This is a genomic window from Embleya scabrispora DSM 41855 (genome assembly GCF_000372745.1).
Taxonomy (GTDB): Bacteria; Actinomycetota; Actinomycetes; order Streptomycetales; family Streptomycetaceae; genus Embleya; species Embleya scabrispora.
Genome location: NZ_KB889666.1, coordinates 115,343 through 162,612 on the forward strand (window position 1 = coordinate 115,343; position 47,270 = coordinate 162,612).

The 47,270-nt window shown below is 70.0% G+C and carries 39 protein-coding genes and 1 pseudogene; 24 read left to right on the plus strand and 16 right to left on the minus strand.

Annotated features, from left to right (window positions below; genetic code table 11):
* Nucleotides 1-1,385: 1,385 nt before the first annotated feature.
* The 9 genes from A3IC_RS0120715 (at nucleotide 1,386) to A3IC_RS0120760 (ending at nucleotide 12,678) form a co-directional block, all read left to right on the plus strand.
* Entirely contained in the window at nucleotides 1,386-2,450 is a 1,065-nt protein-coding gene (locus tag A3IC_RS0120715; protein WP_020551965.1) for a DUF8094 domain-containing protein, read from the plus strand.
* Between the two features lie 80 nt (nucleotides 2,451-2,530).
* Nucleotides 2,531-3,871, plus strand: a complete 1,341-nt coding sequence (locus tag A3IC_RS55585) for a hypothetical protein (RefSeq protein ID WP_158696031.1) — start codon at nucleotides 2,531-2,533, stop codon at nucleotides 3,869-3,871.
* A 311-nt stretch (nucleotides 3,872-4,182) separates the two neighbouring features.
* Complete coding sequence (locus A3IC_RS0120730; RefSeq protein WP_020551968.1) at nucleotides 4,183-4,896, plus strand: GntR family transcriptional regulator; 714 nt, start codon at nucleotides 4,183-4,185, stop codon at nucleotides 4,894-4,896.
* 130 nt (nucleotides 4,897-5,026) lie between these two features.
* The gene (locus tag A3IC_RS0120735; RefSeq protein WP_026218517.1) at nucleotides 5,027-5,458 is read left to right on the plus strand and encodes an ATP-binding protein; all 432 of its coding nucleotides are present in this window, start codon (nucleotides 5,027-5,029) and stop codon (nucleotides 5,456-5,458) included.
* Nucleotides 5,459-5,519: 61 nt separating this feature from the next.
* The gene (locus tag A3IC_RS0120740) at nucleotides 5,520-6,656 is read left to right on the plus strand and encodes a pyridoxal phosphate-dependent aminotransferase (protein ID WP_020551970.1); all 1,137 of its coding nucleotides are present in this window, start codon (nucleotides 5,520-5,522) and stop codon (nucleotides 6,654-6,656) included.
* Nucleotides 6,657-6,822: 166 nt separating this feature from the next.
* Nucleotides 6,823-8,934 (plus strand): hydantoinase/oxoprolinase family protein, encoded by a 2,112-nt coding sequence (locus A3IC_RS0120745; protein ID WP_020551971.1) that lies wholly within the window; start codon nucleotides 6,823-6,825, stop codon nucleotides 8,932-8,934.
* Nucleotides 8,931-10,664: a hydantoinase B/oxoprolinase family protein gene (locus A3IC_RS0120750; protein WP_020551972.1), complete on the plus strand. Its 1,734-nt coding sequence runs from the start codon at nucleotides 8,931-8,933 to the stop codon at nucleotides 10,662-10,664. The genes A3IC_RS0120745 and A3IC_RS0120750 overlap by 4 nt, the downstream gene beginning before the upstream one ends.
* A gap of 71 nt (nucleotides 10,665-10,735) precedes the next feature.
* A complete protein-coding gene (locus tag A3IC_RS55590; protein ID WP_052173658.1) occupies nucleotides 10,736-12,100 on the plus strand; it encodes an MFS transporter in 1,365 nt (454 codons plus the stop codon).
* The gene (locus tag A3IC_RS0120760; RefSeq protein ID WP_020551974.1) at nucleotides 12,097-12,678 is read left to right on the plus strand and encodes a cysteine hydrolase family protein; all 582 of its coding nucleotides are present in this window, start codon (nucleotides 12,097-12,099) and stop codon (nucleotides 12,676-12,678) included. The genes A3IC_RS55590 and A3IC_RS0120760 overlap by 4 nt, the downstream gene beginning before the upstream one ends.
* A gap of 219 nt (nucleotides 12,679-12,897) precedes the next feature.
* On the opposite strand, the gene A3IC_RS0120765 is transcribed toward A3IC_RS0120760, so the two are convergent.
* Nucleotides 12,898-13,887, minus strand: a complete 990-nt coding sequence (locus A3IC_RS0120765) for an ArsR/SmtB family transcription factor (protein ID WP_020551975.1) — start codon at nucleotides 13,885-13,887, stop codon at nucleotides 12,898-12,900.
* 169 nt (nucleotides 13,888-14,056) lie between these two features.
* Between A3IC_RS0120765 and A3IC_RS68805 the strand changes: the two genes are divergently transcribed.
* The 3 genes from A3IC_RS68805 to A3IC_RS0120780 all read left to right on the plus strand — a co-directional run bounded on the left by A3IC_RS68805 (nucleotide 14,057) and on the right by A3IC_RS0120780 (nucleotide 16,074).
* Nucleotides 14,057-14,200: a hypothetical protein gene (locus tag A3IC_RS68805; protein WP_020551976.1), complete on the plus strand. Its 144-nt coding sequence runs from the start codon at nucleotides 14,057-14,059 to the stop codon at nucleotides 14,198-14,200.
* 529 nt (nucleotides 14,201-14,729) lie between these two features.
* Nucleotides 14,730-15,137, plus strand: a complete 408-nt coding sequence (locus tag A3IC_RS66800) for a hypothetical protein (protein WP_020551977.1) — start codon at nucleotides 14,730-14,732, stop codon at nucleotides 15,135-15,137.
* Between the two features lie 88 nt (nucleotides 15,138-15,225).
* Entirely contained in the window at nucleotides 15,226-16,074 is an 849-nt protein-coding gene (locus tag A3IC_RS0120780; protein ID WP_158696032.1) for a hypothetical protein, read from the plus strand.
* A 492-nt stretch (nucleotides 16,075-16,566) separates the two neighbouring features.
* On the opposite strand, the gene A3IC_RS0120785 is transcribed toward A3IC_RS0120780, so the two are convergent.
* Nucleotides 16,567-16,935: an LbetaH domain-containing protein gene (locus A3IC_RS0120785; RefSeq protein ID WP_020551979.1), complete on the minus strand. Its 369-nt coding sequence runs from the start codon at nucleotides 16,933-16,935 to the stop codon at nucleotides 16,567-16,569.
* 562 nt (nucleotides 16,936-17,497) lie between these two features.
* On the opposite strand from A3IC_RS0120785, the gene A3IC_RS0120790 reads away from it, so the two are divergent.
* The 6 genes from A3IC_RS0120790 (at nucleotide 17,498) to A3IC_RS0120815 (ending at nucleotide 22,961) form a co-directional block, all read left to right on the plus strand.
* Nucleotides 17,498-18,298, plus strand: a complete 801-nt coding sequence (locus A3IC_RS0120790; protein WP_020551980.1) for a hypothetical protein — start codon at nucleotides 17,498-17,500, stop codon at nucleotides 18,296-18,298.
* A complete protein-coding gene (locus A3IC_RS0120795) occupies nucleotides 18,295-19,158 on the plus strand; it encodes a hypothetical protein (protein WP_020551981.1) in 864 nt (287 codons plus the stop codon). Before A3IC_RS0120790 ends, A3IC_RS0120795 begins: the two co-directional genes overlap by 4 nt.
* 180 nt (nucleotides 19,159-19,338) lie before the next feature.
* Nucleotides 19,339-19,926 (plus strand): hypothetical protein, encoded by a 588-nt coding sequence (locus tag A3IC_RS55595; RefSeq protein WP_020551982.1) that lies wholly within the window; start codon nucleotides 19,339-19,341, stop codon nucleotides 19,924-19,926.
* Nucleotides 19,923-21,014, plus strand: a complete 1,092-nt coding sequence (locus A3IC_RS0120805; protein WP_020551983.1) for a peptidoglycan-binding protein — start codon at nucleotides 19,923-19,925, stop codon at nucleotides 21,012-21,014. The genes A3IC_RS55595 and A3IC_RS0120805 overlap by 4 nt, the downstream gene beginning before the upstream one ends.
* Nucleotides 21,015-21,082: 68 nt before the next feature.
* On the plus strand, nucleotides 21,083-21,733 hold the full coding sequence (locus A3IC_RS0120810) for an ABC transporter ATP-binding protein (protein WP_026218518.1): 651 nt from the start codon (nucleotides 21,083-21,085) through the stop codon (nucleotides 21,731-21,733).
* Between the two features lie 106 nt (nucleotides 21,734-21,839).
* Nucleotides 21,840-22,961 carry an ABC transporter permease gene (locus tag A3IC_RS0120815; RefSeq protein WP_020551985.1) on the plus strand — a complete coding sequence of 374 codons (1,122 nt, stop codon included), beginning with the start codon at nucleotides 21,840-21,842 and terminating at the stop codon, nucleotides 22,959-22,961.
* A 335-nt stretch (nucleotides 22,962-23,296) separates the two neighbouring features.
* On the opposite strand, the gene A3IC_RS0120820 is transcribed toward A3IC_RS0120815, so the two are convergent.
* Nucleotides 23,297-23,953: a response regulator transcription factor gene (locus A3IC_RS0120820; protein WP_020551986.1), complete on the minus strand. Its 657-nt coding sequence runs from the start codon at nucleotides 23,951-23,953 to the stop codon at nucleotides 23,297-23,299.
* 241 nt (nucleotides 23,954-24,194) lie between these two features.
* On the minus strand, nucleotides 24,195-25,616 hold the full coding sequence (locus tag A3IC_RS0120825) for a sensor histidine kinase (protein WP_245599364.1): 1,422 nt from the start codon (nucleotides 25,614-25,616) through the stop codon (nucleotides 24,195-24,197).
* 341 nt (nucleotides 25,617-25,957) lie between these two features.
* On the opposite strand from A3IC_RS0120825, the pseudogene A3IC_RS65090 reads away from it, so the two are divergent.
* Nucleotides 25,958-26,206: pseudogene (locus A3IC_RS65090) on the plus strand (IS110 family transposase); the annotation flags it as partial.
* Here A3IC_RS65090 and A3IC_RS68815 read toward each other — a convergent pair.
* The 5 genes from A3IC_RS68815 to A3IC_RS0120850 form a co-directional block, all read right to left on the minus strand.
* The gene (locus tag A3IC_RS68815; protein ID WP_158696033.1) at nucleotides 26,200-27,231 is read right to left on the minus strand and encodes a PQQ-binding-like beta-propeller repeat protein; all 1,032 of its coding nucleotides are present in this window, start codon (nucleotides 27,229-27,231) and stop codon (nucleotides 26,200-26,202) included. The pseudogene A3IC_RS65090 and the gene A3IC_RS68815 sit on opposite strands and share 7 nt — an antisense overlap.
* Entirely contained in the window at nucleotides 27,228-28,115 is an 888-nt protein-coding gene (locus A3IC_RS0120835) for a serine/threonine-protein kinase (RefSeq protein WP_020551990.1), read from the minus strand. The genes A3IC_RS68815 and A3IC_RS0120835 overlap by 4 nt, the downstream gene beginning before the upstream one ends.
* A gap of 30 nt (nucleotides 28,116-28,145) precedes the next feature.
* Nucleotides 28,146-29,279 carry an outer membrane protein assembly factor BamB family protein gene (locus A3IC_RS65095; RefSeq protein ID WP_158696034.1) on the minus strand — a complete coding sequence of 378 codons (1,134 nt, stop codon included), beginning with the start codon at nucleotides 29,277-29,279 and terminating at the stop codon, nucleotides 28,146-28,148.
* Between the two features lie 541 nt (nucleotides 29,280-29,820).
* On the minus strand, nucleotides 29,821-30,606 hold the full coding sequence (locus tag A3IC_RS0120845) for a response regulator (protein WP_020551992.1): 786 nt from the start codon (nucleotides 30,604-30,606) through the stop codon (nucleotides 29,821-29,823).
* Nucleotides 30,603-31,799: a sensor histidine kinase gene (locus A3IC_RS0120850; RefSeq protein ID WP_020551993.1), complete on the minus strand. Its 1,197-nt coding sequence runs from the start codon at nucleotides 31,797-31,799 to the stop codon at nucleotides 30,603-30,605. Before A3IC_RS0120850 ends, A3IC_RS0120845 begins: the two co-directional genes overlap by 4 nt.
* A 155-nt stretch (nucleotides 31,800-31,954) precedes the next feature.
* Here A3IC_RS0120850 and A3IC_RS0120855 point away from each other — a divergent pair, with 155 nt between their 5' ends.
* From A3IC_RS0120855 to A3IC_RS0120870, 4 genes are all read left to right on the plus strand, one after another.
* Complete coding sequence (locus A3IC_RS0120855) at nucleotides 31,955-32,683, plus strand: ABC transporter ATP-binding protein (RefSeq protein WP_026218522.1); 729 nt, start codon at nucleotides 31,955-31,957, stop codon at nucleotides 32,681-32,683.
* Nucleotides 32,680-33,534 carry an ABC transporter permease gene (locus tag A3IC_RS0120860; RefSeq protein WP_020551995.1) on the plus strand — a complete coding sequence of 285 codons (855 nt, stop codon included), beginning with the start codon at nucleotides 32,680-32,682 and terminating at the stop codon, nucleotides 33,532-33,534. The genes A3IC_RS0120855 and A3IC_RS0120860 overlap by 4 nt, the downstream gene beginning before the upstream one ends.
* Complete coding sequence (locus tag A3IC_RS55600) at nucleotides 33,527-34,330, plus strand: hypothetical protein (RefSeq protein WP_020551996.1); 804 nt, start codon at nucleotides 33,527-33,529, stop codon at nucleotides 34,328-34,330. The genes A3IC_RS0120860 and A3IC_RS55600 overlap by 8 nt, the downstream gene beginning before the upstream one ends.
* Before the next feature lie 164 nt (nucleotides 34,331-34,494).
* A complete protein-coding gene (locus A3IC_RS0120870) occupies nucleotides 34,495-34,749 on the plus strand; it encodes a hypothetical protein (protein WP_158696035.1) in 255 nt (84 codons plus the stop codon).
* A gap of 203 nt (nucleotides 34,750-34,952) precedes the next feature.
* Here the strand turns inward: A3IC_RS0120870 and A3IC_RS0120875 are convergent, their stop codons facing one another.
* The 7 genes from A3IC_RS0120875 to A3IC_RS0120905 all read right to left on the minus strand — a co-directional run bounded on the left by A3IC_RS0120875 (nucleotide 34,953) and on the right by A3IC_RS0120905 (nucleotide 45,163).
* On the minus strand, nucleotides 34,953-35,198 hold the full coding sequence (locus tag A3IC_RS0120875; protein WP_020551998.1) for a hypothetical protein: 246 nt from the start codon (nucleotides 35,196-35,198) through the stop codon (nucleotides 34,953-34,955).
* 555 nt (nucleotides 35,199-35,753) lie between these two features.
* The gene (locus A3IC_RS0120880; protein ID WP_020551999.1) at nucleotides 35,754-36,233 is read right to left on the minus strand and encodes a hypothetical protein; all 480 of its coding nucleotides are present in this window, start codon (nucleotides 36,231-36,233) and stop codon (nucleotides 35,754-35,756) included.
* Between the two features lie 640 nt (nucleotides 36,234-36,873).
* On the minus strand, nucleotides 36,874-37,629 hold the full coding sequence (gene narI / locus A3IC_RS0120885; protein ID WP_020552000.1) for a respiratory nitrate reductase subunit gamma: 756 nt from the start codon (nucleotides 37,627-37,629) through the stop codon (nucleotides 36,874-36,876).
* Nucleotides 37,626-38,267, minus strand: coding sequence for a nitrate reductase molybdenum cofactor assembly chaperone (gene narJ / locus A3IC_RS0120890; RefSeq protein WP_020552001.1), 642 nt, complete (start codon nucleotides 38,265-38,267; stop codon nucleotides 37,626-37,628). Before narJ ends, narI begins: the two co-directional genes overlap by 4 nt.
* Nucleotides 38,251-39,984 (minus strand): nitrate reductase subunit beta, encoded by a 1,734-nt coding sequence (narH, locus tag A3IC_RS0120895; protein ID WP_106668953.1) that lies wholly within the window; start codon nucleotides 39,982-39,984, stop codon nucleotides 38,251-38,253. Before narH ends, narJ begins: the two co-directional genes overlap by 17 nt.
* Nucleotides 39,984-43,706, minus strand: a complete 3,723-nt coding sequence (locus tag A3IC_RS0120900) for a nitrate reductase subunit alpha (protein ID WP_020552003.1) — start codon at nucleotides 43,704-43,706, stop codon at nucleotides 39,984-39,986. The genes narH and A3IC_RS0120900 overlap by 1 nt, the downstream gene beginning before the upstream one ends.
* 224 nt (nucleotides 43,707-43,930) lie before the next feature.
* Nucleotides 43,931-45,163, minus strand: a complete 1,233-nt coding sequence (locus tag A3IC_RS0120905) for an MFS transporter (protein WP_052173660.1) — start codon at nucleotides 45,161-45,163, stop codon at nucleotides 43,931-43,933.
* 856 nt (nucleotides 45,164-46,019) lie between these two features.
* Here A3IC_RS0120905 and A3IC_RS0120920 point away from each other — a divergent pair.
* Nucleotides 46,020-47,270 (plus strand): GAF domain-containing protein (locus A3IC_RS0120920; protein ID WP_040876916.1); only part of this gene is annotated, 1,251 nt, incomplete at its 3' end.

The following is a 47,270-nucleotide window of genomic DNA, read 5'->3' on the forward strand; positions in this document are numbered from 1 at the left end:
CCGACGATCTCGGCGGTCGACGACGCTGCGGATCGACGCACCGCGACCCGGACACCGGGTATCAGCTGCCGAGGTCGAACACGCCCCACGCGGTGACGGCTCGGCCTGGACGTAGATCCTGCTTCCCCGGCCGACGACGCGCCGGCGGCCGGGGGCGGGGCCGTCGGGCAGGGTGAGCAGGCCGACGTCCGTCGGCTCGACGGATGCTTCGGTGAGCTCTCCGTGGGCGAGTCGGTCCCGCTCCTCGCCGTAGCCGCCGTAGAAGGCCACCCGATCGCCGTATTTCGGCGCGTCGCCCCCCGTGCTGCGGCGCCTGCCCACCGGCATGGGCGCCCGGGGCGGCGCCGGCGTCATCGGGACCGGGTTGTGCAGTCGGTCGCCGCGACGAGGATCCCGGCCCACCCGGCCGATAGAAGCCACCGAGCCGGCGTCCGGGACGGACCGCACCCGCCCCGCAGGAACACGGCGCAGCGGCGGGGCATTGCCGGCATCACATCCCTCGAAGCCACCGACACGACACGACCACCGGTGCAGGGAGCGGCGCAGCGGCAGTGTGGGGTGTGCTGGACCGGGAACGACCTTCCGTTGTGTGATCGTTGCGGTCACGGCGTCGGACCGTGGCGGGTGCGATATTCACGAGTCGCTTCCCACTCGACACGAAATCAGATGCCGGCCGTTTCCGACTGCACGTCGCTGCGGGTCGTGGAGGGCCGGGGGGTTGCGTGATTCGGGTACCGATGTCGGGTGTCGCGCCTATCTCGGGGCCCGGTGCGGTGGGTGTCCGAGGGTGGGGGCGTGTGGTGAGTGGCGGCGGCGGTCAGTCGTGGCGGTACCTGTACGAGCGGTTGGGTGAGAAGCCCTTCCAGCAGTTGTGCAACGCGTTGCTCGCGCGGTCCTTCCCGGACGTGCGGTGCCATCCGGTGGGGCATTCCCGTTCGACGAAATAAGTATGTTCGGGACAAATCGGCGTCAAGGGATCGGCGGCACCACAGCGCCCGGGTGCGCCCGACTCCGCCGCGGAGCTTCCGGCCGGCCGGAAGTTCCGCTTCCGCTCTTCGCGATGTGGATAGTCCTCGGGCGGCCGGCAACCCTAATGTCGGCATGGTTCACGCGAGCGTGAAAACATGCCCGTGCGCGAGCCGGTCCGGGGCCCGTTCGGGCCGGTGCCCGGGGTCGGATCCCGGCTGCGACCTCCGTTCTGTGGACGCGCGGGCGCACCCCCTCAGCCGCCCGGCCGCCGTATCGGTGTCCCGTCGCAGCCGTCACGTACCGCGACCGTGCGGGCACGCCGAACCACAGCTCTCGAAGCACCTGGGCGTGATCGCCCCGGAGCGCAGGAAGGTTGCGCCATCGCTATTGCACGCACCACCAGGATCGTCCTCGCCGTGGCCACCACGGCCGTCTTGACGCTCAGCACCGCCTGTTCCTCTTCGTCGGACAAGGACCTGGCCGGCGGGCCGGGGAAGCCCTCCGCCGACCCGAATGTCCGCACGTCCGCCCCCACCTCCCCACCGGCCGCAGTCCGACCGGTGATCTCGGAGGAGGACGCACGCCGACTGTCGGCCGAACACGACGCGGAGAACAACGCCGCCAATGCGAAGTTCGACTCCGAACGTCTGGGTCGGGTCGAGGGGGGTTCGCTCTACGAGGAGTCGACGGGCAGCTACCGGGTCGCCCTGGCGACGAAGCGGAAGCCGATCGAGCCGTTCACCCACACCATCTCGCAGTGGCTGATCCCGCCCGACACCGGCTATCCCAAGCAGTTCGCCGCGATCGGCACGACCAAGGGCAGCGGCCCGCTGAGCGGGATCTCGTACTTCGCCCAGGAACGGGCCGACGCCCCCTGGAAATTGATCTTCTCCGCCACGCTGCGCCAGGGAGAGCAGGAAGCGAGCGCGGAGCCGGGCGGGACCATGGTCACGTACCCGAGGGTCGAGCGGGTGCGCACGGACGCCGGAGGCCTGGCCGTGACGCTCGCGGACGACCAGGCCCGACGTGCCGCCTGTGGTGAGTACGCCGGATATGTCAGCGTCGGCCCGGCCACCAAGGCGGCCACCGATCCACGGTTCGCGGAGGGTTCGTTCACCGATAAGGTCGTCTCGAATTTCAACGCCACGATCACTGCCCAGCCCGCGCTGCGGATGACCGTCGAGCAGCAGAACATCGCCAACACGCTGCCGGTGTTCGAACTCGCGTCCGGCGCCGCGCTGGTGCCGTGTGCGGCCCACGTGAATGTGGACTTCTACTCGACCGGCGACATCACACTCGGCACCAAGGACGCCGTCTCGCTGCTCGGTGGCAAGGCCGGGCCGTACTCCGCAGTGCAGCAAAAGCACATCTCGCTGTCCCTGCTCGCCGTCCCGTCGGCCCCCAAGGCGCCCATTACGGTGCTGGACAGCTCGGCCCAGCAACCCCAAATCCTCAGCGTGACGGCGACACCTTCGCGGTGACCCGGCCTCGGGTCCCGGCCCGCGCCGAGGGCGTCCGGACCCGACGGCGGGGTGTCGGTGGAGCAGAGCAGCATGGGGGCATGACTCGGATGTTGCCTTTGGTGCCGTTGGCGTTGCCCGCAGAGTTCGTGCGGAAGTACGCGATCGATCTCGCGGCGCCCTATACGGCGGGGTGGTCGTTCGACCACAAGGACGCGGCGTTCGCGCCCGATGGCGCCATGTACGTGCTGTCCAGGGTGTGGCGGTACAAGCCGGGCGGGGAGGAGGCGGCGGATCCGGCCGACCGGTCGCTCTCGGTGTGGCTGGTGTCACGGTATGCGGAGGATGGGGACGAGACGCCGTCGGCCGTGGGGGTGTTCGAGACGCGGCGGAAGTACTCGAAGTACGGGGATGCGTGGGAGTTGCGACTCGCCGTGCTGCCGGATGGGACGGTGGCGTTGAGTGGGCACTATGACACGACGTACCTGGTGGATGCCGAGTTGAGCGAGGTGATCGGGTCCCTTGGCATGGACTGCGGCCGGCGTCGAACCGGTGCCCATCCGGGCGGGAACCCCTTCGCGACGCGGATCCGGGTGACGCCGGGTGGGCGGTTGCTGTGTGTGCTCGCGGAATACGGGACGCGCGGGTACGGGGACTTCTCGGAGAACCTGGTGGGCGTGGCCGACGGGCCGTTGACGCCGGTGGATCGGCCGGTCGTGGAGGTCTTCGCGGCGGTGGACGCGGCGCCGAAGCACCAGAACGCGCAGTTCGACGTGCGCTCGTACGCGATGTTCCAGGGACTGCCGGTGGGCATGGGGCATCGGCCCGCACGTGGGCTGGGGGAACTGGTGGACGAGCGGTGGCCGGACAGGTTCGGCTACGCGCCGCACTGGTTGGGTGAGCCCGAGCCACTGCGCGACGATCTCTTCGTGGTCCCGGTGTTCGGGAAGCTGTACCGCAGCGGCAACCGCGGGAACCAGTTCGCCTTCGCGCTGTTGGACGACAAGGGCAACCTGCTGGGGCGGATGGAGGGCATGGAGCCGTGGAAGGACAGCCCGTTCACGGGGGAGTGCTACCGGGTCGCGACGGATCCGGCTCGCGGGCGGGTCTTTCACCTCAACCGATACGGGCTCTTCGCCTGGTCGGCCGACGGCGCCCTGTCGGCGCGGGTGGGTACCGACGCGAAGCCGTTCAGCCTGCTGAAGAACTTCTCCCTGCTGGGATGTTCGCCCGACGGCGAACTGGTGCTCGTACAGGACAAGCAGAATCTGCTGGTTCGGGTACCGGTGCCCGAGGGTGACTTGGCGACGGAGTGGGCACCGGCGATCGAGGCGGCACTGGCCCGTGTCGCGAAGGAGCGGACCGCCTTGAAGAAGCGGTGGCAGCAGGTGGCCTGGCACTGGACCTACGAGCCGGAGCCGGGGCGGCTACGGTCGTTGTGAGCACGCGCACGAGCGCGGGCCGGGACCCGACCGGACGCCGAACGTCGCCGATGTTCGACGGCGTCAGGGTTTGTCGCCCGGTCGGGCATTCCGGCACCAGGGCGCCCGGCACCGCACCGAGGTGCGCACCCGCTCAGCCGATCAGTTCCCGGTTGTGGAAGCCGACGCCCGATCCCCCGACGGTCTGAGCCTTCGACACGGCGGCGGGTTCGGGCGCGTCACCGTCGGCAAGTGGTGAAAATCCTGAACGGCCGAGGTCCTTGTAAGATCCGAGAGATACCAACTGCGATCATCATCGCTAGGATGGCCGGGTGAAGTATCTGCCGGCCATCCTCAGCACCGATCACGCCGGCTCGAATGCCACGGAGCGCGCTTACCTGGCGATCAAGCGGCAGATCATCGAGCTTGAGCTGCGACCCGGCGCACACGTCACCAAGACCGACCTTTCGCGCCTGGCGAGTGCGGGCACCATGCCCGTCCGGGAAGCTCTGACCCGTCTCCAGCGCGACGGCTTGGTCCAGGCGCTGCCCCGATCGGGGTACCGCATCCTGCCGGTGACTCTGAAGGGCACCCGGGACCTGTGTGCGTTCCGGCAACTCCTGGAGACCGAGGCCGCGGGCCTGGCCGCGGAGCACGGCTGTCCGGATGCGAGCTTGGCCCGCATGGAGAAACTGCTGGGCGCATCCTACGAGTTGGGCGACACGGCCGGCGTCGATGGCTTCTTGCGGGCCAACCTCGAGTTCGACGCCATCATCGCCAACTGCTGCGGCAACGACATGCTGGCCCAGTCGATCGTCCGTGCCTTCGACGAGTTGGAACGCGTCCTGCGGATCACCTTGAAGTCGCTGCCGTTCTCGGATACGGCCGCACACCAGCGGCGCGCCATTCTGGAGGCCATCCGCGAGCGCGACCCCGCCGCCGCCCGCGCGGCCATGGCCGCCCGTACGCGAACCTCGCAGGAGCACATCATCGGCGCGCTCCTGTCCAGCGATTCGATCACCGGGGCCAGTATCCAGGTGTCCTGACGAATAGCGACGAGTTCCCCAGACGTTCCAGAACCGTTGACAGAAGGTTCTCCCAGTGGTGGACTGAGATCTCAGTTGGTTTACTAGAGATCTCACCCCTTGTTCGCTCACTACGTGCAGCGAGACCGCCATGAACACCAGCACGCTTCACCCCCCAGTCCGCACCTTCGAGCTACCGCCTACGCGCTCAGCGGTGCCTCGGATGCGGCGCCGCCTGGCCCGGGTTCTCTCCGAATGGGGGCTCCCCACGGACGGGGACCTCATCTACGCCCTGGGTCTGATCGCCACTGAACTGGTCACCAACGCCGTCACGCACGCGGGCATGTTCACTCCGAGCATCCGCGTCACGCTCGGCATCAGCGACGGCGGGATGCTGCGGCTCGGAATCCGCGACAACCACAGCACCTGTCCGAGGCGCATCACCGCTTCCCATGACGCCACCTGCGGCCGAGGCACGGCGATCGTCGACCTTCTCCTCAGGGAGCGGGGCGGACGTCTCACGACCGAACCGCATCCGGGCGGCAAGACCGTCTGGGCCGAGTTGCCGGACACATTCAGGTGAGTTGGCCCCCGACAGAACGGCGCCCCTTGCGGCCCGTTCAATGCCTCCGAAGGGAATCACCATGCCTCTGCAACGCCTGCCGGCCCTCGAACTCGCCGAACGCGTGCTCGACGCGGCGGGGCCGTGTGCCGACCTGATCCCCATGGGCGGCGTCCCGGTGCTGCCGATGCCCGCACACGTCGTCGAGGCCGCCCGGATCGCGGCGAGCCAGGTCTTCCCCCGCCGGAGCCGGGGCTCGGCCGAACTGCGCCGAACGATCTCCGATCACCTGCGGATCACCCTCGGGGTCGACGCGGATCCGGAGGCCGAACTGCTCATCACCCACGGAGCACAACATGGCATGAGCATGGTCCTCCGAGCCCTCTTGGACCCGGGCGACGAGGTCCTCGTGCCGGCCCCCACCTACTTCTTCGACGGCATGATCCGGCTGGCGGGAGTCCGCCCGATCTATGTGCCGTCGGAGGAGAAGCACGGATGGGACCACGACCCTGCGGCCGTCGAGGCCGCCGTCACCCCCGCCACCAGGGCGCTGCTGATCTGCAATCCCAACAATCCCACCGGCTACCTTCCCAGTCGGGAGCGGCTTGAGCAGCTTCTGGACGTGGCGGCGCGCCACGGCCTGATGGTCCTGGCCGACGAATCCTACGAACGTTACGTATGGGACGGCCCGGGCTACCGGCCCCAGATGCTGCTGCGCGACCGCCATCCCGACCTGGTCACGGTGACCAGCCTCAGCAAGAACTACGCCTTCACGAGCTGGCGGGTGGGATACGTGAACGCTCCCGCCCACCTGCTGGAACCGATCCACCGTGCACTCGAATGGGACGTGATCAACGTGGGCGACGTCGCGCAGGCCGCCGCGGTCGCCGTCCTCACCGGGCCGCAGGACTGGATCGAACCCTCCTTCGCGACCCTGCGAGCGCGGCGCGACCTACTGGTGGCCGGCCTGGCCCAAGCGGGCCTGAAAACCCCGCCGCCCGACGCGGGAGTCTTCGCCTTCGTCGACTTCAGCCGGCTCGGCGTGGTTGGCCGCGCACTGGAGGACCTGCTGCTGTCCCATGGTGTCACCGCTCTGGCAGGCGATGCCTTTCAGGGCCCGGCCACCCATGCCCGCATGCTGTACGGCGGGAGCGCGGCCGCCCTCACCGAAGTCACAGACCGGCTGGCTTCCCTGACCGCGGGTGTCCACCGCACCTGAGCCCCCGCCGGACCGCGATCCCGGCTGCTTCGTGCCCCTCCCCCACTGTGGGCACGCGCTCCGTATCTCACTGCGAAAGATCTCAGATTAGAAATATGAGATCTCAATTCCCGCATCCGCCTGCGAGGCGTCCGCGTCACCCAGGCCCACCCCGAAGGAGCCGAACGTGTCAGGAGCACCCACGACCAGTCGCGACCAAGGCTGGCGCGTCAGTGCCGACATCGGCGGCACTTTCACCGACGTCATCGCCCTCGGGCCCGACGGCCGCGTCCTGCCCGTCAAGGTTCTCTCCACTCCGCCCGACTTCGGCACCGCGGTCCTTGAGGGGACGGCCGCCGCGCTCGGTGACGCGGGCGTCGAGGCGCATGAGGTCCACGCCATGCTGCACGCCACCACCGTGGCCACCAACGCGATCCTTGAAATGCGCGGCGCGCGCACCGCGCTGGTCACCACCAAAGGCTTCCGGGACGTCCTGGAACTCGGCCGCCTGCGCCGCCCCCTGCTGTACGACCTGTCCTGGCAAAAGCCCGTGCCGCTCGCGCTGCGCCGCCACCGCTACGAACTCGACCAGCGCATCACCGCGAACGGTGAACTCAGGCCCGCCGCGGACAGCGCCGAGGTGGCCGACCTGGCCGATCGGATCCGTGCGGCGGGCATCGAGGCCGTCGCCGTCTGTTTGATCAACTCCCATGTCCGCCCCGATGAGGAACAACGTGTCGCAGCCGAACTGCGCGAACTGCTGCCCGGCGTGTACGTCACCGCCTCCGTCGATATCTCACCGCAGATCAAGGAGTTCGAGCGCACCAGTACCGCGGTCGTGAACAGCTACGTCGGGCCGCAGGTGCACGACTACGTCAGCGCGCTCAGCGACGGGCTGCGCGCGGCGGGCATCACCGAGCCCCTCATGATCATGCAGTCCAGCGGCGGCCTCCTCGACGCGGCGTCCGTGGTGCAGCGGCCTGTCCAGATCATCGAGTCAGGCCCCGCCGCAGGCGTCATCGCCGTCCAGAAGCTCGCCCAACTGATGGGCCTCGACTCCGTCGTAGCGTTCGACATGGGCGGCACCACCGCCAAGGCCTCGCTCATCGAAAACGGGGAGCCCTTCGTCGCCGCCGACTACGAGGTCGGCGGAGGAATGAACCTCACGAGAAGCATGGGCCGGGGCGCCGGCTACACCGTGCGGGTGCCTTCCATCGATATCGCCGAGGTGGGCGCCGGCGGCAGCAGCGTCGTCTCCGTGGACGCGGCAGGCTCCCTGAGGGTCGGTCCCGAAAGCGCGGGATCCCGGCCCGGCCCCGCGTGCTACGGCAACGGTGGCGACCATCCCACCCTCACCGACGCCAATGTCGTCCTGGGCTACCTCAGCCCCCGGTCCCTCGCCGGCGGTCGGGTGGCGATCCGTCCGGACCTCGCCGAGAAGTCCCTCGACACCATCGCCCAACAGTTGGACGTCGACATCCCCGCTGCCGCGCGCGGCGCCTACGAGGTCGCCGTCTCCAACATGACGAAGGCCGTCAAGGCCGTCACGAGTGAACGGGGCCGCGACCCGCGGGACGCGGTCATGGTGGCTTTCGGAGGAGCGGGCCCCCTCTACGGTGCCGCTCTGGCGAAGGAACTGGGCATCGACACCGTCATCGTTCCCGTGCACACCGGCCTGTTCAGCAGCCTCGGCCTGCTCGTGGCCGACACCTCCCGCGAGTCGGTCGCACCCCACCGCCCCCAATTCGACGAGCCTGGCGTGCTCACCGCCGAGTTCGACCGTATGGCCGAGGACATCACCCGGGCGCTGCGGGAAGCCGCGCCGGGCGCGGAAGCCGATGTGCAGCGGGTCCTTGACATGCGCTACCACGGCCAGCGGTTCGAGCTCCCGGTCGTGGTACCCAACGGCACCGTCACACCCGCCCTCATGGCCGGAGCCCGCACGCGGTTCCACGCCGAGCACCGCCGGACCTACGGTCGCGCGGGCGGTGACGAGCTGATCGAGATCGTCAACATCCGCGTGCGGGGCACGGTACGCAACCCCATCACCATCGACCGCGCGCTGCGTCTGCTCCCGCAGCACTCCCGCCCCGCCCATTCCCGGGCCTGCCGGTTCGACCACACGGAAGACACCCCGGTCATCGCCCGCGCTGAACTGCCCTCCCACCGCGTGCCCGGACCACTGGTCATCGAGGACATGGACTCGACGACCCTGGTGCCGCCGGGGGCCACCGCGCACCGCGACAGCCTCGACAACATCGTCATCCGCTGGACCACTGCCACCAAGGAATCGTCATGAGCCCGCACCCCATCCGCGACGCCGCCACATTCGAGGTGTTCCGCAACGCGGTATCAGGACTGTCCGACGAGATGGCGATCACCATCCTGCGTACGGCCCACTCGCAGATCGTCGCCTCCAGCATGGACTTCTCGGCCGCGCTGTGCGACGCCTCAGGGCGTGTCATCGCCCAGGCCAACACCTGCCCGGTGCACCTCGGTTCCATACCCGAGGCCATGAGCGCCGTCCTGGACGCGTTCGGGGACACCGTCCGTCCCGGCGACGTCTACCTCCTCAACGATCCGGACCTGGGCGGCATGCATCTGCCCGACATCTTCGCTGTCGGGCCGGTGTTCACCGATGAGCAGGAACTGATCGGCTACTCGGTCACCGTCGTCAACCACGCCGACGTGGGCGGCTGGGCCGCCGGATCGATGGCCGTGCAGTCCACCAGCATCTTCGCCGAAGGCGTCCAGATCCCGCCGTCCCGCCTGGTGGAAGCGGGCGTACTGAACGAAACGTTCCTGGCCCTGATCCTGCGCAACGTACGCGAGCCCGGCCTGCTGCGCGGTGACCTCGAGGCGCAGCTCGCCGCCTGCCACGCCGGCGGCGAAGGACTGAAGGATCTTGCCAGGCGCCACGGGACCGACGAATTGGCTGTGCTGATCGACGAACTCCTCGACTACTCCGAGACCCTCCTGCGTGCCGCAGTCACCGAAGCCGCCGACGGCAGCTACACCTTCGAGGACCACATCGACGACGACGGGCTCGGCTCACCCCCCATCCCCTTCCGCGTCACCGTCGGCATCGTCGGCGACGCCCTGCACCTGGACTTCACCGGATCGTCCCCGCAGGTCGCCTCGGCGCTCAACGCCACCGCCTCGTTCACCAAGTCCGCCTCCTACGCCGCCATCCAGGGAGCCCTCGGATCCGACATCCCGGCCAACAGCGGCTTCTACCGCCCCTTCACGTTCGTCATCCCCGAAGGCAGCATCCTCAACGGCAGACGCCCGTCTGCCCGCGGTGCGCGCGGCCTGGTCGCCTACCGCATCATCGATACCGTCCTGGGCGCTCTGGCACCGGTGTTCCCCCACCGAGTCCCTGCCGCCGGCGACGGCGGCCCCGACTCCATCGCGATCGGCGTCACCGAGCAGGACGGATCCAGCGCCGTCCTGTGGGACGTCCTGTGCGGCGCCTGGGGGGCCAGGCCCGACCGCGACGGAGTGGACGGCATCAGCCCGCTCGGCGCGAACCTCGCCAACACACCGATCGAGGAGCTCGAGCAGTCCGGGCACCTTCGCATCGACGGTTACGGCTATCTCCCCGACACCGGCGGACCGGGCCGATGGCGCGGTGGCCTGTCGACCTTCCGCGACATAACGATCCTCCACCCCGAGGTCTCGGTACAGATCCGTTCGGACCGGCGCCGGCATCTCCCCTACGGCCTTGCGGGAGGAGGACCAGGGACTCCCTCGTCCAACATCCTCAACACCGGAACGCCGCAGGAGCAGATCCTGCCGACCAAGGTCATCCGGACCCTGGTCGCCGGCGACCGTCACCGCCACGTCACCGCCGGCGGAGGAGGTCACGGCAGCGCCCTGACCCGGGAAGCCGACCGGGTCCTGCAGGACGTACTCGACCAGAAAGTGACCCTCGCCGGCGCAGCCCGCGACTACGGCGTGGTCATCACGCCCACCGGCACCGTCGACACCGCCGCCACGCAAGAACTCCGCTCCGCGCACCACCGCTGAACGACCGCTCTCCCCTGCCCGGCCGCGCCCCGGACCATCCCCTGCACCACGCCTGAGAAGAGGTCACCGTCATGGCTGAGGTCACCGTCCCCGCCCTTACCGACCGATCCATGCGCCGGCTGTGGCGCAAGGTGGGCGTACGCATCATCCCGTTCATCGGAATCGCCTACGTCATGAGCTACATCGACCGCGCCAATCTCGGCTACATGGCCGCGCCCCTCAGCAAGGACCTGGGCATCTCCAGGTCACAGATGGGACTGGCCTCCGGATTGTTCTTCATCGGCTACGTCCTCGTCGAGGTGCCGAGCAACATGATGCTGCGCCGGTTCGGGGCACGGCGGTGGATCACTCGCATCCTCGTCACCTGGGGCGCGGTCACGATGGCGACGGCAGCGGTGCACAACGTCGGCCAGCTCTACGCCATGCGGATCCTTCTCGGCTTCGCCGAAGCAGGATTGGCCGCGGGCATCCTCCTGTACCTGACCGGCTGGTTTCCTCGCAAGTACCGGGCCTGGGCCCTGTCGGCGTTCTTCATGATGATTCCGCTCTCGGGCATCATCGGCTCGCCCCTGGCCGCCGCCCTCCTGTCCTGGGGGCAGAGTCTCACCGGACTGGCCGGATGGAGAGCGCTGTTCCTGGTCGAGGGGGCCATCACCCTCCTCGCCGGAATCCTCGTCTTCACGATGCTGCCCGACCGGCCCCGCGACGCCAAGTGGCTGACGACGGTCGAGAAGGAAGCCATCGAACGCCAACTCGCGCAGGAAACATCCGAGCAGGAAGCGCATGGCGCGCTGTCCAGCGTGCGCCAGAGCCTCACCAGCGCGCGGGTCTGGACGCTGGCGCTGGCCTTCTTCGCCATCGTCTTCGGCCTGTACCCGATCGCGTTCTTCCTCCCCACGATGATCTCCACATTGACCGGCAGCATCTCCGGCATGTCGAACGTCAGCAGTGTGCTGCTGGCCGGCATCCCGTCGGCGTTCGCGATCATCGCCATGACGCTCTGGCCCAAGGTCGCCTCAGGCATGTCGGCGGTGTCCTCCACCGTGATTCCCATGGGCGTCGGAGTCGTCGGCCTGGTGACAGCCACGTTCACGCACGACAACGTCATCTTCATCGCGTCGTTCTGCCTCAGCGTCTCCGGTATCTACACGGCCATGCCCCAGTTCTGGCGGCTGCCGCCGCTGTCTCTGACCGGCGCAGCCGCCGCTTCGGGCATCGCGGTGATCAACTCGGTGAGCAACATCAGCGGCTTCGTCGGCCCCTACTTCACCGGCTTCATCGCCGACACGACCGGCAGCTACACCTACGCTCTGCTGACTATCGCGCTCATCATGGTCGCAGGCGCGGCAATCCTCCTCACTGCCGGGCGCAAGGCGGAGCACGATGGGACGAGTCATCAGGTGCTCCAGCTGTCCGAAAAGGAGAAGATCGCATGATCGTGCCGGCGAATCCGGCATTGATCGTCGGTGACATGCAGAAGGGCATCCTGGCGAGCCATCCCTTCGCCCGGCAACCCGTTCCCGCTCTGTTGTCGCTGCTGCCCGCGGCGCGGGCCAACGGCTTGCTCGTGATCTTCGTGCGCACCCATCTGCGGCCCACGGGCGCCGATGTCTCGGCGAACAACCCGCTGTTCCAGCAGTTCCACCAGGCCGGAAACCTATTCCACGAAGGTGCGGAGGCCACCGAAATCGCCGCGGAGCTGGAGGCGCGGGCGGATGAAGCCGTCGTGGGCAAGCGGCGGACCAGCGCCTTCGCCGGCACTGACCTCGACCTGCTGCTGCGGGCCGGGCGCATCGACTCCCTCGTCCTGACCGGTGTCGCGACCAGCGCGATGGTGGCGGCAACCCTCATCGACGCACTCGACCTCGACTACCGGGTCACCGTCGTGAGCGACGCCTGCGCCGACGCCGAGCCGGACGTCCACGACTTCTTCATGGAGCGTGTCTTCCCTGCTCGGGGCGCCCAGGTAACGACCTCCCGGACCTGGATCGAGGACCACCGCCTGGAAGCCTGAGCATCTCGACGGCCCGGCGTGCGGTTGCGGTGCGGGTGGTGAAACCGGGTGTCGCACCGGCCAACGCGCGCCGACGACATGCCACATGTCGGCCGCGTCACCACGGCCGCGCTCGGCAAACGAGCTGCCCTGAGTCCCGGCACCAGTCCCGGAACCCGCGCTTCCCGGCCCGCGCGGACGCCGCCGTCGGGCCGCGGAGCGACGGCACCCGTTCAGGCCTCACTCGTCGATGGCCGTCAGCCTCGCTCGCCGGTACACGACGTGCTTTCCGTCCCGGCGGCGGTCGACCAGCCCAGCGCGGTAAAGGAGTTGCAGGTGGTGCGACGCGGTGGAGCGGGCCACCCGAAGCCGGCCGGCGACCTCGGCGGTCGTCGCGCCGGCGCCAAGTTCGGCGAGGATGAGCGCGCGGGTCTCCCCCATCACCTCGCCGAGCCCGGTCGCGGCCGGTTGTCGTCCCCGCTGGTCGCGTCCGGTCCGTCGATCGGGCTTGGCCGGGTAGTGGATGATGGGGCTGCGCCGGTCGGGGGATCCGGGTGGGTCGATGGCGAACCTCGTCCGGTGGAACCACGGCGAGGGTTGGATCACGATGTAGCGCTCGGCGATGCGGGCCCCACGAGGATGCGGATACCGCAGGCTGATGTCGATGCCGTCGCCGTTCCAGACCACGCACTGGTCGAGGCTGTCGATGGCGGCCTTGAGCCCTCCGGTGACCGCAACGCGTGCTCGGGCGGCGATGTCGGCCTCCAGGCGGTCGCGGATGCGTGGCCAGTCGGGGGCGATGACGGTGTGGAACAGCCGGGCAAGCTGATCGGCGGCGGCCTGGGTGAGCTGCCGTTCGCCCTGCTCCGTCGCCCGGGCGAGTTTGCCGGGTAACTTCCCGCCGCCGCTGATGATGTCGATCTCGTGCCGGACCCGGTCGGTGCCGGTGGTGGTGATGGTGTGCAACTCGTCGTCCAGGTCGCCGATGTGCGCGTTGGGGATCGGGCGCAGGAAGTCCGGACAGTAGCCGTGCGCGCCGGGGGCTCCGAGGGTGTTGAGCGTGCCGAATCCGGCACCGGTAAGCGCCTTGACGGCGCCTTCCCGGAACTTGCGTGGGACGCCTGCCGGATGCTCGTGCAGGGCCATGAGCAGGTCGACGGTGACGGTGACGGGCGAGATGGCGAAGTGGCTGTGCGCCAGTGCGTCCGCCGACAGATCGATGCGGATCATGACACCTCCTCCGGGCGATCGACGGATGGTGTGTCGATGGTTGTCGAATCGTTGGGCTTCGACGGGGCCTGGATTGCAGGATTTACCCGAGCGGGCTCACCCTGAAGGTGGCACGGCCGGCACCTACCGGTCGCGACGCGATTGTTCCGCTGGGAAGGGAAGGACAGACATGAACATTCGTCGATGGCTCGCGGGTGCCGTCATCGCCGCCGTCGCGGGCGTGGCCTTCGCCGGCGCCGTTTCGAGTGCGACGTCGACCGAGCACGGGTCCACCCGTCCGGTCGCCGCCACCGCCATCGAGTACGGCCTGTAGTCCGGCCGAGTCCACCCCACGGGGAACGGCTCGGCAACAGCCCGCACAGCCGAACCCGTTCGGCATCCGAAGGGGTTCGGCGACGGGCGGACCGGCGCGACCCGGCCCCCATGCCTCGGCGAGGAGTCGGACGGACTCACCACGCGATCCCGCGTCTCTTCCCCGTTCGCGAACGCCGACCGCCGCACACTCGGCCCCAGGGTCGCCGACCCGGGTGAGTCGCACCTCGGTTCGCCGGGCACGTAAGTCCACCCCGAACGCGTCCACTTCCACCCACACCCCCGTACCGTTCGCGCGTGCGTTCGACGCCACCGTACCGGCGCGCTCGGGAATCCGCCGACCTTTCGGTCGATCGCACTTTGGCCCGATCGAAGCCTCGGATCGACGATCGGGCCGATCCCGCACGACCGGCGCCCCCGCGCGGCGCCGGCGCCCGCGTCCGCAGACGGCCTCCACCCAGGCATGCGGCGCATTCGCACGGCCGGATCGATTCCGTCCGGCATTCCTACAGAAGGAGTACCGATCAATCATGTCCCGTAACCCGAGGATTCTCGGCGCACTGGCGCTCACCGTGGCTTGTTGCGCCACGATCGGCCTCACGGCGGGCACCGCCCAGGCGGAAATCTACGACAAGATAGGAAACATCAACGAGCACTGGCACTACACCGACTCGGACGGCAGGACGGGCGACTACCAGTTCAGCGCGGATAAATGGGACAACGGATATCAGCGCTACCAGCGGTCCACCGTGTATGTGAGCGGTCAGGACAAGGGCGCGGTCAGGGTCAATTGCCTCCGGGGCAACGGTGGCGGCCAGTGGTACGAGTCCACGATCTATTCGCGCAACGGTTTGAACCCCTCGCACTATGACTGCAGCGGCAACGGCACCTACAACCGCGGTTACCTGCAGGTGGCCCTCCAGTTGTACAAGGCGTGAGCCGTGCGTACATGAGTGGTCGCCCCGGCGTGCGTGGAGATGCGGGCGTACGCCGGGGCTCCCTATTCGGAAGGCGAGGGTGACAACGATGCCGGGCAAACGCATGGCTGTTTCGATGGCGGCGGCCGCGGGCGTCGCCGTGACGGTCGCGGCGGGCTTCACGTTCGTGCCGTCCGATGGTGGCGGGACCGACCGGACGGCCCAGGCCAAGGCCAACACCCGCCGGTTCGTGCTGATTCTGGCAGGTGCCGCCGATCATGCCGAGTCGCAGCGGTTCGACACGGAGGTTGCCGCTCGCACGGAAGCGTTGACATCCGAGTGCATGAGTTCACACGGCTTCCGGTACACGCCCAAGGACCCGCGCAGTGTGGTCGACACCGAGGACGCGACCGACTTCTCGAACCCGGACTACGCGCGCACACGCGGCTTCGGCATCTCGGTCTTCGCGCGTTTCGTCCCGGCCACGGCGGACGTCGAATATCAGCGGACGCTGTCGGCCGCTGTTCTCAAGACTTACGACGAACGTCTCGCGAAGTGCGCCGAAAACGCGCAGCGCACGACCGAGAAGGAATACGGCATCGCGGAGGCGAACTCGCAGTGGGACCGGTTGGACGGCGACGTCCGCCGTGACCCACGCTACCAATCGGCACTCCGGACCTGGCGAACCTGCGCGGCAGAGGCCGGACATCCGGCGGAATCCCGCCTCGCGCTCATCGAAACCCTGCGCAGGCAATACACCCCGATCATGGCCGGCGTTCGGACCGGCAGCACCGAGTTACCGCAGGATCAACTGGCGGCACTGGCCGCGCAGAACTCCGAATGGCGTACGTTCCATCAGATGGAAGTCGACGCCGCCACGGCGACTTTCCCCTGCTCGCAGGCCGCCGATCGAACCTATGTATCCGTCTTTCTCGAACATCTGAACCGAATCGCTTGAACCGAATCGCTTGAACCGAAGCGCCTGAACCGGAACGTTTGATACCGGCAACGCCGCCGCCGCGCCGACCCCCGGGTGCACGCCGATCTGCTGGACAGGGCATCTGTCACCACGCAGGCAACGCTGACCTGCTCCGATCGGCAAACGCCGGAGCCGGCCCCCAGGGCGGAGGCTGCCGTGTGTCGGTCGTCAGTTTGGCGTGGTCGGTTCGGGGTGCAAGCGGATGCCGAACGTGGTTTCCACGTCGGTCACCAGGCGGGCCAGTGTGTCGGCGAATGCGGTCGCGGTGGCGTTCTCCCGGGCGACGATGGTCAGTGCGCGGAGGGTCCAGCACCAGATGCCAGGGCCCAGGGGCGAGTCGGGTTGGGGTGATCTCGGTCGTGGCGGGTTCGGTCACCGGGCCGGTGACGCGCATGCCGGTGGTGGTGCAGAACGCGCCAGCGTTGACTCCGTGACCGAGCATCGAGTCCCCGACGAACGCCTGGTGCACCATCAGCACGCGGCCGGCCAACAGGCTGCGGGTGATCTCCGCGCCGCCGCGATCCGACACCCCGGGCCGATCACGGTGTGGTCACGGATCACCGCGCCGGCCCCGATCACGGCCCCGGCGCAGATCAGCACGGGACCCGCGATGGTGGCACCGGCCCCGATGCTCGCCCCGTCCTCGACGCGGACCGCTCCGGTCAGGCGCGCGTCGGGGTGGATGTCAGCGGTGTCGGCGGTGTCGGCGACGGTGGTGGTGACGTGGTCCAGGTCGGCGGCGATGGCCGGCTTGACGTCGAACACGGTGACGCAGCCGGCCGGCAGGTCGGCGGCGTAGCGGTGTGTGGTCCGGCGGGGGTCGATGAGACCGCGCGGCACCGCACTTCCCGGGCCGCGCCGGTCCGCCGGCTCGTCCCTTGCCCATATCGCACTGAGCAACCTTGACTTCGTTGCGTCCCGCACGCGTCGTGCGACGACGCAAGCGAGTCCCCCTTATCGCCCAAGGACCACCACGTTCCCATGGCCCAACCAATTGCCGGCTCGTTCGGTCCGACTTCGACGCAAACATCGTCCACCTGCGCGACACCACGACTTTCACCACGCGGGACGAATACGCGCCGGCCTACGCGACTGGTCAAGGCCCGTCGGTTCGAATAAACCGTCGCCCCGGTCGACGCTCGCGGCACCCATCCCAGCTTCACATTCCTGCGGTCACGTGCAGGACGCGGCCGCCGGCCGGGCCTACCTGAGGGCGTCACGGGCTGCGGTTCGATCGTCCGGAAGTGAGAGCACCGGAGGCGCATGACGTGCAATTCAGGTTGAGTGCCCGGGAATTCACGTCGCGTTTCCGTTTTCGGATACGGCCGGGAAATGCCTTGAGGTGTCTAATTCGAGGTGCAACCCGGGACCTTCCCCGGCTGCACCACCGAAAGGTGATCGTGTGGAACTCCTGACACCACCCCTAACCCTGGACTACCAGCCGAGCCGGTTGCACGGCTGGTTCGATCCGGAGAAACCCGAGACCATCGGCGGGCACACCGGCACCCGAGACTTCACTCTTGGCAACCGCTCTTACCGCATCGGTCTGCTTCCCTTCGATCAGGCGGCAGATATCGCGCCGAACCCGGTGTACGAAAAAGTCCCGACCGACCCCACGTTGCGGTTCCGCTCGACCTTGGAATCCGCGTTCGGCGCACACTACACATTCCGCTACGGGCAACGCCCTCCGAGCGGCACCGAGTTCCGGGTCCAGTCCTACAGCGTGTCCGTGTCCGAGCAGACCGAGGCGGAACCATTCCGTTTCGGCGCGGACCTGTACGTCGAGTACGACCCCGATCCGCGATCCGTGGGACACCATGGCGACGGCACCATGCGCTGGCTCCAGATCAGCCGGTCGGTGGGCAGCCTCGGTGGTCCGCCCCGACCTGGCGGCGACCCCGGCGGCAGTGACTCCGGGCCGTGCATGGACGGTACCGGACCCGGCAATCCCTTCTACCGCTTCGGCGGTACCACCTCGGTCCGCGGCAGGAGGGTCGGCACCTTCACCTACGGCATCCGGGTGCCGTACCTGCGGCTCCCCGACGAGGGCGAACCGCCCCCGCTCTCGTTCCATTTCATGGCCGAGGCATTCCTCGCACAGGACACCGGCGCCAAGGGCGCGGCCGGACGCGAAATCGTCAGGATCTTCGGCGGTGTCAAGTACGGCTGGCAACTGCGCGAAACCGGTGGGGGCCGGTCGTGACCGGGATCCGGCGTCGCGCCATCCTGCGCGGCGGCGTCCTGGGCCTGACCACGTTGGCCGCAGGAGCCGCCGCCGGACTCGGAGCCGCGCCCGCCGGCGCACTGACGCGCATGAGTTCGCGGAACTCGGCCGAGCGTCATCTGGTCGTCGACTATCGACCCAGCCGGCCCACCGGACTGCCCATGATCCCCGGGCAGTCCCTGGGACAGACCCTCGGCGGGCACACCGTGTCCAGGGACTTCACATACAACGACAGGCCGCACCGCGTCGCCCTGCTGGGCTTCGACCGGCCCGGCGACCTGCCCGACCCGATCTACGAAGAGGTGCCCGCCGACCCGGAGCTGCGCTTCCGGGAGACCCTCGAAACCGCGTACGGCGCCTACTACTCGTTCCGGTACCAGGGCAAGTTCGGCGGCCGTGACCAGTTCCGGGTCCAGTCGTACGGCGTGGTCGTCCGGGAGCCGACCGCGAGCGAACCGGCGACGTCCTTCGGCGGCGGGATGTATGTCGTGTACGAACCGGATCGCCGCCGAGGCGATCCGGCCCTCGACGACGCACTGCACTGGATCCAGGTCGCCGCGTTCCTCGGTTCGCCGAACCGGCCCGCGGAGGTCGACGCCGGCCCCGCGCACCCCTTCTACAGCTACGGCGGCCTGTCGGCGATCAACGGCAACGAGGTGTTCAACTTTCACGACATGCCACAGATCGGAGTCATGGGCCTCGGGACCGTGAACACCCGTTTCCTGGGCGAGGCTTTCCTGGCCCGCGACGCCGGCCGCAGGGATGCGAAGGGCCGAACGATCGTCGACGTCTTCGGCGGCATCAAGTACGGCTGGCACGCCCGCGAACTCCCCGCGTAAGCCTCGGTCCACCCCCGCCCTGGGCCCGCTCGGCGGACGCCGTGTCCAGCGGCGATCGTGGCCCCTTCCGACATCGAGCGCCCGATGGCCGCCGTGAGCAGCGCACGGCCGCCACTCCCCCCAACCCTTTCGAACGACGTCCGTAGCCGCCGACGACGCGGCCACGGGTGAGGAGATGACATGCGCACCAAAACAGCACCCGCGATCGGTTTGCTGCTCATGCTCGGAGTGACGGCAGGCTGCGGCGGCGGAGGCGGCGACGATCCCAAGGTCGCCTCGGCGGGAAGTCCGACCGCGACCGCCTCGTCCAACCAGGGGCAGAGCAAGGATAAGGGCAACGAGAAGGACAGCCTGCTCCGATTCGCCAAGTGCATGCGCGAGAACGGCGTCCCGAACTTTCCCGACCCGGAGTTCCAGAACGGGGGCGGCGTGTCCCTGAACCTGCCCGAGGGCACCGATCAAAAAGCCGTCGAGGCGGCGCAGCGACAGTGCAAGTCGTTCATGCCCAACGGCGGCGAGAACCAAAAGGTCGACCCGAAGGTCACCGAGGAACTGCGCAAATATTCCAAGTGCATGCGCGACAACGGCGTCCCGCGGTTCCCCGACCCGGGATCCGAAGGCGGCCTCCAGATCAACAACGACCAACTCGGAATGGCCGTCGACGATCCCAAGTACAAGGCGGCGGAGCAGACCTGCTCGCAACACATGCCCAAGCCGCCCGGAGGCGGCCAGGGCACGCAGACCAACAACGCCGGGGGCGGCGCGTGAGCCGGCAGCGCAAGGGGTACGCCGGCCGCGTCGTCGGCGGTGTCGCGACGGTCGTGGTCGCCGGTGTGGCCGCTGCCGCCACGGCCGGCATCGGGCTCCCTGGAAAGGACGACGCCAAGCCGCCGCGCAGCACGCTGCCACCCGCGACCGGCACCGTGACCAGGCAGACGCTCGTCGAAACCACGTCCAAAACCGGGGAACTCGACTATGGCGAGACCACGACGATCAACGGTGGCAAGCTGACCGGCACGCTGACATCGCTCGCCGCTCCTGGCTCCACCGTCTCGCGCGGGAAGCCGCTGTACAAGCTCGACAACCGCCCCGTGGTGCTGCTGTACGGGGCTCTTCCCGCGTATCGCGACCTCGCTGTGGACACCGAGGGCGCCGATGTGGAGCAGTTCGAGCAGAATCTCAAGGAACTGGGCTATGGCGGGTTCACCGTCGACAAGAAGTACAACGAGGCCACCGCGACCGCCGTCAGGAAGTGGCAGAAGGCCAACGGACTGGACCAGACGGGCACCGTCGAGCTCGGTCGTGTCCACTACGCTTTGGGCGAGTTGCGGGTGGAAACCGACAAGGCCGCCCTCGGCGACGCCGCCCAGCCGGGCCAGGCGGTACTGACCTACACCGGCGTCCGGCGCGGAATCAGCGTCGCCTTGGAGATGTCGAACGCGCGACTGGCGAAGACCGACACCCCGGTCACCGTCAGGCTTCCCGACGGCAAGACCGTCCCCGGCAAGGTCGTCAAGTCGGTGACGTACATCGACCCCGGCAAGGACGGCGGTGGCGGCGCGGCGACGCCGACGACCAAGCTCAAGGTCACCGTCGCGCTCGACGACGAGAAGCTTGTGGCCGGACTCGACGAGGCATCCGTCGACGTCGCGTTCACCGCGTCGCACCGCGAGAATGTACTGACCGTGCCTGCCGCCGCTCTCCTCGCGCTCGCCGAAGGCGGGTACGGCGTGCAGGTCGTCGAGGGCGGCGCGGCTCGTGTCGTCGCCGTGGAGACCGGCATGTTCGCCAACGGCCGCGTGGAGGTCTCCGGCAACACACTCACCGAGGGCACGGTTGTGGGGATGCCCTCGTGAGCGCGCACCCCAAGACCGTCCCTCTCGAACTCGTCCCCCCGTACGAGCAGTCCCGGCCCGGAGGCACTCTGGTCGAACTCACCGACGTCCGCAAGGAATACCCCGGTGGCGTTGTCGCCCTGAACGGTGTGAGCCTGTCCATCGGGTACGGCGAACTCGTCGGCATAGTCGGCCCGTCCGGCTCCGGCAAGTCCACGATGTTGAACCTGATCGGCACCCTCGACGGGCCGTCCCAAGGAACGGTGCGCATCGACGGTCACGACATCGCAAAACTGTCCGATCGCCGGCTGTCCGCGCTGCGCGCCCACAGGATCGGCTTCGTCTTCCAGCAGTTCCACCTGGCGCCCGGACGTACCGTGCTCGACAACGTCGCCGACGGACTGTTGTACGCGGGCGTCGCCGTGCGCGACCGCCGCCGGCGCGCGGAGACGGCGCTGGCCCGAGTCGGTCTCGCCGATCGCCTCGATCACCGCTCCCACGAACTGTCCGGTGGGCAACGTCAACGCGTCGCCATCGCCCGCGCGGTCGCCGGCGAGCCGGTCCTGCTGCTCGCGGACGAGCCCACCGGCAACCTCGACACCGTCGCGGGGCAGGGCGTGATGGCGCTGCTGCGCGAACTCCATGCCGCCGGAACCACGGTGGTCGTCATCACGCACGACCGTGAGATCGCCGCGTCGCTGCCCCGGCAGGTCGCCATGCGCGACGGAAAGGCGGAGTGAGGTGAGGACGGAAAGGCGGAACGAGTCGAGCACGGTCCACTCCTCGGCACGTCTGCGCCCGCGCGACGTCGTCGCCGTCGGAGGCGTCGGACTGCGCACACGGCCGATGCGTGTGTTCCTGTCCGCACTCGGCATCGCCATCGGCATCGCGGCAATGACCGCGGTGGCGGGCATCTCGTCGTCGAGCCGGGCCGAACTCGACGACCGGTTGGCCGCGCTCGGCACGAACATGTTGACCGTGGCACCGGGCAACGCCCTCGGCGGCGACACGGCGACGTTGCCCCCGGAAGCGCCCGCGATGATCGCTCGGGTCGGACCCGTACAGAAAGTCGCGGCGACCGGAACAGTCAAAAACGCGAAAATCTACCGCAACGACCGCATTCCGGCCGCCGAGAGCGGCGGCATGGTCGTCCAAGCCACGCATCCCAAACTGTTGGAGACCGTCGGCGCCCGCATCGTCGACGGTGTGTGGTTCAACGCGGCCACCGAGCGCTATCCGACCGTCGTGCTCGGCGACTCGGCGGCTCGACGTCTGGGCATCGGCAAGGCGGGACCGGAGATCCGCGTCTACCTCGGGAACACCTGGTTCACCGTGATCGGAATCCTGGACCCCGTACCACTGGCACCGGAGTTGGACGCGGCCGCTCTCGTCGGCTGGACCGGGGCCGCCACCTATTTGGGCTTCGACGGGCACCCGACCACCGTGTACACCCGTTCCCCCGACGAGAGCGTCGAGACGGTACGCAGCGTGCTCGCACAGACCGCGAACCCGGAACACCCCAACGAGGTCAAGGTCTCCCGGCCCTCCGACGCGCTCGCCGCGCGGCAGGCCACCGACAAGGCGTTCACCGGCCTGCTCCTCGGCCTCGGCGCGGTCGCGCTGTTGGTCGGCGGGGTCGGCGTGGCCAACACCATGGTCATCACGGTCCTCGAACGCCGCGGCGAGATCGGTCTGCGCCGCTCGCTGGGCGCGACTCGCGGCCAGATCCGTACCCAGTTCCTCGTCGAATCCCTGATGCTGTCGGCGCTCGGCGGGCTCGCCGGGATCACCCTCGGCATGGGCGTGACCACCGTATACGCGAGCACCCAGAACTGGGAGGCGGTCATCCCCGCGTGGGCGACGGTCGGCGGGCTGGGCGCGACCCTGGTGATCGGCGCGACCGCCGGCTTGTACCCGGCCGTTCGAGCTTCCCGGCTGCCACCGACCGAGGCGCTGGCCGCGCCGTGACCGGAGGGCGCCGCGAGCATTCGTACCTGCTCGCGGCGCCCTCCGCCCCCGCGTTTCCGGCCGTCGCGCCTGTCCACGTCGAACCGCCGATCCGACTGTGCCGGTCATCGTGCCGGTCATCGTGCGGGTCAGCCGCACGGAACGGCCGCGATCCCCTACGGCGCCCGCCGATTCCACGCCGGACTCGCCGCGGGCTCAAGGACATTCGCCGGCCTCCGGCACCCAATTTTCGACTTCTCCGACCCCCGAACCACAGGTCACTCGCGCCGCTGACACCGCCGACAAACCGACAGCCACGTCAAACCCACAACAGCAACAGAACGCAGCCGGGGTCTTCAGAGGATCCGGTATCCGATTCCCGGGTCGTTCAGCACGACGGGTGGGGAGCCGAGCTTGCGTCGGAGCTTGAGCACGGCGATCCGAACCGCGTTGGTGAAGGGATCGGCGTGTTCGTCCCAGGCCTTCTCCAGGAGTCGCTCCGCGGAGACTGCGGCGCCGTCGGCGCGCAAGAGTTCGGCCAACACCGCGAACTCCTTGCGGGACAGGGGGACGTAGCGCCCGTCTCGGTGGACTTCGCGCCGGTACGGGTCGAGGCGGATCCCCGCGCGTTGCAGGATCGGCGGCGAGGTCGTCCGACCACGCCGGCCCAGCGCCAACACCCGCGCGGCCAGTTCGGGGAACGCAAACGGCTTGGGCAGGTAGTCGTCGGCGCCCAGCGCGAGTCCGGCAACCCGGTCGTCGATCTCCGTCGCCGCGGTGAGCATCAACACCCGCGCCGACGACTCGTTCGCGACGAGCACGCGACATATGTCGTCGCCGTGTACGAGCGGCAGGTCGCGGTCCAGGACGACGACGTCGTAGTCGTTGACGTCGATCCGTTCCAGGGCGGCGGCACCGTCGCGTGCCACGTCCACCGAGTGTGCGTCGCCACGCAGCCACTTGGCCACGGCGTCGGCGAGCAGGGGTTCGTCCTCGACCACCAGGATGCGCATCCTCCTTGTGTACCCGAGGCGGCATGTCCTCGGCGTTAACACTTTCGGAAACGTCCGGGGCGGCGAACGCACCGACGCGTTCCGGGGCGGAGTCGTCCTGTGCGATGCGGCCTTGCGGATGCTCCGTCGCTCGGTCGGCCTCCACCAGCAGTGAATGTCCCCGGCCGGCGGCATGGCGAGCCGCGGCCGGGGACGCCCGTGACGGTGGCGACGGCGTGCGCGTCGGGCCGGGTTCCGCCGGCTACGGGGCGGCTTTGAGGTGGACGGTGACCACCAGGCCGCCGCCGTCGCGCGGTTCGGCCCGGACGTCGCCGCCATGTGCGTGGGCGACGGCTCGGACGATCGAGAGGCCGAGGCCGGCTCCCGGGGACGTGAAGAGCCGGTCGGCAGAGAGCCGGCGGAAGGGTTCGAAGATGCTCGGGATGTCATAGGGAGCCACCACCGGACCGGTGTTGGCGACCTCGAGCACGACGCGGCCGTCCGGGCCCGTTCCGCTGGTGATTCGTACCCAGCCGTCCTCGGACACGTTGTGTCGTATGCCGTTGTCCACGAGATTTTGGACAAGCCGTTCGAGGAGGACCGGGTTTCCGGTGGTTGGTGCCTCGCCCGGCTCGGCGAGGACGGTGATGTTCCCGGCGGGGGTCTGGGTGGCCACGTGGTCGACGATGTCCGCGAGGTCGACGAACGAGTTTTCGGCGACCTCGCGTTCGGATCGAGCGAGGAGCAGGAGGCCGTCGATCAGACGTTCGTGGCGACCGTTGATCTCCAGAAGCGTCCCGCCGAGCTGGCGTACCTCGGGTGAGGCACCTCCTTCGCGTACCGCGACTTCGATCAGGGCCCGATTGAGGCTGAGTGGAGTGCGCAACTCGTGTGAGGCGTTCGCGATGAAGCGTCGCTGACCATCGAACGCGTGATCGAGGCGGGTCAGCATCACGTCGAAGATGTCAGCCAGTTGCTTGAGTTCGTCGTTCGGCCCCTGCAGATCGATGCGTTCGTGCAACCCGCGATCGGCAACCGGGGCCTCGGCGATTCGTCGGGCGGTCTCGGTGATCCGGCTCAGGGGTTGGAGGAGGCGGCCCGCGATCAACCAGCCGCCGCCGATCGCGACGGCGCCGACCGCGGCCAACGCGATGCCACCCTGGGTGATCACAGATCCGAGTACATCCCGCTGGGCGTCCCCGACAGCCTGATCCACTGCTCTTTCCGGTGGGTTGAAGGTGGTGGCGGCACCGTCGGGGCCGCCTGTGCCCGAGATTTGCGTCGAAGGGCCACCCGGGTCGAGTTGCTGGGTGACCAGGGCATATGTCAACCCGAGCAGCAGAACGCCGGCGAGCACGAGAAGCACGCCGAATACCAAGGTCAGCCGCGCGCGGATGGTCAGCTTGGACGGCGCGGTGTGTGTCATCGCCGGTCCCTCGTTCCCAAGGCGTTTCGACGCCGGGAATGGCCCACCCGGCCCACGCGGCCGTTCGGCCGCAGTGTGGGCAGGCAGCGATTCGTTCTCGATCACCGGGATGCGCATCCCCCCATGCTCCCCGCACGAGCATGTCCTCGGCGTTAATGCTTCCGGACATCCGCCGCGCCAGGTCCCGGCGGCTTCGATTCGACACAGCGGTCTGCAAGCGTCCGGCCGCCGCAACCGTCGAGCACGCAAGCCTGGCATGCCTTGGACACCCGATGTCCACATCGAAAACACGCAGGTCACAGCGGTCCGTGGCACGCGATGCGTTGAGCTTGCTCCGCTTTGACCGGACACCGTCGTTGTGGTCAGGCCGCTCTACCTTCGTGAGCGGGTTGATCGAGCCATTCGTTGGGTTGGGTCGCCCACGGGTGCCGGGCGTGGCTATCAGGCCGCTGCCGCCTTGTGGCTGCACTCGCTTCGCCACCCGGCACCCCACGACGACTCGGCCGCCGATTAGGAAGTGCGAACAAGTCGCCGAGTAGAGCAATGCCGGCGAGGTCGTCCGTGGCATGAACCGTACGAACACGCACTTGGGGAGCGCGATGGTCCGGATATGGGTGGGGATCGACAGTGGCAAGGGCCACCACCACGGCCTCGTGGTGGCCGGCGACGGCAGGACGCTGCTGTCGCGGCGGGTCGCCAACGACGAGCCCGAGTTGTTGAAGCGGGTCGGCGACGTCCTGGCGCTGGCCGACGGTGACGAGGCGGCCTGGGCGATCGACATGACCGGCGGCGAACCCGTCCTGCTGCTGGCCCTGTTGGTCAACCACGGCCAGGACATCCTCTACATGCGGATGGCCACGATCTCCGAACGCTTTCCCGGAACTCCTCGTTCGAGAACACGGACCCGAGTCGGTCGCGGATCCGCATCGCGAGACACCCCTTCGGGAACACGGTGCTGTGCACGCTGAGGGTGGTGCTGTGAGCGGTGAGGGTGGTGGTGTCGGGTCGCTCTCCCGGGCCCGGCGGGTACACCGGGTGCCGGGTCGACGTCGAGTACTCGGTAGGCGAGTGTCAGACGGGGATCCTCACATCGCTCGCGAACGCGCAACGCGGATCGGGACAGGGTGACGTCCAGCCGTTCGCAGCCCGCCTCGCGCCACGGGAGTCGCCAGCGTTCGACGCCGCCCGAACGATCGAAGCCGCGGATGCCGTCCTCTGCCGCGACGGTGGCCACATCACCGTGCACGGCCGCCAGGTTCGGGCCGTCCGGTCGGCCGACCGTGTGGTGCCACAACAGGCGACCGGTCGCCATCTCGTAGGCGGCCGCCTCCTCGCACGTGGTCGGGCTCTCGAACGGCTTGCCGAACACGATCACGCCAACCCCGTCGCTGGTGGCCGTACTTCCGTTCGACGCGTGGCACGGGACCAGATCGGGTGCCGGCGGTGCGGCGATCCACAACTGCCGTCCGGTCTTCGCCTCGTACCCGCGCACTCCCGCAGCATCGATCCGCACGATCACGTTGTCGTCGCTCCACACTCCCCACAAACGCGTGTCCACGCTCTTGTCGACGTTGTACGCGGTCCAGACCCGGCGCCGGTCGCCCGCCGCGATCACTCCCGCGACGCGCGCACCGGACGGCTTGCCTGCTTGGGCACCCGTGCGCGGCTGCGACCGATCCTCGTTGTCCGGCCTGATCAGCCACATGCCGGCCAGCACGCACAGGATCAACGCGACCACGCCGAAGGCGAGCACACCGGAACGCGATATCCGGGCGGCCCGCTTCTCGTCCGAACCCTCGCGTACCGCGAGTCGCAGGGTACGCGCAGGCGGGGACGGGGCCGACGTGTCGCGATCGTCCGCAACTAGTGTCACCCGCTCGTCGATGGGGGCACCGCGTCCGCGCCGCCGTTCGACCGCGGTGGCTTCCCCAACCGCGATTGCGCGGCGCGCGCTGCGGCGATGACCTCCCTCGGCGTCGGACGCCGGCCGGGATCCTTGGCGAGACAGGACGCCACGAGATCCCGCAGGAGTACCGGAACACCGGTCACGTCCGGTTCCTGATGTACCGTCCGGAACACCACCGCGGCCTGCTGCCCGTCCCCGAACGGTTCGCGGCCGGTGGCGGCGAACAGCAACACGCCGCCCAGCGCGAAAACGTCACCGGGCGCGCCCACCGGCTCGTCCCCGGTCAACTGCTCGGGCGAGATATACCCCAGGGTGCCCAACGCGGCGCCGGTGCGAGTGAGTTCGTCGTCGTCGGCCGCGCGCGCGATCCCGAAGTCGATCACCCGTGGACCGTCGTCGGCCATCAGTACATTCGACGGCTTGAGGTCACGGTGCACGATGCCGGCGGCGTGGATGACGATCAACGCCTCGCCGAGCGCGGCGGCCAGGGTACACAGCCGCCCGATCGGCAGCGGTCCGTCTCGGCGCACGGACGCGCCCAGGGCCGGCCCATCGACGAACTGCGTCGCCAACCAGGGTGTTTCGGCATCGGGACCGGAGTCGACGAGTGGCACGGTGAAGTAACTGAGGACCTGCTCCGCCGCGTTCACCTCGCGCCGGAAGCGGGTGCGGAAATTAGGGTCCGCCGCGAACTCGGCGTGCACGGCCTTGACCGCGACCCGGTGGCCCTCGTCGTCCTCGGCAAGGAACACGCGCCCCATGCCGCCGTGTCCGAGCCGGGCCACCAGCCGATACCCACCGATCCTTTCGGGATCGCCGGGCTCCAACGGCTGCGCACCGTCGCGCGTCATGGTCGCTCCTCACATCGCCGCACGAGGCGCCTACCCCTGCGGTTTCCACATCGTGACCACTCCCGGGTCCGCTCTCCGCCCGGTGACCAACATCAGATTGTTCCCCGCCAGTCGGGCCGCGGCGTAGTTGTAGGAGGCCAGGGAACCGCCTTCGAGCAGCGTGCCCGCAGGGCGGGGCGCGCCGTCTGCCAGGGCGTACCGGGTCAGCCCGCGAGGCTCGTCCGCGGCGAGTGCCAGGACACCTTGGTCGTCGACACCCAACACGAACGTCATGCCGCCCTCGGGCCTGCTCCGATGCCAGCGCACCCGCCCGGTGTCGGCGTCGATCGCGGCGATCCCCCTCGGCATGTTCCAGCCGCCCTCGGTGACCAGGACCACGACGGTGTTCTTCCAGCCGAAAACGGCCGGGGCGAGCTGGAGGCTGTTGCGCTTGTCGGGCGCCAGCGCGCCGAAGTCCTGGGAGGTCTGCAGGCGCGGGCCGGGCCTGCCGTTCGTGTCGAACACGACGAGCGGTCCCGGATCGCCGCCGGGTCCGGGAAGGCTCACGGTCACCGGTTCCGCGATCTCGATCCGGGCGATCGGTACCCCGCCGGGCAGCGAACTGGTCCAGCGCACACGGCCGTCCGCGACGTTCACCGAACGGATAGTCCGTGCCCGGGCAGTGTCCTTCTTGTCGCGGGGGCCGCACGTCACACCCTCGGCCACGGTGGACGGCCCCACGACCGCGGTCTGCAGCGAGCAGCCCTCCGCCGCGAGGTCGTGCTCCCATTCGAAAGCGCCGTCGCGCAAGCTCCAGGCCGTCAGCACGTCTCCGGAGCGCAGGACGACCCGGTCGTGGCTGACGCCGACCGGCTGCGCCGAGGCATCGTTTTCGAAGTGGTCCTTGTTGCGGCCCGGGCGGGGCTTGTCCCACAACGCTTCGCCGGTCGAGATGTCCACGGCGACCACGCGATCGCATGTGGGTATCCTGTCCACGATCGCGCCGAAGATCACGATCCCGATGTCGCCGTCGAGGTCGCGCGCCGCCTGGCAGGGGTACATGCCCGCCCTCGGCGGGCGCAGTGTCCACAACCGGCGGCCCGTGTCCGCGCGCGTGTGATGGGCAGCCTGTTCCAGCTGATCCGCGAAGCGGCCGGCAGGAATCGGGGGCCGCAGAGCAACCACCTCCACTCGGTACGGCACCCCAACCCACACGGCGGACCGGGCACGGCCAACTCCCGGGCATGCATGGGAGGTTGCAGGACGCTGCCCTGCAGGACGTCGTCTCCCCCGACACCGGAAACACGTTCCGGGGGTTCGAGGGCGTCCAGGAGCGGACGGTCGGCCGCGTCGGTGCGGTTCATCAGGTGGGCGGACGGCAGGCCGAACGCGGTGAGCAGCGCGGCCCGCAGCCGGGGCAGGGCCGGCTTCACCACCACGAGCGCGCGGCGTACCGGGACGCGGAACGGCAGCAGGCGCAGTTGCCTGGTGGAGCGCGACCGTCTTGCCGTGTCCGGGGTCGCCGTATACGCACAGCACGCCGCGGGCGGCCACCATGTGATGATCCCGGGCCGCTACCAACGGAGCACCGCCCGACCGGCGTTGATCGTCACCGGGCCCGCAGCGGCGGGCACACCACCACCCACACACCAACCACCACTGCGAAATCACATGTGCACCGGGCATTCCTATTGCGGCCGCGCTACCTGCGTGCGCCTCACACTGCTCAGGAAGCCGGGCTGAGTCCCGCTTCGTAGGCGAGGATGACCAGGTGCACGCGGTCGCGCGCGTCCAGCTTGGTGAACAGCCGCGCCACGTGCGTCTTCGCGGTGGCGGTGCTGATGGTCAGGTGGGCGGCGATCTCGCTGTTGGACAGTCCGCGCGCGACCAGGGCCAGGACCTCGCGCTCGCGGTCCGTGACGCCGTCGAGCGTGCGGCGCACCGGCGTTGCAACGGCGGACGCCGGGGGGCGCGGCGCTGTGAAGTCCGCGATGAGGCGCCGCGTCACGCCCGGCGCGATGAGCGCGTCGCCCGCGGCGACGACCCGGATCGCGGCGAGGATGTCGTCGAGCGCCATGTCCTTGACCAGGAACCCGCTCGACCCGGCGCGGAGCGCCGCGTAGACGTTCTCGTCGTCGTCGAACGTCGTCAGCACGACGACCCGCGCGGTCGACTCCGCCGTGATCCGCCGGGTGGCCTCGATGCCGTCCACGCCCGGCATGCGGATGTCCATCAGGACGACGTCGGGCCGCAGCCGCGCGGCGAGCGCGACGGCCTCGGCACCGTTCGCCGCCTCGCCGACGACCACGAGGTTGGGCGCCGCGGTGATGAGCATGCGCAGCCCGGAGCGCACGAGCGGCTGGTCGTCTGCGAGCACGACACGGACCGGCGGGAGCGGGGCGGACCCGGCGGGGGCCGGTGCGCCGTCATGTGTGACGTCCGGTGCGCCGCCGGGCACTCCGCCCGACATGCCGTCGGACGCACCGTCGTACGCCGCGTCGGGGCCGGTCATGCCGGAAGCCTCGCGGTCACCCGGAACCCGCCCTCGGGGCGCGGCCCGGCGGCGAACTCACCGTCGAGGAGGTGGACGCGCTCGCGCATGCCGGTGATGCCGTAACCGGGGACGACGGCCTCGGCCGCGCGCCCGTTGTCGGCCACCTCGACGACGAGTTCGCGCGCCGCGTAGGTGAGCGTGACCCGGCAGCTTGGCGACGCGGCGTGCCGCACCACGTTCGTCAGGGACTCCTGCACGATCCGGTACGCGGCCAGCTCGATCTCGGCCGGCAGCGGCCGCGATTCGCCGCACCGCTGGACCTCGACCAGAACGCCGCCGCCGCGTGCCGTCTCGGCCAGCCGGTCGAGGTCGGCGAGCCCCGGCGCGGCCGGGCCCGTGTCGCCGGGGTCGGCCTGGCGCAGTGCGACGAGCATCCGGCGCATCCCGGCCAAGGTCTCGCGGCTGGTGGTCTCGATGGCGCCGAGCGCCTCGCGTGCGTCGCCCGGCTGCACGTCGATGACGCGGCGTGCGGCGCCCGCCTGGATGGCGATGATGCCGACGCTGTGCGCGACCATGTCGTGGAGCTCCCGCGCGATCCGCAGGCGTTCGGCGACGACGGCGCGTACGGCGGCGTGGTCCTGCAACGCGGCCGCGTATTCGCGGTTGCGTGTCACCGCGCTGCCGACCAGCCACATGACGGCCACCGCCAGTGCGTACAGCGACGCCTCGCTCAGCACGTCGCTGAACTCCATCGACCCGGGCGGATCGGCGGCCCACGACATCGCGCGCTCGGTCGTCGCGACGCCGATCGCAGCGGCCGCGCCGAGCAGGCCCGCACGGCGCGTGCGCGTCGCGGCGAGGTAGCCGACCAGCACCGCGGCGGCGACCAGCGGCGGCCACGTGGCGATCGTCAGGACCGACGCGACCGCGGTCTCGGCCAGCAGCAGCCCGAGCGTGAGCGCGGGACGCCGTCGGCTCAGCGTGAGCGGCAGCGCCAGGAGTACGGACACGGCGAGCCAGACCGGCGGGGGAACGGACGCGAGCCGATAGGGCAGTAGATGCGGCGACAGCCGCAGCGGGAGCGTGCTGAACATGAGCGCGGTGAACCCGCCCACCGCGCAGCCCAGCAGCGCCGTCCACCCCAGCCAGGGCAGGCGGCGCAGCAGCGGCGCGCGGGGCAGCAGCGGCGCGCGGGGCAGGAGGTGATCCACACCGGGATCGTAGACAGCGGGCCCGGCGGTGCGCGTCGGCCTACGGATGTACATCCGGGGGCGGATCCGCGTCCCGCCGGGGATGTACGGCGCCCCGAAAGGTTCGCCCCGCGGCCCGACGCCCCGGCCGGGGCCCGGGCGGCACCGTGGTCCGCGTGATCGAAGTCAACGAACTCACCAAGCGATACGGGCACACGGTCGCCGTGGACGCCCTGACGTTCACCGTCCGCCCGGGCCGGGTGACCGGGTTCCTCGGCCCGAACGGATCCGGCAAGTCCACGACCCTGCGCATACTGCTCGGCCTGTGCGCTGCGACCAGCGGCACCGCGCTGATCGACGGGCGGCCTTTTCGCACCCGCGGCGTCGCGCTGCGGCACGTCGGCGCGTTGCTGAGCGCCGACGACGTCCACCCGAGCCGCACGGCCCGGGCCCATTTGGCCGCCCTGGCGCGCGCCAACGGCCTGGCGCGCGGCCGGGTCGACGAGGTGCTACGCGACGTCGGTCTGGCCGAGGTCGCCAAGCGCCGGGTCGGCACGTTCTCGCTCGGCATGAAGCAGCGGCTCGGCATCGCGGTGGCGCTGCTCGGCGACCCGCCGGTGCTGCTCTTCGACGAACCGGTCAACGGCCTCGACCCGGAAGGCGTGCGCTGGGCCCGCGAACTGTTCCGCGGGCTCGCGGCGGAGGGCCGGACGGTGTTCGTGTCCAGCCACCTGATGAGCGAGATGGAGAACACGGCCGACCACTTGGTCGTCATCGCCGACGGCACGTTGGTCGCCGACGAGCCGCTCGCGGACTTCGCCGCCCGCGCGGGCGGCGGCCTGGAGGAGGCCTTCATGAAGCTGACCGGCGACCGCGTCCGCTACCGCGCGGGGGAGGTCCGATGAGCCTGGTCACCCACACACCGGTCCCGCGCCCGCCACGGCGGGCGGGCAGCCCCGACCGGGCGCGCCGGCGCGATCTGGTGGGAGCGGAGTGGATCAAGTTCTGGTCGCTGCGCTCGACACCCGTGACCCTCGGCGTGCTCGCGGTGCTGTATCCGTACTTCGCGTGGCGCGCCGGGCGCGGGGAGTACCGGTCGTGGCCGAACTACACGCCGCCCATGCGCGACGCGTTCGACGCCGGGCACACCGCGTTCCCCGGCCCCACGTGGTTCCTGATGATGGTCGGCACGGGCACCATCGGCGCGCTGACCGTCGCCGGCGAGCACGCGGGCGGCCTGATCCGCACGACGTTCACGGCCGTGCCGGCTCGCGGCCGCGTCGTGCTGGCGAAGGCCGCGGTGCTGACCAAGGTGATGACGGCGCTCGGGCTCGTGGTCGCGGTCGGGTCCTACCAGCTGAGCCAAGCCGCGCTCGGCGACCGCGTCCCGCACCACGCGATCACGGAGCCCGACGCGCTGCGGGCCGTCGCGGCGACCACGCTGCTGCTGCCTTTGTGCGCGCTCGTCGGCATGGCCTTGGCGGCCGTGATCCGCGCCACGGCGGGCAGTGTCTTCGCCGTGTGCGCCGTGTTCGTCCTGCTGCCGGCCGGGCTCCGGTCGACCGGTGGGCAGGAGTGGCTCGACCCGGTCGTAAACGCCCAGCCGTGGTATGCGTGGGGCCGGCTGACCGGCATGGGCAACGGCCACATCGTCGGCAGCGTCCCATCGTTCACCGCGGCGTGGACCGCGATGGCGGCGTGGCCGGTGGCCGCGGTGGCGGTCGCCGTCGTCGCGTTGCGCGTGCGTGATGTCTGAGGCGACGCCGCGCCGGCCCGAACGCGTCGGCTTCCTGGACCTGTTCGCCGCCGAGTGGATCAGGGTCGCCGCAGTGCGGTGGGCCCTGCTCCTGCTGATCTGCGGCTCCGCGGTCACGGTCGCGTCCGCGTGGTACTTCAGCCGCCGCGTGCTGCTGACACCGCTCGGCAGAGCCGACTTCGACCCCGTGCACAAGGCGTTCGACGCGGAGGCCTGGTCGCTGGTGTGTGCGGGAGCCGCCGTGCTCGGCGTGCTGACCGTGGCCGGAGAGTACGCGTCCGGGTCGTTGCGCACGACGTTCGTCGCGGTCCCCGCGCGCGGCCGCGTCGTCACGGCCAAGGCGGCGGTGGTCGCCGTCGTCGCGTCGGCCGCGGGGGCCGTGACGTCGGTGACCGCCTTCGCGACGAGCCAGGCGCGGCTGGCCGATGAGGGGCTCGGCGTGTCGATACGCGACTCCGGGGCGGCGCGTGCCGTCGTCGTCTCGGCGGTCTTCCCGGCCGTGTGCGGGCTCATCGGTATCGCCGCCGGGGCTGTGGTGCGGCACCTCGCGGGCGCGGTGGCGACCGCCTGCGGGGTGCTGGTGCTGCTGCCGCCGCTGGTCTCGTCGTCCACCGGCGGCTGGTCGGGGGCATTCGGTGCGGCCATGCCCACCCATGCGTGGCTCGGCCTGGCGCGCATCAGTCCCCCGGGCGCCGGCGGTTACCCGTCACCCGCGGTCGCGGCGCTCGTGCTCGCGGCGTGGGCCGCGGGGGCGGTGGCCATCGCGGTCGGCGCGGTCGTGCGCCGCGACCAGTGACCCCGCCGTGTCACGAGGCCGCATGATCCTCCAGTGCGGGGAACCACGCGTGTCCGCGAGCGGTGACGACGGCCTTGCGGACGCGCGGCGGCCTGTCGGCGGCACCACCGTGGTGTCGGCAGCCGGATCGCAGTGGACCGGCAGCCCCACCCGTGGAGGTCATCATGAACGCCAAGCGCACCGCCGCCGTCCCCACCGCCTCCGGCCTGCTCCTCACCGTCGGTGCCGCCGGGACCGTCGGCGCCGCTCCCGCGAGCACGCCCGCCGCGGTTGCGGGCATGCCGCCCGGGTCGGGCCTCGGCATGTTCGGCCACGTCGTCAACGCGCCCAAGGCACATCCGCAGCGAGCCCAACGCCGTTTCCAAGAAGCTCGGTTCGCCGCCCAACGGGCTACCACGTCGAAATCGCCCGCACGGTGAAGGGCCGGAACATCGAGGAAACAAGATCTGGTACGCGATAGAGAGCCGCACCAACGGCCCCGCCGGCTGGATCTCCGCGCGCTGCGCACCAGGACGGTCCGGCGGAAGACCGCGGCGAGCGCCCGGTCCATCGGCCGCCCGGCCGCGACCTCCGCCTCGGCCAGTTCCCACAGCCGATACTGCACCTGGTAGACGTACTCCAGTCAGTTCGACGACCCGGATCGCCCGCAGCGGCCGGCGAGCCCGTCCCGGACAACGTCGACCCGTATCGCGGGGTCGGGGTCGTGCAGGAGCGCGATCGGGATGTGCGCGTCCGCGGCGACCGCGTCGCGCGCCGCCTCGACCGTCCAGTTCCGGAGGTAGCCGCCCACGTCGAACCACGAGGAGTCGTCGGGATCGGCGACCCGCAACAGACCGGCGCGGGACCCGTCGTCCCAGTCGAATTCCACAACGACCCCCGGCCCTCCCGCGCCGTCACGGTGTCGGCGGAACGCGTCTCGTCCAAAAGATCGGGAACGTTCTCACCCGAACGCGACCGCCCTCCCGCTCATCTCGGCCACCGCAGCGGCGTACCTGTCGGCGTTCCCCCTCATCCTGGACGCTCTCGCGACGCTGGGCCGGCCACACCGGTTCCACGTTCGCAACGCTCCCCCGGACGGCAAGCGGCGGCTCGGCATGACACGTCCGTGAACGCGACATCCCGGTTGAGGTCGGAGAAGGTCTCAAGGGCGGTGAACGTGGCGCCGAGTGCCCGGTGAATGTGCGCGGCCCCTTTCGCGCGGCATGATCCCGTCCTTCGACCCTCGAACCAGGCGAGCGAGCCGGCCCGGGCAGCGCGGGCACGCCGGATTCCCGGTCCGGAACGCGTGCAGGGCCCCGGCCGAAGGCCGGGGCCCTGCAACACCGTCGGGTACAGCCCGCACAGGACACGCAGGTGATTGTGTGGACCCGACGAGAGGGTGCCCACCCATCATGGCAACGAATCCGCAGGCGGTATGCGGGGTTCACCCGAAAGAGTGACCAGCCGCCCGGTCCGCCGCCCGGGTGAAGGCGGGTTCGATCGCGTTGCACGGTGTCCCGGCCGCCTGGATCCGCATGAGCCGGCCCAGAAGTCTGGTGAGTTCGACCGGTTCGCGCCGCCCTGGCCGGCTCCCGTGGATCTCGCGGATGACGTTGGCCTGGCCCGTACAGCCCCAGGCGCGGTGTGCGTAGTCGAGCGCGGCGAGCAGGACCGCGGCGGCGGTCGTCCACCCCGCCCGCAGGGCGAGCGAGGTCAGGGCCGTGCGGTCGACGTCGCGGCCGTCGAATTCCAGGCGCCCGCAGCCGCACGGGGCAAGGCGGCGCACGACGGCCTCGGTATCGATCCGGTCGTGGCCCTCGTGGTCGCTACGGTTGGTGAACGCGTACGCGATCGCGCGGTCGTACGCGGCGATCAGGTCGATGGCGGTGCGCGCGTCGTCGTCGGCGACGGGTTCGTGGGCCACGGCGGGGGCTTCCCTTCGGATCCGGGGCACACCCGCGGTGTGCGTCGCCTCCTACAACGAGCTCCTCGAGCGTCGGGACACCGCCCGCGCGGGTGCCCTGCGGGTCCGACACCGCGCTCCGGTGTTCGACCCGTCGCCCCGCGTCCATGTCGTCGTCGCGGTCCCGGTCGTCTTCGGGATCGGGCCAAGCCGAAGGGCCCGATGCCATGCCCGGACCCCTCGCGCGGTGGCGGTCCATCGAGGAGCAGAGCAGCAGCCCAGGGCCACACGCGCAACCACTCTTGAGTCGTTGCGGAGTGATCGTGTGCTCGATGCGCCGGTTGATCTCTCCACAGATCCGGCGCAGCAGGGTGGCCTCGGATCCCGATGCCAGTTCCTCGGCGTACTTGGCCAGGTCGCTCCGCACCGGCCGGCGCCGGTTGCCGGGCACGGGCACGCCCAGGCGCTCGAGCGCCGCGGGTTCCCTCCGGCCGAGCCGGCTGCGCTCTCTTCGCCGACGGTTCCTGCCAACCGACCGCCACAGCAAGCCCGTTGACCGGATCATCGACGACGAAAGTCTTATCTGGGCCAAGAGGCGGACACGCCCGGCGAGACTACCAACGGGCTACAGAGCACATCCATTCCCGGCGAGCGGCGCGGGTCAGGTGCGCTCCCATCCGCGTCGCGGGGCTCGTGCGGAGAGTTGGGGATCCCGGCTGCGGTAGACGATGTAGGGGCGGGTGAGGTAGCCGACGGGCGCGGTGAGCATGTGGACCAGGCGTGTGAACGGCCAGATACCGAAGAGCAGCAGGGCGCTGAGGGCGTGAAGTCGGAACAGCGGAGGGGCGCCGCTCATCAGTGCCGGGTCGGGGTCGAAGGAGAACACGGAGCGGAACCATGGGGAGATGGTGGTGCGGTAGTCGTAGCCGCCGCCGACGATGTTGGAGTCGACGGTGGCGGCCAGGCCCAGTGCCAGGGTGAGGGCGAGCACCGCGTACATGAGCTTGTCGTTGCGCGTGGTGGCGTGGAACACCGCCCCCACGGTGCGGCGTCGGTAGATCAGGATGGCGAGCCCGGCGAGGGTGGCGACGCCGGCGACGGTACCGAGGGTGACGGCGGCGAGGTGGTAGGTGTGCTCACTCACTCCGACGGTTTCGGTCCAGCTCTTGGGGATCACCAGGCCGCCGATGTGGCCCAGGACGACGAACAGGATGCCGAAGTGGAACAGCGGGCTGCCGATTCGCAGCAGCCGGTTCTCGTAGAGCTGGGAGGATCGGGTGGTCCAACCGAACTTGTCGTACCGGTAGCGCCAGGCGTGACCGGCGACGAAGGCGACCAGGGCCAGGTAGGGCAGGACGACCCACAGGAGCGAGTCCAGGGCTCCGGTGTCCGCCGGCGTCGCGGCGTGCGGGTTCATCGGCGCTCTCCGGTCGGCNGCGGCATGAACTCGGGGGGTGCGAACGGCGCGAGTCCCACTTGCTCCTCGGGCGGCCCTTGGGCGGCGAGCGCGGCCACGGCCTTGCGCTGATCGCGGCCGAGGGCCGGCAGGGTCGCCGAGACGGAGTCCAGGACGTCGACCCAGGGCGAGCCCGCGTCGCCCAGCGCCAGGCGCAGCAGTTCCAGTCCGGCGCGGTGCTCCTGGAGGAGTGCGCGCCCGGTGTCCGGGGCGCCGGTGGCGGCGAACTCGAGGACGACCGCGAGGTGGTCGGGCAGTTCGTCGTCGGTGAGGACCTGCCCGGCCGCCGCGTAGGTCTGTTTGAGCCGCAGCAGGGCGACGCCGCGTCGGCGGGTGTCGCCGTGGGCGTAGTAGGTCAGGAAGAGGCAGCAGCGCCGGCGGTGGTCGAAGGTGGCGACGTAGTCCGCGGCCAGTTCGCTCGGCGGTGTGCCGGTGAGGTGGTCGAGGAAGCGGCGCAGGGGCGTGGCGATCGGTTCGGGGAGGGTCTCGGTGACGGCCCGCAGGAGCGCGGCCCGGTCGCGTAGTTGCTCGTCCGGGTAGGCCAGCAGCAGGGACTGGACTTGCCAGGCCGCGGTGTGGTGGTCATCGGTCGCGGTCATCGCGCCTGCTCTTTTCCGGGTTCGGCTCGGTGTTGTCCGTGGGTGGGGCCGAGGTGGGGAAGAGTCCCGGGGGGTGGCCTTTGCCGTCCCAGTTGAGGAGGTTGACCCGTGTGGTCTCGGCGTGGGGGGTGGCCGGGGTGTCGGCGGTCTGGCGCTCGCGCAGCAGGCGGTAGTTCTCCACGGCGATCGGTGTGGGGGTCCCGGAGGCGTCGCCGAACGGGCCGGAGCCTCCCATGCCGGGGCCGTCCTCGTAGTCGAGGCTGCACTCGGTGGCGAGTTCCTCCAGGCTGTGCGCTTGTTCGGCGTGGGCGGGCGGGATGACGTACCGCTCGTCGTATTTGGCCAGTGCGAGCAGTCGGTACATGTCGTACATCTGCTCCTCGCCCATGCCGACGGAGGCGGGGATGGCCGGGTCGGGTTCGCGGCCGAGGTTGATGTCGCGCATGTAGGAGCGCATGGCCGCGAGCCGGCGCAGGACGGCGTCGACGGGGGCCGGGTCGCCGGCGGTGAACAGTTGGGCGAGGTAGTCGATGGGGATGCGCAGGGCTTCGACGGCGGCGAAGAGGTTGCCTCGGTCCTCGGCGTCGTAGCCGGTGGTGCGAACCTGGTCGACGACCGGGGAAAGCGGTGGGATGTACCAGACCATGGGCAGGGTGCGGTACTCGGGGTGCAGGGGCAGGGCGACCCGATAGGTGTTGATCAGGGCGTGCACCGGGGAGCGTTGGGCGGCCTGGATCCAGTCCCGGGGGATGCCGGAGTGCTCGGCGTCGGCGATGACCCGAGGGTCGTCGGGGTCGAGGAACACCGCGCGTTGTGCCTCGTAGAGGTCGGTGTCCTTTGGGGTCGTGGCGGCTTGCAGGACCTGGTCGGGGTCGTAGAGGACCAGGCCGATGTAGCGCAGGCGCCCGACGCAGGTCTCGGCGCAGACGGTGGGCAGGCCGACTTCGACGCGGGGGTAGCAGAAGGTGCACTTCTCGGCTTTGCCGGTGCGGTGATTGAAGTAGATCTTTTTGTATGGGCAGCCCGACACGCACATGCGCCAGCCGCGGCAGCGGTCCTGGTCGACCAGGACGATGCCGTCCTCGGTGCGCTTGTAGATCGCCCCCGAGGGGCAGGAGGCGACGCAGGAGGGGTTGAGGCAGTGCTCGCAGATCCGGGGCAGGTAGAACATGAAGGTCTGCTCGAACTCGAGCTTCACCTGGTCGGCGATGTTGGCCAGGATGACGTCCTTGTCGCCGTGGTCGGGTGATCCGCCCAGGTCGTCGTCCCAGTTGGCCGACCAGGTGATGTTGATGTCCTTGCCGGTGATCAGCGACTTGGGCCGGGCGACGGGGGTGTGTTCCTGGAGCGGTGCGTTGGTGAGTGTCTCGTAGTCGTACGTCCAGGGTTCGTAGTAGTCGTCCAGGGCGGGTAGTCGGGGGTTCGAGAAAATGTTGAGGAGCTTGCTCACCCGGCCCCCGGCCTTCAGGGTCAGGCGCCCGCGCTTGTTGAGTTCCCAGCCGCCGCGCCACTTCTCCTGGTCCTCGTATCGGCGTGGGTAGCCCTGCCCCGGTCGGGTCTCGACGTTGTTGAACCAGACGTACTCGACGCCGGGGCGGTTGGTCCATGCCTGCTTGCAGGTGACCGAGCAGGTGTGGCAGCCGATGCACTTGTCGAGGTTCATCACCATCGCCGTCTGCGCCATCACTCGTCGGCGGGTCTGTGCTCTCCGGGGCATCAGTAGGTCACTTCCTGGTTGCGGCGCCGGATCACGGTGACCTCGTCGCGCTGGTTTCCGGTGGGGCCCAGGTAGTTGAAGGCGTAGGACAGTTGCGCGTAGCCGCCGATCAGGTGGCTGGGTTTGACCAGCAGGCGGGTCAGGGAATTGTGGATGCCGCCGCGCCGCCCGTTGGTCTCGGTACGGGGCACGTCGATCAGGCGGTCCTGGGCGTGGTGCATGTAGACGGTGCCTTCGGGCATGCGGTGCGAGACGACGGCGCGCGCGACGACGACGCCGTTGCGGTTGACCGCCTCGATCCAGTCGTTGTCGTGGACGCCGATCTTCGCGGCGTCCTCCTTGCTCATCCAGATGGTCGGGCCGCCGCGGGACAGCGAGAGCATGAAGAGGTTGTCCTGGTACTCGGAGTGGATGGACCACTTGTTGTGCGGGGTCAGGTACCGCACGGTGATGCCGAGTTCACCCTGGTCCCCGACTTCGGGTTCGCCGAACAGGGCGTGCATGTTCAGCGGTGGGCGGTAGACGGGCAGCCCTTCGCCCAACTCGGCCATCCAGTCGTGGTCGAGGAAGAAGTGCTGCCGGCCGGTGAGGGTGTGCCAGGGCTTGAGTCGCTCGACGTTGATGGTGAACGGTGAGTACCGGCGCCCTCCGCTCTCGGAGCCGGACCACTCCGGGGAGGTGATGACCGGGACCGGGCCCTGCTGGGTGTCGGCGAAGGTGACACGCCTGCCCTGGTGTTCGGCGGCCAGGTCCGCGAGCGGCATGCCGGTGCGCGCCTCGAGGGTCTGGAAGCCCTGGGTGGCGAGGTGGCCGTTGGTGGTGCCCGACAAAGCCAGGATCGCCTCGCAGGCCTGCACGTCCCGGGCGATCGACGGGCGGCCGTCGGCCGCTCCCCCGTGCACGGTGCCGTTCTTGTGCCGCAGGTAATCCAGTTCACGGGTGACGTCGAAGGTGACGCCCTTGGTGGTGGCGCCCAGGGTGTCCAGCAGGGGGCCGAGCGCGGTCATCTTGTCCGCGACCGCGGCGTAGTCGCGCTCGACGGTGATCAGTTTCGGCATGGTCCGGCCCGGGACGGGTTCGCACTGCCCGGTTTTCCAGTCCGTGACGCGGCCGTGCGGGGTCGCCATGGCGTCGGGCGTGTCGTGCAGCAGTGGGGCGGCGACCAGGTCGGTGACCGTGCCGAGGTGCTCGGCCGCGAGGCGGCTGAACGCGGTGGCGATGGTGTTGAAGGCGTCCCAGTCGGTGCGGGTGTGCCACGGCGGGGCGATGGCCGGGTTGAACGAGTTTACGAAGGGGTGCATGTCGGTCGTGTTGAGGTCGTGTTTCTCGTACCAGGTCGCGGCCGGCAGGACGATGTCGGAGTAGATCGTGGTGCTGGTCATCCGGAAGTCCAGGGTGAGCAGCAGGTCGAGCTTCCCGGTGGGCGCGTCCTCGTGCCACACCAAGTCGCGGGGGCGGGCACCGGGGGGTGCTTCGGCGGCGCGGACCGCGGAGTCGGCGCCGAGGAGGTGTTTGAGGAAGTACTCGTTGCCTTTGGCGGAGGAGCCGAGCAGGTTCGCGCGCCAGATCGTGAGCACTCGGGGGAAGTTCTGCGGCGCGTCCGGGTCCTCCCCGGCGAATCGCATCCGGCCGGCCTTCAATTCGTCCACCACGTAGGCTTCCACCGGCCGGCCGGCCGCCTCGGCGTCCTTGACGAGGTGGAGCGGGTTGCGGTCGAACGTGGGGTAGGAGGGCATCCAGCCCATCCGGGCGGAGGCGGCGATCACGTCCGCAGTGGTCCGGCCCGCGAAGGTGCCGCCGGCGCCGGCCGCGGCGAGGGTGTCGGCGCTGAAGGGGTCGTAGCGGAACTGGTCGGTGTGCAGGTACCAGTAGGCGGTCTGGATCATCTGCCTGGCGGGCCGGTTCCAGTCCGCCGCGGTGGCCAGCGCGGAGTAGCCGGTGATCGGGCGGACCTTCTCCTGGCCGACGTAGTGGGCCCAGCCGCCCCCGTTGACGCCCTGGCAGCCGGTGAGCGTTGTCAGGGTGAGGAAGGCGCGGTAGATGGTGTCGGAGTGGAACCAGTGGTTCGTCCCCGCCCCCATGATGATCATGGAGCGGCCTTTGGACTCCTCCGCGTTCGCGGCGAACTCCCGTGCGATGCGCGCCGCCTGCTCCCCCGCCACGCCCGTGATCGCGGCCTGCCATGCGGGCGTGTACGGCTGCTCGGGGTCGTCGTAGCCGCCGGGCCACACACCCGGCAGGCCCTCGCGCGCCACCCCGTACTGGGCCAGCAGCAGGTCGAACACGGTCGTCACGGTGTGCCCGGCGATCTGCCGCACCGGGACGCCCCGGGACAGTTCCGCCGCGCTCCCGTCCGTCGTGTCGAACCGGGTGAGCCGCACCTCGGCGCTCGTCGCCCGTTCCCCGGCGACCGTCAGGAGCGGGTCGACGCCGCCCAGGTCCAGGTTCCAGATGCCCGCGCCCGCCTCGCCGTAGCGATGGCCGAGCGAACCGCCCGGAACCACCGGCGCGTCGGTCGCCGCGTCCAGCAACACGGTCTTGAACGCCGCGTTCTCGGCTCGGGCCGATGAGCCGCCCAGGTCGGCGGCGGTCAGGAACTTCCCGGGCACGAACACGGCGTCGGGGCCCTGGCCGCGCCGGTCCAGGGTGACCAGGAACGGCAGGTCGGTGTAGCGCTTGACGTAGTCGGTGAAGTAGCCGACCTGGCGGTCGACGAAGAACTCCTTGAGGATGACGTGCCCCATCGCCATCGCCAGCGCGCCGTCCGTGCCCGGCTGGGCGGGCAGCCACTCGTCGGCGAACTTGACGTTGTCCGCGTAGTCGGGCGCGACGGCGATCACCTTCTGGCCCCGGTAGCGGGCCTCGGCCATCCAGTGCGCGTCCGGGGTTCGGGTCACCGGCAGGTTCGACCCCCACATGATCAGGTAGCCGGCGTCCCACCAGTCCCCGGACTCCGGCACGTCCGTCTGGTCCCCGAACACCTGCGGCGAGGCCACCGGCAGGTCGGCGTACCAGTCGTAGAACGACAGCATCACCCCGCCCAGCAGCGAGTAGAACCGCGCCCCCGCAGCGTGCGAGACCATCGACATCGCGGGGATCGGGGAGAACCCGGCCAGCCGGTCCGGACCGTATGCCTTGATCGTGTGCACGTGCGCGGCTGCGATCATCTCGGCCGCCTCGTCCCACGTCGCCCTCACCAGGCCGCCCTTGCCGCGGGCCGCCTTGTAGCGCCGGGAGCGCTCCGGGTCGCCGACGACGTCCGCCCACGCGAGCACCGGATCACCCAGCCGGGCCCTGGCCTCGCGGTACATCTCCAGCAGTACCCCCCGCACGTAGGGGTAGCGCACCCGGGTGGGCGAGTAGGTGTACCAGGAGAACGCCGCGCCCCTGGGGCAGCCCCGCGGCTCGTACTCGGGGGAGTCGGGACCGACGGAGGGGTAGTCGGTCTGCTGCGACTCCCAGGTGATGATGCCGTCCTTGACGTAGACCTTCCAGGAACAGGACCCGGTGCAGTTGACGCCGTGGGTGGAGCGCACCACCTTGTCGTGGCTCCAGCGGTCGCGGTAGAACGTGTCGGCCTGCCGGCCGCCGATCCGGTACACGGCCCGCCGGTCCCCGGAGACCTCGGCCCGGGTGAAGAATCGCCGACTCCCCACCAGGGCGTCCGTCAGATCGCTGTCCAGACCGACCCGACGGGGTTCGGGGCCCTTCTTCGCCTTCACGGTGCCGCCTTCCCGGGCGCGAGGGCCCGTGCCGCTGTGCTCGAACGTGATTACTCTTCGGTCCTGGGGCGAGCAACGGGCGCACGGCCCGGCCGGAGGCGAAGTGGTGTCGCGGGTGCGGAGCCCGGTCCGGCCCGCGGTGACGGCGGCGCACGGTGTCGGCCCGCCGGAGCGTGCCCGCCCCGGTCCGGGCGGGAAGAACCGCGTCCCGCCTCTCCCGCCTCTCAGCGTGGGCCGTCCGCGGCCGGCTCGCGGCGCGCGACGGACGTGCGGACACCGGTCACGGTGAACACCAGTGCCGCGGCGGCCACCACGGCGAGCAGGACCAGGCCCAGCGCGAAGCTGCCGAACGCGCCGTACAGGGACCCCATCAACAAGGGGGGAACGAATCCACCCAGACCGCCCGCCGCGCCGACGACTCCGGTGACCGAGCCGACCCTGTCGGGCGGGGCCAGCAGCGCGACCAGGGCGAACACGGCCCCGCTGGCTGTCCCGAGGGCCGCAGCCATGGCGAGGAACGCGATCGTGGCCACCGGCACCAACACCGGGGTGAATGCCTGGGCGGTCGCTCCCAGTACCACCACGGCCAGTGCTCCGGCCAGTACCCCGATGGGATCGAGGCGGTCGGACAGCCAGCCGCCGATCGGGCGCATGACCACAGCGAGCAGCACGAACCCTGCCATCCGGTTGGCGCCGTCGGTCGACGTCAGCCCATATCCGGTTTTGAGATACGTGGGCAAGTACACGGAGAAGGCGACATACCCGCCGAAGCCGACCGCGTACAACGCCGAGGCCCGCCAGGTGACGCCCAGGCGCAGGGTGTCGGCGAGTCGGCCGGCCAGGGTGCCGGACGGCGCGGTCCGGCCGGGTGCGTCCCGCAGCACGACCGCCGCGAGCACCGCGTAGCCGGCCAGCACGATCGCGGTGATCACGAACGGAGCGGCGACACCATGGGCGTTCACCAGGTTCACCGTGGTAAGCGCGCTGATCGCGGTGCCACCCATTCCCGCGCCGAACACCCCGAGCGCCAAGCCCCGGCGTTCGGGCGGGAACCACGCGTTGACGAATGGCACCCCCACCGCGAAGGCCGTACCGCCCACGCCGAGGAAGAAGCCGCCCACCAGGAGCGCGCTCAACGAGGAATGCCCGAACAGTCCCAGATACAGCACCGGAACCACGGTGGCCGCGGTGACCAGTGGGAACATCACCCGACCACCGAAACGGTCGGTCAGCGCGCCAACGGGAATCCGGCCCAGGGAGCCGACCACCACCGGCACTGCAACCAGCAGCGCCTGTTCGAACGACGACAGGTGCAAGTCGTCCTTGAACCGCGGCCCGAGCGGACTCAGGAGCGCCCAGGCCCAGAAGTTCAGCGCGAAGCCGACAGTGGCCAGCGTGAGCATCAGCGACTGGCGACCGTGCGTGTGAACGTCGACTGCGCTACCCACCTCCGGCATTCGGGGCATGGTGCTCACTATCGTCAAACTCCTCAAGATGGAGTGGGATTCGGCTCGGCTGAGGCCATCAATCCATACGTGGGACGCCGCAGCCAGGATCTCCGACGCGATCACGCCCGGATAGGGCCGGATGGCCCCTATCCCCGGGCCCTACGGTGTCGTCCTCCGCACCGAGTCGAGGTCTGCCTCGACGAACAGCGGGACGTCGTCGGCGAGTCGGAACAGCCGGTGCGGGATGCTCCCGATCCCACCAGCGTCGGTCCAAGCGCTGCCGCGGTGGCCGTCCGGCAGGGGCGCCGCGCGAGTCGGCGAGCATGGACCGGTGGTGACCGGCGGCCAACCGGCGGCCCGTTCGGCGGGTGACAGCACCAGCCGACCAGCGAGGTCTTCGGCCGTTTCCCCATCCGCACCCGCAGCGTCGGCGTGCAGCCCCGCGGGGCCCACGTGGCGCGGACCGGCGGCAACAGGGACAACGCGGTACTCGTCCACGAAGACGACCACCGCTCGCGTTCGCCGTGCGGTGGTTCCAGCCGGGGGCCGCACCGTGCTCCTCGGTTCGTCGAACTCCGCTTGCGGCAAGGGCACGTGGGCATCCCTGGCAACCCGCACGGGCCGCCCTCGCCCGCGCGTGGACCGCCCGGGAACCCGGGACCTCGACGTGTGAGACCTCCGATGGCCGGGGCTGGGGTGTCCCACGCGATTCGACCCACGAACCGCCCTTCTCTCCCGATCTTCCGGCCCCGTCGAATCAGGAATCACGACGATGGCCGGTCGGCGAGGGGTGACGCGTGGGGCGTGGTTTGACACGCTGGGCGTGAGAAACGATTCCCCGGCCACCGATTCTCGGGAGTGAACTGTGACGTCGGACAAGCGGGCGGCTCTGCCGCGTATGCGCCTGGACGAGTTGTTGGACGAACTCCAGGCACACGTGGAGGTGGTCCGTTCGACCCGGGATCGGGTGAGCGGCCCGCTGGAGGCGGTCCTGTCGGTGGGCGGCGATCTGGACCTGGAGATCGTGCTCCGGCGGATCGTCGAGTCGGCCACCACCCTGGTCGACGCCGAGTACGGGGCGCTGGGAGTGATCGGCGACGAGGAACGCCTGGCCCGGTTCCTGACAGTGGGCCTGAACGAGGAGACCATCGCGCGGATCGGCCCGTATCCCACCGGGCGCGGCATCCTGGGGCTGATCATCCGCGACCCGCACCCGCTACGGCTGCACGACCTGTCCGAGCACCCGGACTCGTTCGGGTTCCCTCCCGGGCATCCGCCGATGAACACCTTCATGGGCGTGCCGATCCGGATCCGGGACACCGTCTTCGGGAACCTCTACCTCACCGAGAAGCGCGGCGGCGCGGACTTCGACGAGGACGACGAGGCGGTCCTGCGCACACTCGCGGCGGCGGCGGGCGTGGCCATCGACAACGCCCGCCTGTACGACGACGCGCGCCGACGCGAGCGCTGGCTGACCGCGAGTTCGGACCTGACCCGCAGCCTGCTCTCCGGCAACAGCCCCGCCGACGTCCTGCGCACGTTCACCGCGACCATCCGGGACATGGCCGACGCCGATCTGGTGACCCTGGCGGTGCCGGTGCCCGGCACCGACGACCTGGTCGTGGAGGCCGCGGCGGGTTCGACGGCGGACGATGCCCGGGGGCTGGTCCTGTCCGGTGAGAACACCCTGATGGGCAAGGTGTTCGGCTCGGGCGAGCCGATCACCGTCAACGGTCTCAGCCGGGATCCGGGCTCTGTGGTGGGCGCCTCGGTGGGGATCGATCTCGACTCGGCGTTCCTGTTGCCGCTGGGCACCCACGAGCGCATCCGGGGTGTGCTCCAGGTCGCCAACCGGGCGGGGCGCCCGCAGTTGTCGGACGCGGTGGTGCGCATGGTCACCGGCTTCGCCGACCACGCGGCGCTGGCCCTGGAGATCGCGGAGCGCCGCCGCGACGCCGAACTGTTGACCGTGCTGCAGGACCGCGACCGGATCGCCCGGGACCTGCACGACCTGGCCATCCAACGCCTGTTCGCCACGGGTATGACGCTGCAGAGCGCGACGCGCTTCATCGAGCACCCCGAGGCCCTGGAGCGGGTCGAATCCGCGGTGGACGCG

Excerpts from the sequence above, each read along its gene's own strand:
- A3IC_RS55600 (WP_020551996.1), top strand. The coding sequence starts at position 33,527 with ATGTCTGAGGCGACGCCGCGCCGGCCCGAACGCGTCGGCTTCCTGGAC.
- A3IC_RS0120845 (WP_020551992.1), bottom strand. The coding sequence starts at position 30,606 with ATGACCGGCCCCGACGCGGCGTACGACGGTGCGTCCGACGGCATGTCG.
- narH (WP_106668953.1), bottom strand. The coding sequence starts at position 39,984 with ATGCCCCGGAGAGCACAGACCCGCCGACGAGTGATGGCGCAGACGGCG.
- A3IC_RS0120780 (WP_158696032.1), top strand. The coding sequence starts at position 15,226 with ATGCCGGGCAAACGCATGGCTGTTTCGATGGCGGCGGCCGCGGGCGTC.
- A3IC_RS0120870 (WP_158696035.1), top strand. The coding sequence starts at position 34,495 with ATGAACGCCAAGCGCACCGCCGCCGTCCCCACCGCCTCCGGCCTGCTC.
- A3IC_RS0120740 (WP_020551970.1), top strand. The coding sequence starts at position 5,520 with ATGCCTCTGCAACGCCTGCCGGCCCTCGAACTCGCCGAACGCGTGCTC.
- A3IC_RS0120905 (WP_052173660.1), bottom strand. The coding sequence starts at position 45,163 with ATGCCGGAGGTGGGTAGCGCAGTCGACGTTCACACGCACGGTCGCCAG.
- A3IC_RS0120835 (WP_020551990.1), bottom strand. The coding sequence starts at position 28,115 with ATGACGCGCGACGGTGCGCAGCCGTTGGAGCCCGGCGATCCCGAAAGG.
- A3IC_RS66800 (WP_020551977.1), top strand. The coding sequence starts at position 14,730 with ATGTCCCGTAACCCGAGGATTCTCGGCGCACTGGCGCTCACCGTGGCT.
- A3IC_RS55595 (WP_020551982.1), top strand. The coding sequence starts at position 19,339 with ATGCGCACCAAAACAGCACCCGCGATCGGTTTGCTGCTCATGCTCGGA.
- A3IC_RS0120765 (WP_020551975.1), bottom strand. The coding sequence starts at position 13,887 with ATGATCCGCATCGATCTGTCGGCGGACGCACTGGCGCACAGCCACTTC.
- A3IC_RS0120820 (WP_020551986.1), bottom strand. The coding sequence starts at position 23,953 with ATGCGCATCCTGGTGGTCGAGGACGAACCCCTGCTCGCCGACGCCGTG.
- A3IC_RS0120750 (WP_020551972.1), top strand. The coding sequence starts at position 8,931 with ATGAGCCCGCACCCCATCCGCGACGCCGCCACATTCGAGGTGTTCCGC.
- A3IC_RS55585 (WP_158696031.1), top strand. The coding sequence starts at position 2,531 with ATGACTCGGATGTTGCCTTTGGTGCCGTTGGCGTTGCCCGCAGAGTTC.
- A3IC_RS0120815 (WP_020551985.1), top strand. The coding sequence starts at position 21,840 with ATGCGTGTGTTCCTGTCCGCACTCGGCATCGCCATCGGCATCGCGGCA.
- A3IC_RS68805 (WP_020551976.1), top strand. The coding sequence starts at position 14,057 with ATGAACATTCGTCGATGGCTCGCGGGTGCCGTCATCGCCGCCGTCGCG.
- A3IC_RS0120860 (WP_020551995.1), top strand. The coding sequence starts at position 32,680 with ATGAGCCTGGTCACCCACACACCGGTCCCGCGCCCGCCACGGCGGGCG.
- A3IC_RS55590 (WP_052173658.1), top strand. The coding sequence starts at position 10,736 with ATGGCTGAGGTCACCGTCCCCGCCCTTACCGACCGATCCATGCGCCGG.
- A3IC_RS0120825 (WP_245599364.1), bottom strand. The coding sequence starts at position 25,616 with ATGCCAGGCTTGCGTGCTCGACGGTTGCGGCGGCCGGACGCTTGCAGA.
- A3IC_RS0120735 (WP_026218517.1), top strand. The coding sequence starts at position 5,027 with ATGAACACCAGCACGCTTCACCCCCCAGTCCGCACCTTCGAGCTACCG.
- narI (WP_020552000.1), bottom strand. The coding sequence starts at position 37,629 with ATGAACCCGCACGCCGCGACGCCGGCGGACACCGGAGCCCTGGACTCG.
- A3IC_RS0120760 (WP_020551974.1), top strand. The coding sequence starts at position 12,097 with ATGATCGTGCCGGCGAATCCGGCATTGATCGTCGGTGACATGCAGAAG.